The sequence below is a fragment of the Methylovulum psychrotolerans genome (genome assembly GCF_002923755.1).
GTDB lineage: Bacteria > Pseudomonadota > Gammaproteobacteria > Methylococcales > Methylomonadaceae > Methylovulum > Methylovulum psychrotolerans.
Window position 1 is genome coordinate 1 of record NZ_PGFZ01000008.1, and the last position, 56,391, is coordinate 56,391.

General features: G+C 52.2%; 57 protein-coding genes and 1 tRNA gene (1 of these 58 only partly in view). 33 read left to right on the forward strand and 25 right to left on the reverse strand.

Going from position 1 to position 56,391, the window contains the following annotated elements; genetic code table 11:
- Positions 1-124 precede the first annotated feature (124 nt).
- From AADEFJLK_RS16015 to zwf, 6 genes are all read right to left on the reverse strand, one after another.
- On the reverse strand, positions 125-457 hold the full coding sequence (locus AADEFJLK_RS16015; protein ID WP_103974942.1) for a hypothetical protein: 333 nt from the start codon (positions 455-457) through the stop codon (positions 125-127).
- A gap of 213 nt (positions 458-670) precedes the next feature.
- Positions 671-1,972, reverse strand: a complete 1,302-nt coding sequence (gltA, locus tag AADEFJLK_RS16020; protein WP_088619666.1) for a citrate synthase — start codon at positions 1,970-1,972, stop codon at positions 671-673.
- Between the two features lie 171 nt (positions 1,973-2,143).
- The gene (locus tag AADEFJLK_RS16025) at positions 2,144-2,797 is read right to left on the reverse strand and encodes a bifunctional 4-hydroxy-2-oxoglutarate aldolase/2-dehydro-3-deoxy-phosphogluconate aldolase (protein ID WP_103974943.1); all 654 of its coding nucleotides are present in this window, start codon (positions 2,795-2,797) and stop codon (positions 2,144-2,146) included.
- A 295-nt stretch (positions 2,798-3,092) separates the two neighbouring features.
- A complete protein-coding gene (locus AADEFJLK_RS16030; protein ID WP_088621597.1) occupies positions 3,093-3,680 on the reverse strand; it encodes a DUF1287 domain-containing protein in 588 nt (195 codons plus the stop codon).
- A 16-nt stretch (positions 3,681-3,696) separates the two neighbouring features.
- Positions 3,697-5,517, reverse strand: a complete 1,821-nt coding sequence (edd, locus tag AADEFJLK_RS16035; RefSeq protein ID WP_088619664.1) for a phosphogluconate dehydratase — start codon at positions 5,515-5,517, stop codon at positions 3,697-3,699.
- A gap of 59 nt (positions 5,518-5,576) precedes the next feature.
- Positions 5,577-7,046: a glucose-6-phosphate dehydrogenase gene (gene zwf / locus AADEFJLK_RS16040; protein WP_088619663.1), complete on the reverse strand. Its 1,470-nt coding sequence runs from the start codon at positions 7,044-7,046 to the stop codon at positions 5,577-5,579.
- Positions 7,047-7,366: 320 nt separating this feature from the next.
- Here zwf and AADEFJLK_RS16045 point away from each other — a divergent pair, with 320 nt between their 5' ends.
- The 6 genes from AADEFJLK_RS16045 to AADEFJLK_RS16065 all read left to right on the forward strand — a co-directional run bounded on the left by AADEFJLK_RS16045 (position 7,367) and on the right by AADEFJLK_RS16065 (position 12,711).
- Complete coding sequence (locus AADEFJLK_RS16045) at positions 7,367-7,606, forward strand: thioredoxin family protein (RefSeq protein WP_198328198.1); 240 nt, start codon at positions 7,367-7,369, stop codon at positions 7,604-7,606.
- A gap of 45 nt (positions 7,607-7,651) precedes the next feature.
- On the forward strand, positions 7,652-7,825 hold the full coding sequence (locus tag AADEFJLK_RS24615; protein WP_170065136.1) for a hypothetical protein: 174 nt from the start codon (positions 7,652-7,654) through the stop codon (positions 7,823-7,825).
- Between the two features lie 18 nt (positions 7,826-7,843).
- Positions 7,844-8,221 (forward strand): hypothetical protein, encoded by a 378-nt coding sequence (locus AADEFJLK_RS16050; protein WP_249028066.1) that lies wholly within the window; start codon positions 7,844-7,846, stop codon positions 8,219-8,221.
- A gap of 486 nt (positions 8,222-8,707) precedes the next feature.
- Positions 8,708-10,657, forward strand: coding sequence for a LodA/GoxA family CTQ-dependent oxidase (locus AADEFJLK_RS16055; protein WP_103974945.1), 1,950 nt, complete (start codon positions 8,708-8,710; stop codon positions 10,655-10,657).
- On the forward strand, positions 10,623-11,771 hold the full coding sequence (locus AADEFJLK_RS16060) for an NAD(P)/FAD-dependent oxidoreductase (protein ID WP_103974946.1): 1,149 nt from the start codon (positions 10,623-10,625) through the stop codon (positions 11,769-11,771). The genes AADEFJLK_RS16055 and AADEFJLK_RS16060 overlap by 35 nt, the downstream gene beginning before the upstream one ends.
- Before the next feature lie 154 nt (positions 11,772-11,925).
- Positions 11,926-12,711, forward strand: coding sequence for a hypothetical protein (locus AADEFJLK_RS16065; protein WP_146054628.1), 786 nt, complete (start codon positions 11,926-11,928; stop codon positions 12,709-12,711).
- Positions 12,712-12,755: 44 nt separating this feature from the next.
- Here the strand turns inward: AADEFJLK_RS16065 and AADEFJLK_RS25205 are convergent, their stop codons facing one another.
- Positions 12,756-13,052 carry a hypothetical protein gene (locus AADEFJLK_RS25205; RefSeq protein ID WP_103974948.1) on the reverse strand — a complete coding sequence of 99 codons (297 nt, stop codon included), beginning with the start codon at positions 13,050-13,052 and terminating at the stop codon, positions 12,756-12,758.
- Positions 13,053-13,096: 44 nt separating this feature from the next.
- On the opposite strand from AADEFJLK_RS25205, the gene AADEFJLK_RS16075 reads away from it, so the two are divergent.
- On the forward strand, positions 13,097-13,570 hold the full coding sequence (locus tag AADEFJLK_RS16075) for a YchJ family protein (RefSeq protein ID WP_103974949.1): 474 nt from the start codon (positions 13,097-13,099) through the stop codon (positions 13,568-13,570).
- Between the two features lie 78 nt (positions 13,571-13,648).
- On the opposite strand, the gene hemH is transcribed toward AADEFJLK_RS16075, so the two are convergent.
- The 4 genes from hemH to AADEFJLK_RS16095 are packed head-to-tail and all read right to left on the reverse strand — an operon-like array spanning position 13,649 to position 16,364.
- Positions 13,649-14,614 carry a ferrochelatase gene (gene hemH / locus AADEFJLK_RS16080; RefSeq protein ID WP_103974950.1) on the reverse strand — a complete coding sequence of 322 codons (966 nt, stop codon included), beginning with the start codon at positions 14,612-14,614 and terminating at the stop codon, positions 13,649-13,651.
- Between the two features lie 9 nt (positions 14,615-14,623).
- Positions 14,624-15,166 (reverse strand): GTP cyclohydrolase I FolE, encoded by a 543-nt coding sequence (folE, locus tag AADEFJLK_RS16085; RefSeq protein ID WP_088619656.1) that lies wholly within the window; start codon positions 15,164-15,166, stop codon positions 14,624-14,626.
- Between the two features lie 29 nt (positions 15,167-15,195).
- A complete protein-coding gene (gene dusA, locus AADEFJLK_RS16090; RefSeq protein WP_103974951.1) occupies positions 15,196-16,188 on the reverse strand; it encodes a tRNA dihydrouridine(20/20a) synthase DusA in 993 nt (330 codons plus the stop codon).
- Positions 16,185-16,364 (reverse strand): DUF4172 domain-containing protein, encoded by a 180-nt coding sequence (locus AADEFJLK_RS16095; RefSeq protein WP_103974952.1) that lies wholly within the window; start codon positions 16,362-16,364, stop codon positions 16,185-16,187. Before AADEFJLK_RS16095 ends, dusA begins: the two co-directional genes overlap by 4 nt.
- A 477-nt stretch (positions 16,365-16,841) precedes the next feature.
- Here AADEFJLK_RS16095 and AADEFJLK_RS16100 point away from each other — a divergent pair, with 477 nt between their 5' ends.
- A complete protein-coding gene (locus tag AADEFJLK_RS16100) occupies positions 16,842-18,155 on the forward strand; it encodes a metallophosphoesterase family protein (protein WP_103974953.1) in 1,314 nt (437 codons plus the stop codon).
- A gap of 87 nt (positions 18,156-18,242) precedes the next feature.
- Here AADEFJLK_RS16100 and AADEFJLK_RS16105 read toward each other — a convergent pair whose 3' ends face one another.
- From AADEFJLK_RS16105 to AADEFJLK_RS16120, 4 genes are all read right to left on the reverse strand, one after another.
- Positions 18,243-18,932 carry an O-methyltransferase gene (locus AADEFJLK_RS16105; protein WP_103974954.1) on the reverse strand — a complete coding sequence of 230 codons (690 nt, stop codon included), beginning with the start codon at positions 18,930-18,932 and terminating at the stop codon, positions 18,243-18,245.
- A gap of 93 nt (positions 18,933-19,025) precedes the next feature.
- A tRNA-Leu gene (locus tag AADEFJLK_RS16110) sits at positions 19,026-19,112 on the reverse strand.
- Between the two features lie 77 nt (positions 19,113-19,189).
- Entirely contained in the window at positions 19,190-19,870 is a 681-nt protein-coding gene (murU, locus tag AADEFJLK_RS16115; RefSeq protein ID WP_103974955.1) for an N-acetylmuramate alpha-1-phosphate uridylyltransferase MurU, read from the reverse strand.
- Positions 19,870-20,877: an aminoglycoside phosphotransferase family protein gene (locus AADEFJLK_RS16120; protein ID WP_103974956.1), complete on the reverse strand. Its 1,008-nt coding sequence runs from the start codon at positions 20,875-20,877 to the stop codon at positions 19,870-19,872. Before AADEFJLK_RS16120 ends, murU begins: the two co-directional genes overlap by 1 nt.
- A 119-nt stretch (positions 20,878-20,996) precedes the next feature.
- On the opposite strand from AADEFJLK_RS16120, the gene AADEFJLK_RS16125 reads away from it, so the two are divergent.
- The 4 genes from AADEFJLK_RS16125 (at position 20,997) to rnd (ending at position 26,899) form a co-directional block, all read left to right on the forward strand.
- Positions 20,997-23,714, forward strand: a complete 2,718-nt coding sequence (locus AADEFJLK_RS16125; protein ID WP_103975104.1) for an LPS-assembly protein LptD — start codon at positions 20,997-20,999, stop codon at positions 23,712-23,714.
- A complete protein-coding gene (locus AADEFJLK_RS16130; RefSeq protein ID WP_088619647.1) occupies positions 23,711-25,009 on the forward strand; it encodes a peptidylprolyl isomerase in 1,299 nt (432 codons plus the stop codon). The genes AADEFJLK_RS16125 and AADEFJLK_RS16130 overlap by 4 nt, the downstream gene beginning before the upstream one ends.
- A gap of 111 nt (positions 25,010-25,120) precedes the next feature.
- On the forward strand, positions 25,121-25,678 hold the full coding sequence (locus tag AADEFJLK_RS16135) for a DbpA RNA binding domain-containing protein (protein ID WP_088619646.1): 558 nt from the start codon (positions 25,121-25,123) through the stop codon (positions 25,676-25,678).
- A 57-nt stretch (positions 25,679-25,735) separates the two neighbouring features.
- Positions 25,736-26,899, forward strand: coding sequence for a ribonuclease D (gene rnd, locus AADEFJLK_RS16140; RefSeq protein WP_088619645.1), 1,164 nt, complete (start codon positions 25,736-25,738; stop codon positions 26,897-26,899).
- A gap of 59 nt (positions 26,900-26,958) precedes the next feature.
- Here the strand turns inward: rnd and AADEFJLK_RS16145 are convergent, their stop codons facing one another.
- Positions 26,959-27,402, reverse strand: coding sequence for a hypothetical protein (locus AADEFJLK_RS16145; protein ID WP_103974957.1), 444 nt, complete (start codon positions 27,400-27,402; stop codon positions 26,959-26,961).
- Positions 27,403-28,082: 680 nt separating this feature from the next.
- Between AADEFJLK_RS16145 and ygfZ the strand changes: the two genes are divergently transcribed.
- The 4 genes from ygfZ to AADEFJLK_RS16165 all read left to right on the forward strand — a co-directional run bounded on the left by ygfZ (position 28,083) and on the right by AADEFJLK_RS16165 (position 32,079).
- The gene (gene ygfZ, locus AADEFJLK_RS16150; protein ID WP_088619643.1) at positions 28,083-29,045 is read left to right on the forward strand and encodes a CAF17-like 4Fe-4S cluster assembly/insertion protein YgfZ; all 963 of its coding nucleotides are present in this window, start codon (positions 28,083-28,085) and stop codon (positions 29,043-29,045) included.
- Between the two features lie 78 nt (positions 29,046-29,123).
- Positions 29,124-29,771 carry an Eco29kI family restriction endonuclease gene (locus AADEFJLK_RS16155; protein ID WP_103974958.1) on the forward strand — a complete coding sequence of 216 codons (648 nt, stop codon included), beginning with the start codon at positions 29,124-29,126 and terminating at the stop codon, positions 29,769-29,771.
- Positions 29,768-30,904 carry a DNA cytosine methyltransferase gene (locus AADEFJLK_RS16160; RefSeq protein ID WP_103974959.1) on the forward strand — a complete coding sequence of 379 codons (1,137 nt, stop codon included), beginning with the start codon at positions 29,768-29,770 and terminating at the stop codon, positions 30,902-30,904. The genes AADEFJLK_RS16155 and AADEFJLK_RS16160 overlap by 4 nt, the downstream gene beginning before the upstream one ends.
- 155 nt (positions 30,905-31,059) lie before the next feature.
- Entirely contained in the window at positions 31,060-32,079 is a 1,020-nt protein-coding gene (locus AADEFJLK_RS16165; RefSeq protein WP_103974960.1) for a COX15/CtaA family protein, read from the forward strand.
- A 97-nt stretch (positions 32,080-32,176) separates the two neighbouring features.
- Here the strand turns inward: AADEFJLK_RS16165 and AADEFJLK_RS16170 are convergent, their stop codons facing one another.
- The 3 genes from AADEFJLK_RS16170 to pqqD form a co-directional block, all read right to left on the reverse strand.
- Complete coding sequence (locus tag AADEFJLK_RS16170; protein WP_103974961.1) at positions 32,177-32,908, reverse strand: hypothetical protein; 732 nt, start codon at positions 32,906-32,908, stop codon at positions 32,177-32,179.
- A gap of 141 nt (positions 32,909-33,049) precedes the next feature.
- Positions 33,050-34,183, reverse strand: a complete 1,134-nt coding sequence (gene pqqE / locus AADEFJLK_RS16175; protein WP_103974962.1) for a pyrroloquinoline quinone biosynthesis protein PqqE — start codon at positions 34,181-34,183, stop codon at positions 33,050-33,052.
- Positions 34,164-34,433, reverse strand: a complete 270-nt coding sequence (gene pqqD, locus AADEFJLK_RS16180; protein WP_088619637.1) for a pyrroloquinoline quinone biosynthesis peptide chaperone PqqD — start codon at positions 34,431-34,433, stop codon at positions 34,164-34,166. The genes pqqE and pqqD overlap by 20 nt, the downstream gene beginning before the upstream one ends.
- A gap of 751 nt (positions 34,434-35,184) precedes the next feature.
- Between pqqD and AADEFJLK_RS16190 the strand changes: the two genes are divergently transcribed.
- Positions 35,185-35,478, forward strand: a complete 294-nt coding sequence (locus AADEFJLK_RS16190) for an HU family DNA-binding protein (RefSeq protein WP_088621595.1) — start codon at positions 35,185-35,187, stop codon at positions 35,476-35,478.
- Between the two features lie 60 nt (positions 35,479-35,538).
- On the opposite strand, the gene AADEFJLK_RS16195 is transcribed toward AADEFJLK_RS16190, so the two are convergent.
- From AADEFJLK_RS16195 to AADEFJLK_RS16205, 3 genes are all read right to left on the reverse strand, one after another.
- Positions 35,539-36,072 (reverse strand): hypothetical protein, encoded by a 534-nt coding sequence (locus tag AADEFJLK_RS16195; protein WP_103974963.1) that lies wholly within the window; start codon positions 36,070-36,072, stop codon positions 35,539-35,541.
- Positions 36,069-36,599 carry a hypothetical protein gene (locus AADEFJLK_RS16200; RefSeq protein ID WP_103974964.1) on the reverse strand — a complete coding sequence of 177 codons (531 nt, stop codon included), beginning with the start codon at positions 36,597-36,599 and terminating at the stop codon, positions 36,069-36,071. Before AADEFJLK_RS16200 ends, AADEFJLK_RS16195 begins: the two co-directional genes overlap by 4 nt.
- Positions 36,600-36,871: 272 nt before the next feature.
- Positions 36,872-37,486, reverse strand: a complete 615-nt coding sequence (locus AADEFJLK_RS16205) for a GTP-binding protein (protein WP_088619634.1) — start codon at positions 37,484-37,486, stop codon at positions 36,872-36,874.
- Positions 37,487-38,062: 576 nt separating this feature from the next.
- Here AADEFJLK_RS16205 and AADEFJLK_RS16210 point away from each other — a divergent pair.
- From AADEFJLK_RS16210 to AADEFJLK_RS24090, 8 genes are all read left to right on the forward strand, one after another.
- The gene (locus tag AADEFJLK_RS16210) at positions 38,063-38,686 is read left to right on the forward strand and encodes an L-threonylcarbamoyladenylate synthase (protein ID WP_088619633.1); all 624 of its coding nucleotides are present in this window, start codon (positions 38,063-38,065) and stop codon (positions 38,684-38,686) included.
- A 14-nt stretch (positions 38,687-38,700) separates the two neighbouring features.
- On the forward strand, positions 38,701-39,354 hold the full coding sequence (locus tag AADEFJLK_RS16215; RefSeq protein WP_088619632.1) for a site-2 protease family protein: 654 nt from the start codon (positions 38,701-38,703) through the stop codon (positions 39,352-39,354).
- Between the two features lie 114 nt (positions 39,355-39,468).
- Entirely contained in the window at positions 39,469-40,287 is an 819-nt protein-coding gene (locus AADEFJLK_RS16220; RefSeq protein ID WP_088619631.1) for a segregation and condensation protein A, read from the forward strand.
- A gap of 16 nt (positions 40,288-40,303) precedes the next feature.
- Entirely contained in the window at positions 40,304-40,861 is a 558-nt protein-coding gene (gene scpB / locus AADEFJLK_RS16225) for an SMC-Scp complex subunit ScpB (protein ID WP_088619630.1), read from the forward strand.
- A 677-nt stretch (positions 40,862-41,538) separates the two neighbouring features.
- Positions 41,539-42,429, forward strand: a complete 891-nt coding sequence (gene rluB, locus AADEFJLK_RS16230; RefSeq protein ID WP_088621220.1) for a 23S rRNA pseudouridine(2605) synthase RluB — start codon at positions 41,539-41,541, stop codon at positions 42,427-42,429.
- A 141-nt stretch (positions 42,430-42,570) separates the two neighbouring features.
- Positions 42,571-43,329 carry a sulfite exporter TauE/SafE family protein gene (locus AADEFJLK_RS16235; protein WP_088621221.1) on the forward strand — a complete coding sequence of 253 codons (759 nt, stop codon included), beginning with the start codon at positions 42,571-42,573 and terminating at the stop codon, positions 43,327-43,329.
- Positions 43,330-43,426: 97 nt separating this feature from the next.
- Positions 43,427-43,549: a type II toxin-antitoxin system HicB family antitoxin gene (locus AADEFJLK_RS25920; RefSeq protein ID WP_282957370.1), complete on the forward strand. Its 123-nt coding sequence runs from the start codon at positions 43,427-43,429 to the stop codon at positions 43,547-43,549.
- Positions 43,550-43,557: 8 nt separating this feature from the next.
- Complete coding sequence (locus AADEFJLK_RS24090) at positions 43,558-43,761, forward strand: hypothetical protein (RefSeq protein ID WP_146054629.1); 204 nt, start codon at positions 43,558-43,560, stop codon at positions 43,759-43,761.
- Between the two features lie 245 nt (positions 43,762-44,006).
- Here AADEFJLK_RS24090 and AADEFJLK_RS16240 read toward each other — a convergent pair whose 3' ends face one another.
- The 3 genes from AADEFJLK_RS16240 to gatC form a co-directional block, all read right to left on the reverse strand.
- Positions 44,007-45,212, reverse strand: coding sequence for a C-type lectin domain-containing protein (locus AADEFJLK_RS16240; RefSeq protein WP_103974965.1), 1,206 nt, complete (start codon positions 45,210-45,212; stop codon positions 44,007-44,009).
- Between the two features lie 512 nt (positions 45,213-45,724).
- Positions 45,725-47,176 carry an Asp-tRNA(Asn)/Glu-tRNA(Gln) amidotransferase subunit GatA gene (gene gatA / locus AADEFJLK_RS16245; protein ID WP_103974966.1) on the reverse strand — a complete coding sequence of 484 codons (1,452 nt, stop codon included), beginning with the start codon at positions 47,174-47,176 and terminating at the stop codon, positions 45,725-45,727.
- A gap of 12 nt (positions 47,177-47,188) precedes the next feature.
- Positions 47,189-47,476 carry an Asp-tRNA(Asn)/Glu-tRNA(Gln) amidotransferase subunit GatC gene (gene gatC, locus AADEFJLK_RS16250; protein ID WP_088621224.1) on the reverse strand — a complete coding sequence of 96 codons (288 nt, stop codon included), beginning with the start codon at positions 47,474-47,476 and terminating at the stop codon, positions 47,189-47,191.
- 115 nt (positions 47,477-47,591) lie between these two features.
- On the opposite strand from gatC, the gene AADEFJLK_RS16255 reads away from it, so the two are divergent.
- The 8 genes from AADEFJLK_RS16255 to AADEFJLK_RS16285 form a co-directional block, all read left to right on the forward strand.
- Positions 47,592-48,635: a rod shape-determining protein gene (locus tag AADEFJLK_RS16255; protein ID WP_088621724.1), complete on the forward strand. Its 1,044-nt coding sequence runs from the start codon at positions 47,592-47,594 to the stop codon at positions 48,633-48,635.
- Between the two features lie 492 nt (positions 48,636-49,127).
- A complete protein-coding gene (locus AADEFJLK_RS24620) occupies positions 49,128-49,286 on the forward strand; it encodes a hypothetical protein (protein WP_170065137.1) in 159 nt (52 codons plus the stop codon).
- A 262-nt stretch (positions 49,287-49,548) separates the two neighbouring features.
- Complete coding sequence (gene mreC, locus AADEFJLK_RS16260) at positions 49,549-50,511, forward strand: rod shape-determining protein MreC (protein ID WP_103974967.1); 963 nt, start codon at positions 49,549-49,551, stop codon at positions 50,509-50,511.
- Positions 50,504-50,986, forward strand: coding sequence for a rod shape-determining protein MreD (gene mreD, locus AADEFJLK_RS16265; RefSeq protein WP_088621290.1), 483 nt, complete (start codon positions 50,504-50,506; stop codon positions 50,984-50,986). The genes mreC and mreD overlap by 8 nt, the downstream gene beginning before the upstream one ends.
- Before the next feature lie 7 nt (positions 50,987-50,993).
- A complete protein-coding gene (gene mrdA, locus AADEFJLK_RS16270; protein WP_103974968.1) occupies positions 50,994-52,907 on the forward strand; it encodes a penicillin-binding protein 2 in 1,914 nt (637 codons plus the stop codon).
- A 466-nt stretch (positions 52,908-53,373) separates the two neighbouring features.
- The gene (locus AADEFJLK_RS16275; RefSeq protein WP_103975105.1) at positions 53,374-54,672 is read left to right on the forward strand and encodes an AmpG family muropeptide MFS transporter; all 1,299 of its coding nucleotides are present in this window, start codon (positions 53,374-53,376) and stop codon (positions 54,670-54,672) included.
- Between the two features lie 139 nt (positions 54,673-54,811).
- Positions 54,812-56,095 (forward strand): hypothetical protein, encoded by a 1,284-nt coding sequence (locus AADEFJLK_RS16280; RefSeq protein ID WP_103974969.1) that lies wholly within the window; start codon positions 54,812-54,814, stop codon positions 56,093-56,095.
- Between the two features lie 51 nt (positions 56,096-56,146).
- Positions 56,147-56,391 carry the beginning of a MarR family transcriptional regulator gene (locus tag AADEFJLK_RS16285; RefSeq protein ID WP_103974970.1) on the forward strand. The gene runs 388 nt beyond the window's last position, so only the first 245 of its 633 coding nucleotides appear in the window; its start codon is at positions 56,147-56,149; its stop codon lies beyond the right edge, outside the window.

Sequence of the window (56,391 nt, forward strand, 5' to 3'; positions counted from 1 at the left end):
CCGCTGCAAAATTTTCAGGATCGTCAAGGACGTTTACCGGGGCAAACACAAAAACTACTCCCTGACATGGAGCCTGGTGGCCGCACTGGTTAACCTGAGATATGGCAACATTTAGGAAAGATGTCTATTGATTGCCGTCAAAATTGAGACCAAAACATAACGGCGGCGGCTCTCTTTTTTTCTTAAGTCCATTTAATACTTCTTCAGATACATATTGGATCGTGTTTTCCAATTTCGAAGACATATATTTGATAGCGTTGTCCGATTCCGAAGATTTTTTATCGTCATTGAGAGACCTAAATATTCTTGTTATTTCAACACCAATAGATTTTTCATTTAGCGTCAAAACAAAGTCTGGTGTTTCTCCTTCACTTTTGATTTCGCAATTAAATTCAAGAAGCTTCAATGCTTGAATAAGATGCGTCTTTTCTTCATCTTTCTGCAATTTTCTAGTCATTTGACCTTACATGTTTCCTATCAAAGCTAGACCAAAGTGTCTAATGTTCAGGAGTCAACCGAAAGTGGTGAAGCACCGTTAAAGAACAACTGAGCGTTCCGTTTGCCTAGAGGTTAAGCAATGTTTAGGGCAAGCCCCAACACGCCATTGCCCATGAAGCAAAAGCAATAGCGTGGCTCAAAACCGCAGGGGCGCGAACCGTCCCCCGTCCGGTTAATTGGACTTACGGTGTCCGGCGGGTACGTCGCGGCGGGTTGCGCCGGTGTATAGCTGTCTGGGGCGGCCGATTTTTTGTTCCGGGTCGGCGATCATTTCATCCCAGTGCGCTATCCAACCGACTGTCCGGCCCATGGCGAACATGGCGGTAAACATATTGGTCGGGATGCCTAGGGCATGTAAGACAATGCCGGAGTAGAAATCGACATTCGGGTAAAGTTTTTTCTCGATGAAATATTCGTCTTCCAAGGCGATGCGTTCCAGTTCCAACGCCAATTCAAACAGCTTGTTATCGTGCAGACCCAACTCGTTCAAGACTTCATGGCAAGTGGTGCGCATCAGTTTGGCGCGGGGGTCGTGGTTTTTATAGACCCGATGGCCAAAGCCCATCAGGCGGAACGGGTCGTTTTTGTCTTTGGCTTTTTTGATAAATTCGGGGATGCGCGACTTATCGCCGATTTTTTCCAGCATGTTCAAGACCGCTTCATTGGCGCCGCCATGTGCCGCACCCCATAAACAGGCGATACCTGCCGTGATACAGGCAAACGGATTGGCGCCGCTAGAGCCTGCCAGCCGCACGGTAGAGGTGGAGGCGTTTTGTTCGTGGTCGGCATGTAAGATCAGGATGCGGTCTAAAGCACGCACCAGTACCGGATTAGCCACATAGTCATCGCAAGGCGTGGCGTGCATCATGCGCAAAAAGTTTTCCACATAACTGAGTTTGTTTTGCGGATACATAAACGGCATACCGATGCTGTATTTATGACACATGGCGACAATGGTCGGCACTTTAGCGATCAGGCGGATGGCGCACATTTCGCGGTCGCTTTTGGAGCGGATGTCCAGCGCGTCATGATAGAACGCCGACAGGGCACCGACAACCCCGACCATAATCGCCATCGGGTGTGCGTCACGGCGGAAGCCTTTGAAAAAGTTGTTCAATTGGTCATGCACCATGGTGTGCATGGTGATGTTGTATTGGAAAGTGGACAGTTCGTCGTCGGTGGGCAGTTCGCCGTTTAGGATCAGATAGCAAACTTCGAGAAAATTACATTGTTCGGCAAGCTGTTCGATAGGATAGCCGCGATACAGCAGCACCCCTTCTTCACCATCAATAAATGTGATCGTCGAACGGCAACTCGCGGTGGAGTTAAAGCCCGGATCATAAGTGAACATGCCCGTGTGTTTATACAAAGACTGGACATCAACGACGTTAGGGCCTGTGCTGCCGGTTAGGATGGGTAATTCACAGACGGCTTGGCCGTTCTCATTTAAGGCAAGACTGCGTGGTTGGGTCATGGTTTCTCTCTCTTTTATTGCTAAGCTACCTATACGGCAGTGAACGTTAAGTGCGGCCACCCGCCTGAACTGCGCGGTGATGGATTTTCTCTCTGTTATAGTTAGGCGGCGCTTAGAGCATCCGCCTAAACCTCCTGTACGGCAGGACGGCAAGCGTCCGGCAGGGTTTCTTTAAGCCGTTTTAGCATTGGCAATGGCGGCTTGCGCCAGCTCGGTCACTTTCGCCCAGTCTTTGGCTTTGACCACGTCGGCAGGGGCCAACCAAGAGCCGCCGACACAAGCGACATTGCTTAAGGCCAGATAAGCCTGATAGTTTTCCGGTGAAATGCCGCCAGTCGGGCAGAACGTCACCGAAGGTACGGGGCCGGCAATGGCTTTTAACATCGGGATGCCGCCAGCCGCTTCGGCAGGGAAAAACTTGAAATGGTCCAAGCCGTATTCCATGCCCAACATCAGTTCGGACAAGCTGGCGATACCGGGAATCAGCGCGATAGTGCTGCTTTGCGCCGCCGCCAACAGCTTAGGGGTCAGGCCGGGGCTAATGGCAAACACGGCGCCTGCATCTTCGGCGGCTTTCAGCTGTTCGGGGGTGGTGATGGTGCCGGCACCGACGATAGCATCTTTGACGTTATCGCTAATCAGCTTGATGGCCTGTAAGGCGATAGGGGTGCGTAAGGTAATTTCCAACACCCGAATGCCGCCCGCGACTAAGGCTTGCGCTAAGGGCACGGCATCGTCCAGATTTTGGATGACCATGACGGGCATCACAGGGCCGGCGTTTAATACGTCTTTAGGGGAAATTTTCCAGTGGGTTTGGGTCGTCATGTCGTTACCAAAAGTTATTTTTAAAGTGTGGGTTAGGAACGCGCATAACCTTAAGTCGGCGTTCTATGGTATCTGTGCACGTTAAACCCCACCCCAGCCTTCCCCTTCACAGGGGAGGGAGCTTATGCCTTTCCCGTCCGTACAGACGAAAGTCAGGGGAAAAGCCCCTCCCCTTGGCAAAGGGGAGGCTGGGAGGGGGTTGCTGTACTTTCGCCTGTACAACAGATTTTATTTTCTGCGCGTTCCTTAGGGATTGCCAAGGTTTGCCAAAAACGCGCAACAGGCTGTCCGGCGATCAATGCAGCCGATAATGTCCGGTTATTTTAAACTCAAACAAGCGGTCTTCTTCCTGTACGCCATTACCGATATTGTGTATTACAAAAGGTCGGCCAGTGCGCGTGGTTTTCGTACTGACGACCATAATATGCGGCAAGTTAGGCGGTATGGTCGCCGTCACCAAATCCCCGGCCTGAAAATCTGCCGCCACTGTTGACAGGGGCAGGGCATAGCCTCGACGCTGAAAATAGGTTTGCAGGTTCAGGACGCGGCGGTGGTCGATATTTTTATCGGTGCTGTGTAACCGCCATTGCTTAGGGTAACGGGCAAAATGCGCCTGCATATCCTCATGGACAGCTTGCTGTAAATCCAGACCCGCGCTGCTACGCAAAGCGCGGATGACCACATCGGTACACACGCCCCCCGCCATCGGCACATCGCCGTTAGGATAGCGTAAGGTGCGGTAGGCCGGATCATAAGTGACGGTCACGCCGATTTGCGCCCGCGCCGCCTGCACCAAGCCCAGCGGGCTATAGTGCGGCTCGGCACGGGTTACTAAGGGCAAGGCTAGCAAGGCGACAAAACGTAAAGCCGCTTTATAAGCCACCGTCTGTCCCTTGCTTTTAGTCAATGACAAACAAATTGCTCGCCCCGGTTTCGGCGGTGGTCGCCCCTTGCCGGAAACCGCCGAACATCTCCCGCCCCATACCAAAATGATGGTTTTTGGCGGAATTTTCTTCAGGCAAACGGCCATTAAATTCGGTTTCGTCCACTAAGACATTCACTTCGCCCGTTTTAATGTTCAGATAAATGATGTCGCCGTTGCGCACTTTCGCCAATGGCCCGCCGTTGATACATTCGGGGTACATGTGGATAGCGGACGGCACCTTGCCGGACGCGCCGGACATACGCCCGTCGGTCAACAAGGCGACTTTATAGCCTTTGTCTTGGAGCAGGCCTAAGGCGGGGGTCAGTTTGTGCAGTTCCGGCATCCCGTTGGAGCGCGGGCCTTGGAAGCGCAGCACCGCGACGAAATCGTGGTTCAGTTCGCCGCGCTTAAAGGCCGCCATCATTTCGTCTTGGTCGTCAAACACCACGGCAGGGGCTTCGACCACTTGGTGGTCTTCGGAGACGGCGGAGACTTTGGAAATGCCGCGCCCTAAGTTGCCGCGTATCAAATGGATGCCACCGCCTGCGGCAAAGGGTTTTTCCACCGTGGCGATCACTTCGGGATCTAGCGAAGCCGCAGGGCCGGTTTCCCAAACCAATTTGCCGTCAATGACTTTTGGCTCTTGGGTGTATTGGCTCATGCCCCGCCCGTCGCCAATCGTCAAAATGTCTTCGTGCATCATGCCGTGCTTGAGCAGTTCGCCTATCAGCACGCCCATACCGCCAGCGGCTTGGAAATGGTTAACGTCAGCCGGGCCATTAGGGTAAATTTTGGTGATCAGCGGGATGGCTTTGGACAGGTTATCAAAGTCATTCCAGTTGATGATAATACCTGCCATGCGGGCAATAGCGACCAAGTGCATGGTGTGGTTGGTCGAGCCACCTGTCGCCAAAAGGCCAATTAAGGCGTTTAAGATAGCCTTTTCGTTAATGGCATGGCCGATAGGGCGGAAATCTTGGCCTAAGGCGGTGAATTTCAGGACTTGCTCGGCGGCTCTTTTGGTCAGCTCATCACGCAAAGGCGTATAGGGGTTGACGAAGGAACTGCCCGGCAAATGCAGGCCCATCATTTCCACCATCATCTGGTTGCTGTTGGCCGTACCGTAGAAGGTACAGGTGCCAGGGCTATGGTAGGATTTGGATTCGGATTCCAACAACTCGGCGCGGCCAATTTTGCCTTCGGCGTATTGTTGTCTGGCCCGTGCCTTTTCTTTATTGGTGATGCCGCTGGGCATAGGGCCGGCAGGGACAAACACGGCGGGCAAATGCCCAAAACTCAAGGCGCCCATCAATAGCCCCGGGACAATTTTGTCGCATACACCCAGGTATAACGCGCCATCGAACATATTATGGCTTAAGCCGATAGCGGTGGACATGGCGATCACGTCACGGCTGAACAGCGACAACTCCATGCCGGGCAGGCCTTGGGTGATACCGTCACACATGGCGGGCACACCGCCGGCAAATTGGGCGACCCCGCCCGCCGCGCTGATGGCGGCCTTAATTAGGGCTGGCGCGTCTTTGTACGGCTCATGCGCCGACAACATATCGTTATAAGAGGAGATGATGGCGATATTGGCTTTTTTATCGCCCGCCAAATCCAGCTTTTCGCCCGCACCACAGGCGGCGAAACCGTGCGCCAGATTACCGCAACCTAAAATACCACGGTGCGGGCCTTGGCCGATGGCGTTGTCTATCCGCGCCAAATAGGCTTCACGGCTTCTATGGCTACGGTCAATAACTTCTTTGGTGACTTTTTCTAATAATGGGTGCATGGATAATCCTACTGTATCACTGCGAAAGTTTGAAAAGGGTTGCAATCAGGGGAGGGCGTTTACTCTTCCCAGGCCCTGCCGTCCCGGGCGACCAGCGCGACCGAAGCGACCGGCCCCCAAGAGCCCGCCGGATACGATTTCGGCGCGGAATTGGAATGCCGCCACGCATCTTGGATCGAATCGATCCATGCCCAAGCCTGTTCAATTTCCGCTCGGCTTAAGAATAAGGTCGGATTGCCGCGCATGGCCTCCAGCACCAGTTTTTCATAGCCGCCGAAAATCCGGCTTTGCTTAAAGGCTTCGGAAAAGCTTAAATCCAGCTTGGTTTTTTTCAGTTTGATATGCTCGTCAATACCCGGAATTTTATTGAGCATCTCAATTTCTACGCCCTCATTCGGCTGCAAATGGATAATCAGCTTATTGGGCGGCAAGTCGCGGAAACTGTCTTTGAAAATATTGTGCGGCAATTGCTTAAAATACACCACAATTTCTGTGCGTTTACCGAACATGCGTTTGCCGGTGCGCAGGTAAAACGGCACGCCCGCCCAGCGCCAGTTGTCAATATCGACGCGCAGGGCGACGAAGCTTTCGGTGGTGCTTTCGGTGTTGGCGCCTTCTTCTTCCAGATAGCCCGGCACGGCGTTGCCTTTTAGGTAGCCGGAAGTATATTGGCCGCGCACGGTCTTTTCTTCGACATTATTGACGGTAATGGGCCGCAAGGCTTTTAGAACCTTAATTTTTTCGTTATGGATGCTTTCGGCTTCCAGATTAACGGGCGGCTCCATCGCAATAAAGGTCAGGATCTGCAATAAGTGGTTTTGCACCATATCACGCAGCTGTCCGGTCTTATCGAAATATTCCCAACGCCCTTCAATACCCACCTCTTCCGCGACCGTAATCTGGATGTGGTCAATGGTATTGTGGTTCCAATTGGTGGTGAAAATCGAGTTGGCAAACCGTAACGCCAGCAAGTTTAAGACCGTTTCTTTACCTAAATAATGGTCGATACGGAACACTTGGTCTTCATTAAACACCTTGGCGACTTCATCGTTGATATCCTTAGACGATTTCAGGTTATGGCCAATCGGTTTTTCCATGACCATCCGCGATTCGGGGGTCAAAATGCCCGACTGGTGCAGGCCTTGGCAAATGCTTTTAAACAGGAACGGCGACACGGCAAAATAATTGACTAGAACACGGGTTTTGCTGTCGGTAACGGTTTTCAGCTTTTTGTATTGCTCGGCTTGGGTCAAGTCGATTTGCAAATACGCCAAGCGGGCCGAAAAGCGTTGCCAAATCGCATCATCCAATTCGTCAGTTAAAAATTCTTGCAAGCTCTTATAGGCAATCGCCACAAATTGCGCATTGTCATGTTCATGGCGGTCAACACCAATAATACGGGTGTCTGGTTCTATCAGATTGGCATTTTCCAACCGATATAAAGAGATGAGGAGCTTACGGCGCGATAAGTCGCCAAGCGCACCGAAGAGCACCAAATCACAAGGTTTAAAGGCTTTTTTGTCTGTCATTACGAGTCGCCGGGTAAATAGGAAGGCCGATGTGGGAAGTGAGCAATTAATATGCCGTGCATAACTAGGCCTTATTATCTCAGAAATTGTTTCAGGATGCTGTATTGATTAGTGCTTGCGGGCTTTTTGCCGGGCCACAAAAGTACCATAATGGTGCGTTAATTGGTTTGCCATAGGGCGGGTAAGCGGGTGTTTGAGGCGCTGGCCTAGTAAGCGCGACAAAGTGGGGCGACCGTTAAATTAAGTGCTTTTAATAATTGACAGGATATAAGCATTGCCATATAGTATCGACTCGATACTAATTTATTAAGGAGCAAATAATGAGTACAGCCATTTTTTACCACGCGGGTTGCCCTGTTTGTGTAGGGGCCGAGCAATTGGTCGCCGATGCCATTGACCACCAAAAATATACGGTGGAAGTTGTGCATCTGGGCGAACAGCCCGAACGTATTGCAGAAGCGGCCGCAGCAGGGGTGCAGTCAGTACCCGCGCTGCTGTTGAACGGCCAAGCGTTCCATATCAATTTTGGGGCGGCCTTAGGTGATTTAAAACCAGCGTGATTTAAAGCAACAGCGACTTAAAACAATAATAACGGGGTAGAGATTATGAACGGGGAAGAAACTAAGCAAGACAGGTTCTGGCTGTATGTCGGCGGGACGGTATTGGCGATAGTGACAGGCATCGCCATTATCAAGCAAAGCGAAAATGAGAAATTCGCGCCGATTAAGCAGCAAGTGGAAGAAGAAAATGCCCAAATGAATATTCGGGTCTTAAATTAACGGCGGCGGGAGATGCTAATGACAACCAAGAGAATGGCCTTTTGGGCCGCAATAGTGCTGGGTGCGGGATTGGGTTTGGCAGGGCCGGCCTCTGCGACCGAGTATGTGTATCGGGATTTAATGGCCAACACCTTGCCCGCCCCCGGCTGTGCCGCCGAGGCCGAAGCGATTGCCCATGCCAATAAACCGTTTAACCTGAATAAATACAGCAAGAAGTTTTGCCAATCGCAAGGCTATGGTTGGCATGTCGAGGCGGTTAAGGATAACGGCAAAGCCGTTTGCCAAGACTGCGGCGGCGTTAATGCAGGTAAAAAACAATGCCATCTTGAAGATGTGGTGGTGACCTGTAAGCGTATCAAGCCGGGTTCGGTAGGGATGCTGCCGGGCAAAAGCTAAGCTTGTACCCTGACGGGCTATGCCAGGGATAGCATCTTGTTACGCGTGCTATCCCTTATTGCCCCTGCTTAGGCGATGCGTTGAGTTTGTAGCCAAAAAACCGTTTTTTGCCTACACGTTCTCGTGTCAACGCCTATCATCCTGCCATTTCCAGCCATCCTCCTGGCCTTTTAGCCGAATAGCTTATGCGGGCTTCGGCTTTTTTTTGCCTGCCTGATTTACAGGGCGAATTTCTTCTTAAAAAAACTGCATGTAAATCAAAAGTATATAGTCGCATTGGGTTTTTTGGTGAAAGATTCACCATTTTTTAGGTAGTAGTTAATATTAATGGGCTATTTTTATTGCTATGGTAGTGGAAGCTGTTGGACTGTTGTTATTTACGTCCTTAGCTGATACGACTCACCCTAATAATAGCCTAGGCAACTTTTTCTTGGCCGTGTTTCGGCAGGGAATATTGCCTCAGGCACCATAACCTGAGGATAAGATATGTCAGAAAAAGCGAATTCACCAGCGACGGCAACAGACACTGAAATTGTGCGGGCTGCTATCCATCCCGCTATCGGTATTGCGCGGGTCGGTAACAGTGCGGACGAATTTTTTATCGGCCCACAAGTAACGGAACCGCCAGCGGCACCGTTGGGGTTTTACCGTGATCCTCAAGGGGCGCTCAAACGCCAAGCCGCGCAATTCCGCATTTACGGCTATAACGCCGCTGGCGAAGTCGTCGGCGAATTGACCGCCGATTCGGCGGACATCCAATGGACGGCCCATGTCGCCAACCGCAAAGCTGCATGGTACCAATGGCAAATTGCTATGGATATTCCCGAAGCCGCCACCACGGTATTGCCGTTACGCAATGCCACAATAACCGACCCTGCCGCCCGCGAAAGCTTGGTGATTGATGGCGGGGTGCAGTCGGTCGGCGGCAAAAACGCCGCCGGGGCTGTGTTTGAGGGCATGTTTACAGGTGTTCCGGTCTATTTGGGCGAATTGCGTACCGATGACGCAGGGCGTTTGTTGTTTTTGGGCGGACATGGTGTGTCCGCTTCCCCGACTGACAGCCCTATCTATATTGATAGTGATCCGAACAGCTTTATCAATGCCGACGGTTGGTATGATGATATGTCTGATGGCCCGGTCAGCGCCACGGTCAGTATTGCGGGCCGCCCCATCCCGGTAGAATCGGCTTGGGTCGTGACCGCCCCGCCGGATTACGCGCCGCAGCTTAAGGCCGAACGCACCCTGTATGACCTGCTCTATGATTTGTATGTGCAAGCGGGCTGGTTAACCGCACCGTCGCCCATTTCCTTTACGCAGGATGTCTATCCGATTTTACAGCGTTTGTCAGGCTTGCAATGGGTTAACCAAGGTTTTGCCACCCAATTTGGTTTTGGCGGACAGAATGATTTTGAAGACCCTGAGTACATCGCCAAATTGACGTGGCAACCCGCCCCTGGCGAATACGATGTATACCAAGAACTGCGCCGCCAAATTTTTAACAGTTTCCGTAGCCCCATTAAGACAGACAGCAACCAATTGCCGTGGCCTTGGGTCTATGGCGATGCGATGGATGTGCCTGCCGGTGATAGCCCCCGCCAGAACGCCACCATTACCGCTACCCAATACGGCATCTTGCAACAGTGGGTGGCGGGCGCTTTTATCGCCGATTGGGGCATGATCTTGCCGCCTGCTAGCCTAGACGACGTGCCCTTGTCGGAGCAGCCCGCGATGCTCGACCGCGCGGCGTTGGACTTCTGTTTGGCGGATGCCTTTCACCCTGGCTGCGAAATGACGTGGCCGATGCGCCATTTGACGCTATACAAGCTGCCGTTTCGGATTAAAGAACGCCCCGCTGATGTCCCCGAACCCAATTACGGGCCGACGTTAGACCAACAACAAGCCTTAGCGGCTGACGGCCCGTTGTACCTGCAAGGCCCCGGCGACATAGGCCGTTGGATGGGCTTGCCTTGGCAAGCTGACACCGCCTATTGCCGTGCCGGTTATGATACCGCTTATGACCCTTTCCAACCTACTTTCTGGCCGGCCCGCGTTCCCAACCAAGTGCTGAGCGACAGCGATTATGCTATCGTCACCGATCCCGGCCAAAGCCCAGCAGTCCGCCAAGAGGCTTTTGCTAACCGCACCAATTGGAACCAGCCGTTACAGGGCAGCACCGCCCAACAGATGGAGCAAATGGTGCGTATTTTCGGTTCTATGGGCTTGTTGGAGGAACGGATTGGTTTGCCGGATGACCCCGACTTTCCCGCTGTGATGCTGGTGGCTTCTTACGGGCCGGATGTCGCCCCAGCGGATACCTTGACACCGCAAGCCGTCACCTTAATGGCCACGCCCCGGACAAAAGCGTCCAAAGGCGCGAATTTTACGGCTCAAGAAGCCCAAGATGCGCCGTTACCTGTCCGCCACACCAAAAAATAAGCGCGTGGAGTGGTTTGATGCGGTCATCGTCGGGGCGGGGCCGGCAGGCGCGGCCACCGCCCTGACCCTAGCCAAAGCGGGTCAGCGGGTTTTACTCGCTGACGCGGCAAGCAAAGCCTTCCGTATTGGCGAAGGCTTGCCGCCGTCGGCGCGTTCGCTGTTACGCGAGTTGGGGGTCTTGGAGAATTTCTTGGCGGACGGGCATCGGCTCAGTCACGGCAGTTTATCCGCCTGGGGATCGGCGCAATTGCACTGCCAAGATTTCTTCCGGCACTTGCAAGGCCAAGGCTATCAATTGGATAGGCGGCGCTTCGAGCAGTTGTTATGGGTTGCTGTCTGTGCAGCAGGAGCCGAATTGCGCCAAGACACGCGTATAGAAGTCTTAGCGCACCCGCCTGGGCAAGATTTTGCGTTAAACGCCCACCAGTCCGGCTTAACCGTACCGCTCCAGTGCCGCTGGCTGGTCGATGCGGGCGGCAGACGTAGCCGCATTGCACGGGGGCAAGGCAGTACCCGCCACGCTGCCGACCGTCTGGCCGCTTTTTACAGTGTGTTACAAACGACGGAAGCGGGCGACTATGACGGGCGTACTTGGCTTGAAGCCACTCCGGCAGGTTGGTGGTATAGCGCGTTGCTGCCTACAGGCGGGCGTTTAGTCGCCTATCTGACCGATTTGGATTTGGCCGATAAGCGGCAACTGCTGTCCGTCGCCGGATTTACCGGACATTTGGCGCAAACCCGGCATTTATCGGCTTTATGCGCCCAACACCGCTATGCCGTCTGCACCAAACCGCAGGGCGTGGACGCTTCCAGTGGCCGCCTAGACCAGTTTATCGGCAGGCAATGGCTAGCCGTCGGCGATGCCGCCCTGTCGTTCGACCCGCTGTCTTCCCAAGGCATCGCCAACGCGTTGTATACTGGCATACAAGCAGGCCAAGCCATCACCGCCGCCTTAAACGGCAACCCCCAAGCCCCCGTCGCCTACGCGCGGCATCTGGGTGATATATATCAAGCGTATTTACAAAACCGCCATTATTATTATGGCTTGGAAAACCGTTGGGCAGAGCTGCCGTTTTGGCGGCGGCGGGGTGTGGTAACGGCCTTAACGGGTTGATGCGCCGAAGTGCCCAATAATATCGCGCTGCCTGTTGGTGGCTTTGAAAATCAGTCTATTAATGACGGCAAGCGGCTTCGCTAAAGCCTGTCAAGCGGTACGCCCCTACCCGTAATTAGGCATCAACTACATATACTTAGATCCGAACACAGTTATGCCAAAGCACAAACCGACACATAAATCTAATCGCTGCACCAAATGCGCTACCGAAAACCCAGAAAACACAATCCAATGTATTTCGTGCGGCAATGTCATATTAGCCCAATATGACAACCTAATCTCAATCGCGACTTTATTATTACTCATTGTAGGTAACTTTGTTTCTTCTGTAACTTTAGGTTATCCGCAGCGTTCAGCGTTCGTTAATGAAGTGGCTTATCAAATGTTTCCGGCAATCGCCATCGTAACTTTGCTGGTCAAATTAGCACAGAAACAGAGAAGCCCTGGCAGAAACGTTGTGCAAGAGTTGGTGGCCCTATATTCAGATGTAGGGGGAAGGTTGCTTATTCTCATGCTTGTCCCTTTAGTCATCTGGTTACTTACATTGGTTAATGGTAGTGGCCAGTTAAATTTAGAGCCGCACAAAGTTGTGCTACTTCAACTTTCAATCGGTTTAGCCGTCAGTTACCTTTTTTTATATTTCTCCCATCTCGGCTCAGCGTTTTTTGCCTTGAATGTACAGAATGCCATTACGGCCACGCGTGATGCCCGCCTTCAACTCAGAAAAAACGCCTACATAAAAAAGATGGCCCGTCTCTCGGCTATTCACAAACATCAGCAGTATCAGAGTGAACTCGACTTAGGCTTCTTCGCCAAGGGCTATGCCTATCAATTTGATATGACACCTGAGCAAGGCGAGCAAATGCTACAGTCTGTCGATCCGTATGAGTTTTCCCTATTTGAAGCAGTCTGCATAAAGGAGATTTTCCAACTTAATTGATGTGAACTTCAGCCCAAGTAAGAACCGTGACAGGATATAACAGCTCATTTGCAAAAAGACTTTTGCACCACTAAGTATAGCCAGTATTGCAAGCTGTCGTTATGCTCGCGCATGGCATCGGCGAGTTGTGGTTGAGTCGGTGGAGGCTTGCCCCGCCCAAACCTAACTGACTTAAAGTTAGGGCTTGTTTGGGAAAGATGCTGTCGCCAGAATAGCGGATGGCAGTTTGTTACCGTCTTGAAAAAGTAAGCGGTTTGGTTGGCATTAAGCAAAGACGCGCGTACCATTGTCGGTAGCCATTTCTGCAACCTGAACTGCTTAGCCTTGTAGGATGCCTTCACTGGCTAACGCCTCCAGTTTTAAAAGCTATTAACCTATAATGCCCATGATCCCACCCACTCTTTGCCTTTGCGGCTCTGCCCTGAGTTACGCCGACTGTTGCGCCCCTTTCCATAACGGCGACACCATCCCGCCCACTGCCGAGGCTCTGATGCGTTCGCGGTTTAGTGCTTTTGCCTTGCATAACAGCGCGTATCTGTTGGCGACGTGGGATGTCAGTACCCGCCCGGTTGGGTTGGATTTGGCAAATGACCCCAGCCAGTGGTTGCGCTTGGAGATTGTCGGCACGAAAAAAGGGGGGGTAAGCGACAGTAAAGGCCAAGTGAGCTTTAATGCCTATTACAGACAACATGGCAAAGACGGGGTGATGGCCGAGACTAGCCGGTTTCGCAAGGTCGCCAACCGCTGGTTTTATGTCGATGGGGTGGTGGCCGATACGGCGAAAACGGCGGCAGCACCTAGCAAGAACGGCTTGTGTCCGTGTGGGAGCGGTAAGAAGTTTAAGCGCTGTTGTGGCTGAGGTTTTTACCCAGCCCCAAGCAGCCAAAAGCTGTTAGTGATTCGACAGGTTCACCACGAGCGGCTTTTCGGCGTTAGCCTAAAGACCCAGCACCGCAAGCAAGGCCTGGGCATGGGCAGTGCTGTCATTTAAGCAGCCGATATAGCGGTAGGCTTCGCCGCCTGCTTCCATGAATATGGCTCGGTTTTCCATGGCGATTTCTTCCAAGGTCTCCAGGCAATCGACGGCAAAGCCGGGGCAGACCATATCGACGGTGGTAACGCCTAATCCGGGTAGGGCTTGCAGGGTGTCCACGCAATAGGGTTTCAGCCATTCGGCCTTACCAAAACGCGATTGGAAGACGATTTTCCAATCCTGCTCGCTTAAGCCTAACTGCTCGGCCAGTAGGGCGGCAGTTTTATGGCAGTGGTGGAAATACGGGTCGCCCCATTGGGTCAATTGCTCCGGCAAGCCGTGGAAAGACATCACCAGCAAGGCGTTTTTTGGCTGTTCGCGCCACGCTTGGCGGATGCTGTCGGCGACGGCGGCAATGTAGGCCGGGTGTTGGTGATAATCGCTGATGAAGCGGAAACTGGGCAAGTGCCGCCATTGGTCCAGTTCTTTCACCAAATCATCATAAATGGATGCGGTGGTGGTCGAGGAATATTGCGGATATAAGGGTAAGACCAGCACCTCTTCTATACCCTGTTCCTTAAGTACGCGCAATTGGCTGGCGATGGATGGCTCGCCATAGCGCATCGCATAAGTGACGGTTATATCCCGCCCTGCCAGTTGCGCGGCCAGTTCGGCACTTAATTGGCGGGTGAAAAAGGTCAGCGGTGAGCCTTTGTCGGCATCCCAGATTTTTTGGTAGGCTTTGGTGGATTTGCCCGGACGGAACGGCAAGACCACCCCGTGCAAAATCAGCCACCACAGCGGTCTGGGTAAGTTAACCACCCGTGGGTCCCAAAGAAATTCTTTTAGAAACCGCCGCACGGCAGGCACGGTGGGCGCACTGGGCGAGCCTAGGTTCGCCAGGATAATCGCAGTCTTTGGGGCGGGCATCAGTATCCTCTATCGGTTAATCAAGTTTAAGAACTCGGTACGCGTGCTGATGTGTTGGCGGAAAATTCCGGTCATCACCGAGGTGGTCATCACCGAGTTTTGTTTTTCTACGCCGCGCATCATCATGCACAAATGCTTGGCTTCAATGACCACCGCCACGCCGCGCGCGCCGGTCGCTTGCTCAATGGCATCGGCAATTTGTTTGGTGAGTTTTTCTTGGATTTGCAAACGGCGGGCGTACATATCGACAATACGCGCGACTTTCGACAGCCCCATCACTTTGCCTTGGGGCAGATAGCCGACATGGCATTTGCCGATGAACGGCAATAAATGGTGTTCGCATAAGGAATACAGTTCAATATCCTTAACAATGACCATATCTTCGGTATCGGCAGAAAAAATTGCCCCGTTCAGGACTTCTTCTAAGGTTTTTTCATAACCGTTATTTAAAAATTTAAACGCCTTGGCGGCCCGTTTAGGGGTATCGATTAAACCTTCACGGCTTAAATCTTCCCCAACCGCTTCGATAATTTTGGCGAAATGTTCTTCCACGTCATTTAATCCTGTTATAAAAAAGCCGATCAGTATACATCAGGAACGGTAAATTTTAATGCCTGCAACAGCACCGCCTCGTCCGCGCCGGGTTTATTGGCGTGTTCGCTCAGGTAACGCCGCCAGCCCCGCGCCCCGTATTGCTCATGGAACAAGCCTAAAATATGCCGGGTAACGCTGTGCAGGCGTAGCCCTAACGCCAGTTGGCCGCTAATATATGGCAACAGGGCATGGACGGCTTCGCTACGGCTTAAGCTGGCGCGGCTATCGGCAAACAGCCGTTGGTCGGCTTCCGCCAAGATAAACGGGTTTTGGTAAGCTTCGCGCCCGATCATCACCCCGTCAACCTGTTGCAAAATGACTTCGGCTTGCGCTAAAGAAGTCACACCGCCATTCAATATAATGTCCAAGTGTGGAAAGTCAATTTTAAGTTGGTAGACCACATCATAACGCAAAGGCGGGATTTCGCGGTTTTCTTTCGGCGACAGGCCGCTTAACCACGCTTTCCGCGCATGGATAATAAACGTCCGGCAACCCGCCGCCGCCACTGTGCCGACAAAATGCACCAATTCTTCGTAAGAGTCCTTATCATCAATGCCGATGCGCGATTTGACCGTGACCGGAATCGTCACCGCCGCCGCCATCGCCGCCACGCACTCGGCGACCAGTTCTGGTTCGGCCATCAAACACGCGCCGAACCGTCCGTTCTGGACACGGTCACTGGGGCAACCGACATTGAGATTGACTTCGTCATAGCCATAATCTTCGGCCATTTTCGCGCAAATCGCCAATTCACGCGGATTGCTGCCCCCCAATTGCAAAGCCACCGGATGCTCGGCAGCGTGGTATTGCAAAAAGCGGTGGTGGTCGCCGTGGATCAACGCCCCGGTAGTGACCATTTCGGTATATAAAAAAGCGTTTTTGGAGAGCAGGCGATGGAAATAGCGGCAGTGCCGGTCTGTCCAGTCCATCATAGGGGCTATGCAGAGGGTGCGGGGGGGATGGGAGGGGATTAAATTCATAACGCTTTATTGCTGATAAGTTCGACGGTCAATTGCCGCTTGGCCTCGTTACCCAGATGTTTGCAGGCACCGAACAATAGCCCTGCATCCAACAGCAAACGTTGTCCGCTTGCGTGAGTTTTGGCGGGGGCATTGCTAAAATGCGGCCAGTCCGCCTGTTGCCAGTTCCATTTCATAAGTTATAGCTCCTGTTTCTATAACGCATAATATGGCAAATAATGCGTTATAGGAAGTGCTTTTATGCCTCATTTTAGCAATGCGCATAAAAAGGCATCGGCAAATGGCCATCATAGTTAAGGCATTCTTCCTCTGGGGATGCGGATATCCTGTCCGTCCAAAATCCCATGTACCGGAACACCGCCCGCCGATCCATAAGTACGCTGTCGGGTAGTTTATAACCGATATTCCTAAAAATTTTATATGTTATATGACGTTACGCAGTAACGTACTTTACTCCCGTTTGCCGCGCTGAGCATCGCAGGTTTTGTCGGAATAAGCCCGTAGGGGCGCGGTAGGTGTGCCACAAAGGGCACAAATACCCAAAGGGCATAAAGGGTAGGGAGGGCACTCTGCCGCCCCTTAATCAAGCAGTCACAATTATGCACTAAGCTTTCCGGTTCAACCTGAATCATTCCAAGACTGGAGACTTTTTAATGATTACCCCTAAGCTGTTTGCACCTGCCTTAAAAACCTTGTCTGCTGCGTTGTTTACCGCCTTGCTGGTCAGCGCACCTGCCCATGCCGCTTCTAATCCGGTAGTGTTAAGCTTTTCGACGGTGGGCGACTCACGTCAAGACCCTGTCAATTTAGACCCTAGTGTTAAAAACGCCAGCTTGGTCGGCCAAGGTTATTGCCAAACCCCATCCGGCACAGGCATTACGCCTAACCCTGGTTTGTCAGGACAAGATTGCAAATGGCTGCAAAATTCTAAAGCGTGGGCGCGGATTTTAAGCGCTATCCAAGCCCAAAAAACCAATCTGATGTTTTTTAACGGCGATATGATTATGGGTTATGGTAAAGCGGGCGTGCCTGTGGCCAGAACCTCAAACGGTGTCGGTGAAGCGGCGATTACTAGCCCGACGGTGACGGATGTCGCCAATTCGGATTTGATGCAGTTTTATAAGCAGTATGGGTTTTGGCGCGGTATGATCGCCAATCTGATGGAGACCGGCACTTATGTGGTGCCTGTGCCCGGCAACCATGAAGTGCAATGTAAACGTTGCGGTAAATCTGCCCAAGCCGAGAACGAAACGGCTTGGAAAGACAATATGGGCGATTTGATTATGGACGGCAACCGTCTGACTAAATTAGGCCTGACGGTAACTAACTTCAATCCGTACAATAACCCTTACTATGATCCGGCCACGTTGGCGACTACGCCAGCACCTTATGCGGTCAACCCTGATGGCGTGACGACAGACCAGTCACAATTGACTTACTCTTTTGATATTGGCACGTCACATTTTGCCGTTATCAATACCGATGCGGTGGGCAAAGACGGTTACGCACCTAGCGCTTGGTTGGAAAATGATTTCAGCGCCGCAAAAGCCAGAGGCGCTGCGCATTTCTTCGCGTTCGGCCATAAACCGGCTTTTTTCTATAACTATTTAGGTTCAGCGCCGTCCAGCACGTCTTCTTTGAATGACAAGGATTCTGCGGCGGCGCATGTGTTCTGGGATATTATGGTGAAGTACCAAGCCACTTATTTCTGCGGCCATGAGCATATTTACAGCCTGCAAAAAATCAACGGTTTCAGCCAAGCCGGTTCTGCTTACCAAGTGTTGGTCGGCTCCGGTGGTTCACCGTTTGAAACGTCTGTCGCGACCGGCAACCCTAAAGACCGTATGTATTCATGGGCGAAGATCAGCATTTTGCAAGACGGCAAAGTCTATATGAACACTTATGGTTTTGACGATACCATGGTTGATCCGGTTGTCCGTTTAGACAGCAGTATCCGCCTGCCTTAAGCGTTACCCGGCGGTTGTGGCGGGCTTAAGCCCTGCCGCAACGCTTTATAGTTGTTTCGGTGCCGCCGTTCTTGGCGGCACTCTCCATTATGGCGTTTTCTTCCGCGCCACCAAGACCCCGTCACGGGTCGGGTTGATAAAAGCGTCAAATTCGGGGTCGTTGAAGACTTGCCGATTGTGTTCTTTGATGGCCTCAGTCCAGCCGCTGAACACGTCGGTGTACTGTTCCAACGCTACCCGCCCGCGCCATAAGACATTGTCGGCAATGTACAGCCCGCCTGGGCGGATACGGTCTTTGGCCATTTGCCAGATGTCGGGGTAGTCGCCTTTGTCGACATCGTTATAGCAAATGTCAAACAGGCCTTCGGTTTTGGCGAATTGTTCCTGCGCCATGCCGACTTTAAATTCTATCCTATCCCATAATCCGGCGGTACTGAGATACATTTGGGCTTTTTCTTGGTTAAGGAAGTCGGCTTCGGAGCAGATGACTTGGCCTTGTGCGCCGACCGCTTGGGCGAACCAGTAGGCGGAATAGCCGTAGCCGCTGCCAAATTCAAAAACCCGCTTAGCGACGATCATTTTGGCTTGGGTTGCCAGAAACGCGCCGACGAGACGGCCAACGATCGGGAAATTGTTTTTTTCCGCCAAGGCTTCCATGTCCGCTAAGACCGGATGGTCGGTAGGGTGCAGCAGGCCGTGTTGGTAGGCTTCGATAGCGGGATTGACAGGAATCAGTACGCTAGGGTTGTTAGCGGTGGGGGATTGCGGTTCGCTCATGGCGCCGTTCCTTGTAGTGGGTTGGAAACGGCTGGGATTATAGCAGGCAATAAAAAAGGCCTGACAATTTCTTGTCAAGCCTTTTGTATTCTTTGGTACCGAGGGCCGGAATCGAACCGGCACGATGTCACCATCACCGGATTTTGAATCCGGCGCGTCTACCAGTTCCGCCACCCCGGCAAAGATGAGCTATTATAGGGCGGCTTTTTGAAAAGGGCAAGGGATTTTTAATTTTTTATGCGTTCAGGACGCTGTGGCTATCTGGGTTCAGCTTCCTGCCGATAATAGCCATCCAAAAACGCCAGCCGTTCCGGCGTGCCGATGTCCATCCAAAAGCCGCCATAATGCTCACCGCTGACCTGTCCGGCGGTCATGGCTCTGCGGAGCAGGGGGGCGAGTTTGCTGATGCCGGGGGCTTGGCCTCGGAACAGTTCGGGGCGGTACAGGCCGATGCCGCTAAAGGTGTGTTTAGTCGCGCCGTGTTCGGCAACCTTGCCATCGGAACTTAAGGCAAAGTCGCCCGCCGGATGGTGTGGCGGGTTGTCAATCAGTACCAGATGTGCCAAATCGACGGCTTGCTGGTGCAGGCTGGCGAAAGGGAAGTCGGTGGCGACATCGCCGTTGACGACCAGAAACACCCCGTCGCCCAATAAGGGCAGGGCATTAATGATGCCGCCTGCGGTTTCTAGGCCGTAATCGCCTTCCGGCGAGTAGCGGATGCTCGCCCCCCAAGCCGCCCCCGTACCAAAATAATCGGCAATTTGTTGCCCAAAATGGGCGTAGTTGATGACAATATCGGTAAATCCGGCACTGACCAGTTGCTTGAGGGTGTGTTCCAGCAATGGCTTATCGGCGGCTTTGAGCAGCGGTTTGGGGGTGTGGTCGGTTAACGGGCGCATCCGTTCGCCGCGTCCGGCGGCGAGTATCATGGCTTTCATCAGGCGGTTATCCTCTGGGCAGCTTGGCGGTAAGCGGGCAGTAATTGGCTGTGCAGCAGTTGGTCGAAAGCCGCCAATTCCGGGTAAGCGGCGGTGACGGCTTGGACATAGCCTAAGGTGCGGGGGATGTCGTTCAGGTAGCCGGATTTGCCGTCGCGTAAATGCAGGCGCGTGAAAATGCCGATGGCTTTCAGATGCCGTTGCAGACCCATTAAATCAAACCAGCGGGTAAATTCCGCTAAGTTGGCGGTTAACTGTCCGGCTTGTTGCAGGTGCTGATGGTAGTCTGTCAGCCAGTGCGCAACCTGTTCAGGCGGCCAAGTGATGTAGCAATCACGCAATAAGGACACCGCGTCGTAAGTGATGGGGCCTAAGACGGCATCTTGGAAATCCAAGACCCCCAAGGTACCGTCAGCCAGCACCATCAGGTTGCGGGAATGGTAGTCCCGGTGCACACAGACCACGGGTTGCGCCAAGGCGGAGCTAATCAGCACCCGTTCCAGGTCGGCCATGACGGCAGCGGGCAGTTCGATGTCCAGCCATTGCCCGACGAACCAGTCGTTAAAAATGGCAAACTCCCGTTTGAGCAGGGCTTCGTCATAACGCGGCAAGTCGAAATGGCGGCTGTCGGTGTGGGTCTGGAGGCTGAGCAGATTAGTCAAGGCTTGTGGGTAGTAGGGTTCGGGGCCGGCCTTAGCCACGGTGTCCAAAAAGGCTTGGCTACCGAAATCTTCCAGCAGTAAAAAACCGTCTTCCAAGTTTTGCCCGAAAATGGTGGGCACTTGCAGCCCGGTTGCCGCCAGCAAGCCCGCAACTTTAATGAAGGCGGGCAGGTTTTCGGTGGCAGGGGGCGCATCCATGGCAATCAGCACGGCATCGGGGGTGGTGACGCGAAAGTAGCGGCGGAAACTGGCATCGCTGGAGGCAGGTCGGAAAGCGGTGACCTCCAGTAACAGGTCATTTTCCAGCCAATCGCGTAAGGTCAGGGTTCTTAGGTCTTCGGACATGTTCGGGCTTAGGTAATAGGGCAGATTAGTTATCTGACAGTAATAGAATTGAGGTAGAATGCGTATTCTGCATTCTATTCGATTTACCGACTCTCACGCTAATAAACTTGATGCCGCCTATGCTACGTCGCTTGTTTCTGGTTTTTTTACCTTCACTGACCGCCTCGAACGGCCATGCTGACACCTCAGTATGGGCTTGCCAGCAGGATAAGGACACCAATGAGTGGGTGTGTTTGGATGATGCCAGCCCGGCTGCAATTCCAGAGGCCGCTGCCAGTACGCCGCCCAAGCCGATTGCACCGCTGACGGTAGCGCCGCCTGCCGTCGCCCCGCCGCTGTCGCTTCCGCCTCCGGTCGCGCCTGCCGTAGCGGCTCCCTTGCCCGCACCTGTAGCGGTAGCCGTACCGCCGCCTACGGCGCGGGTGTTGAAAGTGCCGGAGCCTGTGGTCAGGCCTGCCATTAAGCCCTGCGCCAGTGACCCCCAATGCAGTGCGGATAGCCGTGAGGACGATGTGCAGGGTTGGCATATCCGCTTGCTTGATCCGGCCTTTAGCGTTCAGCAAGAGCAGGTGCTGCATACCTTGGCGGCACAATTTCCTAGAGACCCTTGGGCCAATTGTATGGCGGCGGTGGGGACGCAAAAAAACTTCACCCCGGTTGAACGGCTGCGCGAGCGCTTCCCGATGGATGTCAAAGCCAATTATTCGGAAATATTGGATAATGAAATCGGCAATTATTCGGGTGAGGTGGAGATGAACCGCGCCGACCAACATGCCCAGTCCCATGCCGCCAATTATGACAGCGTGTCGGAGACTTTAGATTTGCACGGTGACGTCTATTACAGCGACGACGAACTGGCGTTGCACAGCGATTCCGCCAACATAAAATTGGCGACCGACCAGGCCAAACTGCGTGATACCTTGTTCGTGTATCCGGCGACCCCGTTACGCGGTTATGCCGAAGCGGTGTATCGGGATGACAAAAGCCTGTCGCATTACCAAAACGTCACTTACACCAGTTGCCGCCCCGGTAATCAGGATTGGGCGATCCATGCTTCCGAGCTGAAATTGAACAAATTTAAAGGCAAGGGCTCTGCGAAACATGCGTGGTTGGAATTTAAGGGGGCTCCTGTATTCTATTCGCCTTATCTGAGCTTCCCGATAGATAACCGACGCTTGTCGGGCTTTTTAGCGCCTGTGTTCGGCAACACCCAAACGGGCGGCTTTCATTTGTCTACGCCGTATTACTGGAATCTGGCCCCGAATTACGATGTCATCCTTAAGCCGAAATATTTCTCCAAGCGCGGTTATATGCTGGGCAGTGATTTCCGCTACCTGACCGAAACCTCGCGCGGCAAAGTCTTATTGGAGTATATGCCCAATGATGAGGTGCTGAGCCGCGCCCGTTATCAAGGCTCGATAAAAAACAGCACCCAGTTTTCGCCCAATATCAGCGCTAATCTGGACTTGAATTACGTTTCTGATAAAAACTACTTTGCCGAATTGGGCAATGCCTTAAACTTTCCTAACTTCAGTTTTGTCAAAAGCCAAGCGGACATCAATTATATCCGCGAAGGTGTGGCGCTGACCGCACGGGCCGAAAACTATCAGACCATTGACCCGACCTTATCGGGTAGCCAAATTCCTTACCGCCGTTTGCCGCAAATTAACCTTAATTTGGCGCATTCGTTTAATGCCGTCGTCCCCTTGGATGTGCAGTTGGAAAACGAATCGGTCTATTTTCAGCATGATAGCTTGGTCAATGGCCAGCGCTTTAATTTCAAGCCCTCGGTCAGTTTCCCCATGCAAACCGCCAGCGCTTATCTGACCCCTAAGGTTTCTTTGCAGCACACCGATTATGTGCTGACCAATCAGGCCACCGCAGGTTTGTCTAAGGAAGTGTCGCGCACCGTGCCGATTATGTCGGCGGATACCGGGTTGTTTTTGGAGAAGAACTTTCAGTTTGCCGATAAAACCTTGGTTCATACCTTGGAGCCACGGCTATTTTACTTGTACATTCCGAAAGTGAACCAAAACCAGATACCGCTGTTTGATACGTCGGTATATGACTTTTGGTACAGTTCGATGTTCCGCGAAAACCGTTTCAGTGGTTCGGACCGTATCCAAGATGCCAACCAAGTCACTACCGCGCTCACCACACGGGTGGTCGATCCGGCTACGGGGCTGGAGCGCCTGAAATTGAGCATCGGGGAGATTTTTTATTTCCGTAACCGCGATGTGACCTTATGCGGCGACTATCCGTCGGTTTTATGTGCGGTCAGTCCGGTGGAAACTCAGAGCAGTTCGCCGTTGGTGACAGAAATGTCGTCGCAATTTAACCGCCATGTCGCCATTGATTCGGGTATACAATGGGATCCGCACAGCAATAAGATTGTCCGGGGCAAGGCGACTATCCATCTGACCGGAGAGCCGGGGGAAGTGATTAACTTGGGCTACCTGTATCGGCTTAACCCGCTAATCCCCAACCGTAGCAACGACATTACCCAAAGCGACATGTCGTTCCACTGGCCGATTTACAGTAACTGGTCAATGGTCGGACGCTGGCAGTATTCCTGGCTGTATAATAGTACCCAAGACGGTTTTATCGGTTTGGAGAAAGAAAACTGTTGCTGGCGTTTCCGTATTATTGGCCGCCAGTACCTCAACAGCATCAATGTCATAAACAACACTGATGTCCTTAGCAACAATACCGTCGAAGGCACGGCCACCACAGGTATCTTCTTTCAGATTGAGCTGAAAGGCTTGACGGGGGTCGGCGAACAATTGGATGATTTCTTCGTGAAGAGTATTTATGGTTACCGGAAACCTGGCAAATGAGTAGACACACACATATCACCGCCGCTGCTTTACTGGCGCTTGTGCTGGGCACGGGCTTGGGTCTGCATGCCGAAACCTTGGACGGCATTGTCGCCGTGGTCGAGGACGATGTCATTTTGGAGCAGGAACTGCAAAAAGAAACGACGGTTATCATGCAGCGTATTGCCGCCAGTAAGACGCAAATGCCGCCCGAATCGGTGCTGCGCAAACAAGTGCTGGAAAAAATGATTGTCGATAAGCTGCAACGGCAAATGGCGGAACGGGCGGGCATCAGCGTCAGCGATGACCAGCTCAACAGTTCGGCGGCAGATATTGCCCAGCGCAATAATATGACCTTGGAACAATTTCGGGGCGAGTTGGAAAAGCAGGGTATGACCTACAAGGCTTTTTTGGACAATATGCGCGATGAGATTGCCGTCAACCAATTGCGTGGCCGGGAAATTGGCGGGCGTATTAAGGTGACTGAGCAGGAGGTTGACCATTATCTGGAAACCCAAGGTAAGGTCGGAACAGATGATACTATCCAATACCATCTGGGGCATATCCTGATCGCCATTAAAGAAGGCGCGTCCGCCGATGACATTCAAAAAGCCCAGCGCGAAGCCAATGAGCTGGTCGCCAAATTACGCGGCGGGGCAGAGTTTGCCCAAGCCGCCATCAGCCATTCGGATGATGCCAATGCCTTAAAAGGCGGCGATTTAGGTTGGCGCACCGCCAGCACTTTACCGACCGTCTTTAGCGGCGGGGTCAGCCAGATGCACACGGGTGAGGTCAGCGAGCCGATCCGTAGCCCCAGCGGTTTCCATATTATCAAAATGTTTGAAAATAAGGGGCTGGATAACCACGTCATCACCAAAACCAAAGTCCGGCATATTTTGATTAAGACCAATGAGCTGATTGACGATGCCGAAGCGCAAAAACGCCTGTTTGGCCTCAAGGCGCGGGTGCTTGACGGCGATGATTTTGCCGTGCTGGCGCGGTCGCATTCGGATGATAAAGGCTCGGCGTTAAAAGGCGGTTCGTTAGATTGGGTATCGCCCGGCGATTTGGTCAAGCCGTTTGAAGAGGCGATGAACCACTTGGACATCAAGCAGGTCAGCGACCCTGTGCAATCGCAATTTGGCTGGCATTTGATTCAAGTGCTGGATCGCGAAAGCAAGGATAACAGCGTCGAATACCACCGCAACCAAGTTCGGGACGCGCTGAGAAAGCGCAAGATTGAAGAAGAAACGGAGTTATGGATACGCCGCGTCCGTGACGAAGCGTATGTGGAGATTAATCCGGCCAGGCTTTGACGGCAAGCCTGAAAGCCGCGTTGCTGACGTGTCGGGCGGTATCGCCTTGTATTGCGCTAGCCCAGCCGTGTCAGCCTGACGTGCTCTCATTAAAATAACTAGTTGCCAACGATGAACAATAGCCATCAAGCCCTTGAGCCTAGCCTGACCCCAGAGCTATTGAAGGCGCGTTTACAGCAGATTCTGGCGGCCGTGCCGCTTGCTAAAGACCGCGTCCGCCTGAAAAGTCTTGCCGCCGACTTGGACACCGACTTGCTGTCGTGTGCGGCGGCTTTGCTGCATCTTATCCAACCGCCGCCACCCGCCGCTATCCTGTTGCCGACCGAGCCCGCCGAAACCCTAAAAATGGTGCGCTACCGCTTGGATGTAGGGCATCTGCACCAAGTTTGTATCGATACCCTCAAACGGGTGTTGGTCGAAGAATCGGGCGTGGATAAGAACAATATCCACAATATTTCTGTCCGTGGCCTGTATACCTTAATTGATTTGCCTGATGCCATGCCGGCGGATATATTCCTGCATTTGAAAACCGTCGAAATCGACGGGCGGCCACTGGCGATAAAACGCATTAAACCGCGTTACAAAAAACGCAGTAATTTGCACCGCCGCCGGGGCAAGCCGTCCGCACCCAAAATGAGCAAAGCCACCGAAGAAACCGGCACGGACTGATGCCGCCACCTGCACACGGCTGCCCCGGCGGCTTTTTTATCATCCCTCTGAACTTGTATGACCACGATCAACTATATCAACACCCCTGATAAACTTACCGCTGTGTGTGCGTTGATACGCGACAGTGCTTGGCTGGCCTTGGACACCGAATTTTTGCGGGAAAAAACCTACTATCCGAAGTTCTGCCTGTTACAGATAGCTACCCCTGAGTGGGTGGCTTGCATAGACCCTTTGGCCTTGCCGGATTTGGATGAATTGTTTACAGCACTTGAAAACCCTGCTATTGTCAAGGTATTTCATTCTTGCCGTCAGGATCTGGAAATTTTTTACCAATTACGCGGCAAGTTGCCCGCGCCAATTTTTGACACCCAAGTCGCCGCGCCGTTACTGGGTTATCAGGATAATCCCGGTTATGCCATGCTGGTGTCCAGTTTGCTCAATATCAATCTTAGCAAAGCCCACACCCGCGCCGATTGGAGCAAGCGCCCGTTGACCGAAGCGCAAATCGAATACGCCGCCGATGACGTGATTTATCTGTGCCAGATTTACCAGATCATGTTGCAAAAGTTGGCTGAACTGGGTCGTGCCGATTGGTTGAAACAGGATTTTGCCGAGTTGTCCAATCCCGACGTTTATGCGGTTGACCCGGCCAAAGCGTGGCTAAAAATTAAGGGCAAAAACAAATTGTCTGGCCGCCAGCTTGCCATCATTCAGGCCATTAGTGAATGGCGCGAGAAAATGGCTCAGCAAGAAGACCGCCCGAAAAGCTGGCTATTGCGGGACGAGTTGCTGTTTGACATTGCCAAGTTGCAACCGGAAACCAGTGCCGATTTGGCGGCGGTACGCGGCATTAATGAAAATGTCGTGCGCCGCTATGGCAAAGAACTCTGCCAACTCATCAGTGCCGCCAAAAATCAGCCGCCGATACCCTTACACAATGACGGGCGGGCGGCGAAGAAAACCCAACAGCAAGAGGCGATCTTGGATATTCTTACCGCCTTAGTCAGAATCCGTGCCGAGGAAAACCTCCTCAACCCCAGCATCCTCGCCTCGCGCAAAGATTTGGAAGACTTGTTGCTGCTGGAGGACGATAACGACTGTCCGCTGTTGCACGGCTGGCGTTATGCGATGGCAGGCGAAGAATTGCTTGGCCTGTTAAAAGGTGAATTGCTGTTGGGGATACAAGCGGATAAGCTGGCGATTATCCAGGCACGGCCTTAAAAGTCAGCTAGCCCATGAATGCTACGGTGTGTTAGTTAAGGCTTAGGGTCAAAGGCTGCTCAAATAGTGAGCAGGCTGACCCTATAGGTAATGTCCGGTCTGCTGATAATGGGGGCATTTAACAATTCCAGCTCGATAAAATAAGCATTTTCCTGAAAATCAAAAGAAAAATTAAGTTCGACAAGCTGTTCCGCCCCGCGCCCGCCCGATTTGTTAGCGTCGTAGGCAAATACCGCAATAATGGTGATGATACCAGTCAGGTGGCTGACTTGTGCCAAGCGCGCGGCAATGGAAATATTGGCCTTTTGCCAACCGCAATGATCAAAACCGATAACCCATATATTCCAAAATGGGCTGCCCTCACCTTCGTTAGGGTTATCCACATTTAAGCGAACCATAGCGGATGACGCATTGCCTTGAAAGTCAGGGTTTTTTGCAAAACTGCCCAAAAAATAAAAATCGCTATAGGCAAGTTGAGTTGTTTTAGTGGCCGGAGCTTCCATAGATATATCCTAAGAATCAATTTGTTAGCGTAATATTGGTCTGCTAAGTGATGATTGCTTTGATTCGGTTGTAAAATACCAGCGGTCAATGGTGCAAGCGATCTGATTATGCGAGGATTATAAGTAAGTGTGCATCTATTTTTAAATGATCAATGAGCGGTTACTTATGCGCCATGGCTCTGGTCGATTGCCAGTTTAATCACATATAAATATTAGGGTTATGTTATATTCACCGCTTAACAGTGACTTATTTACCTTTACAAATTAGATAAAATATTAACAATTTGATTTTATTGAAAATATTTTAGTAGTGAGAGGAGTGGGCTTTGTTTGTTTTAAAACACGGTGGCCTTTATTTTTTTTCCGAATAAGATGGCAATTGTTAAGCGATAGGCGATCAAGCTCAAACCTTGCCATGTTAAAATACTCCGATAAACGCCAAGGAACAGGCAGGGAAAAAGAGTAAAGGCTTAGCTGTCCTAGGCCTTTGCATTCCCTATATACTTTAAACGGTCAAGTTTTCGGTTTTAGGATTAACCGGAAACTTGACTGTTCAGAGTATAAATTGGTTTGCCCTAAATGGGACGAAGCAAATAGCACCGTACTGGCCGGTGGGTGTGTACCCGAACCTTAGCCAAAGCCGCCCCCATTGGCCATAAAAATAGCCCTTAAATACAACTATGAACCCTATCTGGCAAAATTTCCTGCACTCTGCCCACGCCGAATTCACCGCTACCGACATTACTTTCCCTATCCGCTCCCAAGGCCGCCAATGCCTATACCCTTTGGCGCATTTTGGGATACTGACGGTAGGCGGCAAAGATGCGGCGACTTTATTGCAGGGGCAAATCACTTGCAATATTAACGACCTGAGCGAAACCCAGAGCAGCTTGGCGGCGATTTGTAACCCAAAAGGCCGTGCCATCGCCACGTTTTTAATTGTCCGGCAAGCCGAAGTATTCCATTTAATCGTCCCGCTGGCCTTACTGGACACCCTGAAAAAACGCTTAAGCCTGTTTGTGCTCCGCTCTTCGGTCACGTTTACTGATAATACCGACCATTATGCCTTGTTGGGGGCTGATACCGAAGAAGCTGCGCCTTGGTTGGCGACGCGCCAGGCAGATGAGGTCTGCCAGATCCAATTGGATAACCGCGTCCTTATCCTGGCCGCGCCCGAAGCCGCCATTGCCTGTTGGACGGCCTATACCGGACAAGGCTATCAGGCCAGCCCTTCGGCACATTGGCGGCTACGCGACCTGTATTGCGGCCTTCCCTGGCTTAGCCCCGCCACCTCGGAAGCCTTTGTGCCGCAAATGTTCCATCTGGATAAGCTCGGCGGCATCAGTTTTAAAAAAGGCTGTTATACCGGCCAAGAGATTATTGCCCGCACCCATTACTTAGGCAAAAGTAAGCGCGGTATGCTGTTAGCCGAAAGCCACGGCAACTTGCCTGAGCCTAACAGTGCGGTACTCAATAGCGCAGGCGAGACGGTCGGGCAGGTGCTGGCGGCGCAAGCGGACGGGGCAGTTTGCAAGCTGTTGGTGGTAGTGCAATTGTCCGAAACGGGGGTGTATCCGTTAACCTTAGCGGATGGCCGTCTTATGGCGGTTATGCCGTCTGACGGTATGGCTTGGCGGGTGTAGTGTGGCGGTTAGGCGTAAAGTGCATTAAGCATTCCAGTATGAGAAGATACAACGCTTGACGAAGGATCTATTGACGTTATGAAGTTACAACCGTTTGATCGCAGTAAACACCTCTATAGAAATGAAGCATTTGCAGAATTGGTCAAAGATGCAGTTAGATTTTTTAACGGAACGCCTGTCCATCCCATTCCCCCAGCCGAATCCTTCTTGGGAACCGGGGTATATGCCCTCTATTACACAGGAAAAAATCCGTTATACACAAAATATGCAGAATTGAACCGTCTTGCCTATAGCTATCCTATATACGTCGGTAAGGCCGTACCTAAAGGCTGGAGACAAGCCCGTACTTCTGATAATCTTTTAAACCAGTCCCGCGAACTTGCTGGCCGTCTTCGGGAACATGGTAGGAGCATCAGTGTGGGCGCGGAACTGGCACTTGAGGACTTTATGTGCCGTTTCGTCATTTTCGAAGCAGACGGCTCTGATATGATCGGCACAATCGAAGCGGCTTTAATCAGATTGAATACGCCGCTTTGGAATACGGTTGTTGATGGCTTTGGCAACCATGATCCCGGCAGTGGCCGATACGGGAAAGCAAAGTCAGATTGGGATGTTATTCACGAAGGGAGGGCTTGGGCGAATAAATGCAACGGCGTACCTACTGAGAAAAACGTCATTGTTGCCAATATCTTGCGTCATTTGCAAAATACTGGCTTCTCACTATGAAAACGCTGGAAATTTTTTCAGGTGCTGGTGGTTTAGCGAAAGGTTTAGAGTTATCGGGGTTTAAGCACGCCGCTTTTGTGGAGTTTAATAAGCACGCCTGTGATTCACTCGCTGAAAATTTTGATCCAGAAAGGGTTTTTTTTGGCGATATTAAAAATTTTGATTTGGACAGTCTTGAACAAATTGACGTGGTTGCTGGCGGGCCGCCTTGCCAACCCTTTTCGCTGGGCGGTAAACATCAAGCCAATCAAGATAGCCGGGATATGTTCCCCTACGCTATACGGGCTATTGAACGGCTCGCCCCTAAAGCCTTTGTCTTTGAAAATGTAAAGGGGTTGCTGCGGCAAAGTTTTGCCGATTATTTCGACTATATTATCTTAAGGTTAAGTTACCCCGATTTTGCTATGGCCGACAGCTCAAATTGGGAGCAGCATCTTCATGAACTGCGGCATATTAGTCAGTCTGCTTACACACAGAAAAAATACGCGGTTACGTTCAAATTAATGAATGCCGCCGATTATGGTGTGCCACAAACCCGCGAGCGGGTGGTTATTGTCGGTATTCGGACTGACCTTGGCGTATCATGGACGTTTCCGCCAGCAACCCATTCAGAAGATAGGTTGCTTTGGGATATGTACATAACAGGGGCATACTGGGAACGCCATAATATCCCTACCGCATTGCGGCCTGTTTTAAAGGGGGCACTTAAAGACAAAATAACCCGGTTATCGAATAGGTATGGCCTGTTTGAACCGGAATTGTTACCTTGGCAAACCATACGCGATGCCTTGTATGATGTGCCGGACCCGACATCAAATCACGGCATAATTGACCATATTTTTCGTGCTGGCGCACGCACCTATTCAGGACATACAGGCAGCCATTTTGATTGGCCGTCAAAAACCATCAAAGCCGGAGGGCATGGTGTTCCGGGCGGAGAAAATATGATCCGCTTCAATGACGGTAGCGTCCGTTATTTCACCGCTTTTGAGGCGAAACGGATACAAACCTTCCCTGATGACTTTGTTATTAAAGGCGCGTGGGGCGAGGCTATGCGCCAGATCGGCAATGCGGTGCCTGTGTTGTTGGCTGAAAAAATAGGTGCTGAATTGGCGAATAAAATAGTGCGGTAGTTTTTGTCGTTAAGCTCCGGCCTAACAAGCCGCTTCGCTAAAGCTCACAAAGTACTGTTATTTACCGTCACGCCAAAACCTGAACACCAAACTTTCATTAACCGTGGCATCGGTCGGCAACTGCCTGACCTGCCGCCTTATTTTTGCCTATTGCTATGTCCCTATCTTTAGACCCTCAAGCCATTGCCCGTTTCCGCCGCTTAGGTACGTTGACTATCTTTGCGGTTTATCTGGTTATCCTCGTCGGCGGCATTGTCCGCGCATCGGGGGCGGGGATGGGTTGCCCGGATTGGCCGACCTGTTTCGGGCAATGGGTGCCACCCACCGAAGAAGCGCAGTTGCCCGCCAACTACCACGAAATCTACGCCCAACGCGGCTATGAAAGCACCCAGTTCAATCCGGTGAAAACCTGGACAGAATACACCAACCGCCTAGTCGGGGTGAGTATCGGCTTTTTGATTTTCCTGACCGCGTGGTCGTCGCGGATTTTTTTACGCACCGACAAAACTATTTTTTACTTGGCTTTAAGCAGCTTTTTTCTGGTGGGCTTTCAGGGCTGGCTAGGCTCCACAGTAGTGGCCAGTAACCTCAAGCCGATTATGATTACCCTGCACATGTTGCTGGCCTTAGGCATTGTCGCGTTGCTCATTTACACCATTACCCGTTCGCAACGTGACGTAATCGGCCAGCTAGACGGCAGCAACGTATCCAGAGCCGTGCGGACTGTCCTAAAAGTGGCGATGGCGATGACGTTGGTGCAAGTGGCGATGGGTACGCAAGTGCGTGAGGCGGTGGATTTTATCGCCCATGAACACAGCTATATCGAACGCCAATACTGGCGCGACGATTTCCCGATCATTTTTTATGTCCACCGCTCGTTTTCTTCGCTGATTTTGTTCACGAATTTATGGGTTGTTTGGCAATTGCGTAAAAACGTCGCCCCAGGCTCGCTGTTATTGCGCACGGGTTATGCGTTGGCCGGACTGATCGTCACCGCTATTTTGGCGGGGGTCTGCCTTGACCGCTTAGGGATGCCCGCCGTCGTCCAACCCATCCATTTGCTGATGGCGAATATGATCTTCGGCTGCCAGTTTTTCCTGTTTATGTGCTTAGGCTATGCGCAACGCCGAGTTGTGGGCGGGAATTTCACCCAAAAGGAAGAGAGCGCCTATTAACCCGTATCTTGCTTCAGCAGCGTCGGAAAATTATTGGCAAGCCAGAGCCTAGCGCGCAGATAGCGGGGCTTTTGCTGGTGCTTATCGCTAGCTTAACCTACTGATGCTCATGATGTTGGCCTGGATGATGCACAGAGGGCGAGGGCGCAGGCACTTGATGCTGCGGCATAGGCGCAGGTTCGGGGCGGAAGGCTGGCGCTTGATGCTGTGGCATGGGTGCAGGTTCGGGACGGAAGGCTGGCGCTTGATGCTGCGGCATAGGCGCAGGTTCGGGACGGAAGGCTGGTGCTTGATGCTGTGGCATGGGCGCAGGTTCGGGGCGGGGAATAGGGGCATTATGATGCGGTTGGGCATGGAAGGCCGGGGGCTCAGGGTGCATCGGTTCTGGGTGTTCCCCTCTGCCATCGCCGTGCGGCGAAGGCGGGTGCTGGGAATGCTGCCAACCGTTAGCGCCCGTACCTGAATGGCCATTATCATGCGGGCCGTCGTCCCGGTCAGCCCTTCCCTCGTGCCTGTGGTCGTGGTCGCGGCCTGCTTCGCCGCGCTGATAATTTTCCCATTGATAGCCGCGCCCATCACGGTCTACGCCATTTGGGTAGTAGTCTTGGCGATTATCCCTGTATTCATAATAGTCATAGCCGTTATTCGGCACGCCATAAGCGGGTTGCTGATAAGTTCTCCCTGTTGTCCAATAAGTACCGCCTGATGGGTAGTATTGTCTTGAATAAGAATAGGAAGAATAGTTATTGTAACGGTAAGGGTCATTAACCGCACAAGCCGCCAAAAACCCTATCGCGGTTAAACACAACGTTTTGGCTAAAGCACCCATATCCCTTATCCGATGAAAGTTATTTTGTTTTTATAATAAGGCCCATAAGCTGAATATTCTATGAATACTCTGGCGAATGATAAAAGGGATGGGGTTGAAATAATTCCCTGCCACCCCTAAAGCAACCCATGCGGATAACCCTCAAACAAACAGCTTAGAATTCTTGCTGTTCCTAAACACCAAAGGCTTTTCCTCTGCCGCTACCGTCGCCGTTTGCGCGGCATCAATAGCCTCCTGTATCACGCCATGCTGGGGCGACTTACTGCATACCGGATCGGCGGCGTACATATCCCCCGTCAATAAATAGGCTTGGCAATGGCAACCGCCAAAGTCTTTGGCTTTTTCGTCGCAACTGCGGCACGGCTCCTGCATCCAGTCATCGCCCCGGAAAAAATTAAAGGCTTTGGATTCGTGCCAAATCTCTTGGACGCTGAAGTCGTTGACATTCGGGCAGTCCAGCCCCGGCAATTGCCGGGCGGAATGGCAGGGCAAAGCCACCCCGTCGGGGGCGATGGTCAAGAAAGTCGTGCCCCAGCCGTTCATACAGGCTTTGGGACGGTCTTCGTAAAAGTCCGGCACGACATAGTAGATTTTCATTGTCCCCGCGACGGTTTCCTTAAAAGCTTGGGCAATGGCTTCGGCCTGCTCAAATTGCGCTTTGGTCGGCAGCAACAAATCCCGGTTCAGATGCGCCCAGCCGTAATATTGGGTATTGGCCAGTTCCAGATAATCCGCGCCCAACTCTTTCGCCATTGCCAGAATCTCCGGCATTTGGTGGATGTTTTCCCTATGCAGCACCACGCACAGCACCATCGGGTAGCCATGCTTTTTCACCAGGCGGGCGACTTCTTGCTTGTGTGCAAACGAGGCCGTGCCTGCGATATGGTCGTTGAGCTCTTGGCTGCTGGCTTGGATGCTGACTTGGATATGGTCCAGCCCCGCCTCTTTCAGTTGGACGATTTTCTCTTCGGTCATGCCGTAACCTGAGGTGATCAGGTTGGAATAATAGCCCAGCTCCCGCGCATGTTTGACCAAGTCGGGCAAGTCTTGGCGGGTCAGCGGTTCGCCGCCGGAAAAGCCCAACTGCACCGCACCCATTTGCCGCGCTTGGCTTAACACCCGCTTCCAGTCGTCGGTGCTCAACTCGGTTTTATAGCTTGCATAATCCAAGGGATTAGAGCAATACGGGCATTGCAAAGGGCAAGCGTAGGTCAGTTCCGCCAGTAACCAACGCGGCGGGGTGATTTTTACAGAATTATTGTTGTATCCAGCCATTGGTTAAGGCGACCTCCAAAAAAGCGTTAATATCGTGATGCAGGCCGGTGGTGGCAAATTTTTCTTCCAAGGCACTGACGACATCAGCCAGCGTCCGCACGCCATCGCAACATTTTAAAATTTCCGCCGAACTCTGGTTAAGCTCGACCATGCCTTCAGGATACAGGATGACAAATTTTTGCTGGGCTTCTTCCCATTGCAGACGATGGGTGCGGGAAAACGAGAGGGGCAGTTGCGGGTTTATAGTCATAACTGATGTTACGCAGACATATTCTGCGATTTGAAAAACAAATAATGAGTCGCTGTCGCGACGGTTTTTTTAATCGGGTTCTCGCACCCGAAGGCGAGATACTTTCTTTTGCTCCGCCAAAAGAAAGTATCCAAAGAAAAGGCGGCCCGGTTGCCGCTCGATCCTGCGCTTCTCGGTTTTGTCGGGGGTCGGCAGAGAGGGCTCCTGCCCTCCTGCCGACGCGCGGCATCCCTGCCGCGCCCCTTTATGCCCTGCGGGTATTCGGGCTGATCCCGACAAAACCTGCGATGCTCGGCGCGGCAAACGGGGGGGTAAAGCATGTTACTGCGTAACGTCAGGTCATAATCAGTTTGGTTGGGTTAATAGCCGTTTTAAAACGGCCTGGCGCAGGGCGTAATTTTACGCAAAATCAGCGGTTTTTATAAGCAGTAGTTTTGGCTATGGGTAAAATGCGGGCGGAACGGGTGTCGGCCTGCGTGTTTTCTGCCTTCTCCTGAGCTTTTTAATCCCGCCTCCGCCCCGTGTTTTGCCAAACTGGTATCACAATTGCACTTATTGCCTGTTGAGAAAGAAAAAACCATTAAAAACAATAAGCTTGCCGTGTTTTATACAGAGCGGCGCAGAATCACTGTGGCATATCACCTAGTGACTGTGTGATATGCCGCAGTTATTGGCCCAGATACGCGGTTACGTACGTCTGCTGACCCGTACCGGCCTCTACATGGCAAGCACTTTAACAGGAAAATTTGCGATGACGAAAAACCAACTGATTAAAACCCTCGCCCAAAAACGCCCGCATTTGCGTAAAAAAGCCGTCGAAGAAGCTGTCAACTGTATCCTAGACCATATTGCCGAGGCCTTAGTTGCAAAAGAGCGGGTGGAGATCCGTAATTTTGGCGTGTTCTCGGTACATTACCGCATTTCCCGCAAAGGCCGCGATTTTATTTCCGGCGAAACGCTGCATGTGCCGCCGCGTTATACCGCGCATTTTAAGGCGGGCAAGCAATTGCGCGAACGCATCGCCGATTCGGCAAAGCAGGCTTAAAAGCAGCCGACGGTCACTTGTCGGGCAACCCCTGCCCGATAAGTGACAGCCTTCTTGCCGCTAATCCTGTTGGAGCAGGCTGAGGGTTTTTTCGGGTAGGCGGCTTTGGCCTTGGCCTTCTTTATGTAGCCGCGCTTCGTCATGGACGGTGGTCATAAAGTGCAGCAACTGCATTTCATAGTGCATTTTTTGCTGGAAATCGTCGCATTCCCACATCTGGTTGAGCAGTTGCTTGGCGTGGTGGTGGATGGTAAAAACTACCGCTTCGGGTAAGTGCCGATAACTGGCGGCGATGGACTGCTTGAGTTGGTCTAGGGACTTTAAATAGTGCCGATAATCTTTAATATCCTGCTGGCAACGGGTTTTCAGCAATTCCAGTTCGGTGTCGTGTTGGGTTTTTAATAGGGCGAGGTCATGCGCTAATTGGGCCGTTTTTTGCGCCAACTCCGCTGTCAGCGCTTGGTCGGCCAAGGCTTGGGCGTGGCGTAGCCGCGCCTGTTGTTCGTGGCGGTTGCTTTGCCAGTGCAGGTTCTCGTCTTTTAGCCCTTGCCAAATGTGTAGCAAGGACAAAAAAGCGTTGTGTAATCGCGTCATGTCGGCATCCAAGCGGTGATGGTTTGCTGTAATTTTAACAGGCCCGCGCCATCCTGTCGGTGCTGGCAGGATAGCAGTTCTTGCCGCCATTGCCGATATAGAGGTTTGGGCAGGTGTTTTTTCTGGCGGCGCAGTTCGTCGCCGACGGCTTTTGCCAAGCGGTTTATTTGCCGTTGGTTATCGGCTTTGAGCAAGCGTTGGCGTTGGTTTTCAAAGCCAAAATGCAGCTTGAGCTTTTGCAGGCGGAAGCGTTGCGCAATGGCCAACTGTTGGTTTTGCTTGAACCATAGCCGCCGTAAATGCATTTGCGGTTGCGAGAAATACTCCGCCACCGCCAAGCCGATACGTTTGCCGAGCAATACCAAGCCGCTGATGACCAATAAGCCGAAGGCGAGCAATAATACCGCCAAGCCCAGTTGGGTAACCAGTTCGGGTAACAGCGGCAACCTGAGCCGCAGCAAGACATCGCCAGCGATAAAGGCCAGCACTGCACAGGCCAGCAGCAGCAGAAAAATTCGGATAATCACAACGGATAGAAAGCAGACAATAAAGCCGCTATTGTACAGAAATGCCAGGGCGGCGGGGCGATTTGCCTAAAAAACTGCATAAGCCTACTTTTAGTGCGGAATTTGCCCCAAAAGGGGAGACCTTTCCTGTCTTCGGGCTATAGCCGAATGCCCTAACGGCTAGCGTTAACAGGGCGTGTGTGTCACATTATATTGGCAAATGGCTATCATAATGCCTCCCTTGAGCGTTTGGTCATTTTGACCGCAAAAGCAGAGGTTTAGGGTTCCCAAGCCTATGCCGCCTGATTTGTCAGGGTTGGTGCATGGGCAGTTAAGGCAGGGCGTCTTTTAATTTCCGTATAGAGCTTTTCAATCACCCGCCTGACTTGGTTTTTTTCGCGGGCATCGACACACATAATGGCACAGGGCAGGCCATGTTTGCGTATGTAGCTGTGGTATTCGATCAGATGGGTATTGGTGGCGTTATCATCGTAATGGGTAATGGCGATAATGGCCGGATGCTTTTTTAGGTAGTCTTTATGGAGTTGGAGAAAATAATCGACTTCGGTCAGTGGTTGGTGGTGGCCGTTATCAATCATGACAATCATGCCGGCCGCGCCTTTGCAGACAATATCCGCCATAAATTCAAAACGCCGTTGGCCGGGGGTGCCATAAATATGCACCTTGGTTTTGTCAATATGGATAGCCCCGTATTCCATGGCGACCGTGGTGGTGGCTTTGCGGTGCAAGGCCGCCTGTTCGGTCGCTTTAGCTTCCGAGCCGATGACCGGCACTTCGCTGACGGCGGAGATGGCGGTAGTTTTGCCTGAGCCGACATTACCGACAATAATGATTTTTAGCGGGTTATTAGTAACCGATAAGTGTTGTTTATGCGGGTGGATATCCATTGTAAATTCCTAAATTGCCGACGAACTTAAATGATAGCTAAACGTTACCTTTTGTGAAATAAGGTAGTTAATTTTTGCGCTATATGCAAGCTAATAACGAAAAATAGTTTGTTAACAACATAAGGCTTTTATTTTCGTGTTTTTGGCATGAATAGTGTGTGTCAGTGTGGGCATAAGCGTTCATGTTATCTAAGGGTAATGCGCCCTATCCTAAATTTAAAAGTTAGGTTTGGCAAAAATTAAGCAAAATTTTTGCCAAACCTAATGGTCTTGCCGATGTTTTTATTTATAGTAGTAACTTATTGTTTTATATTAAGATGAATGTGAGTTGGCTTGGCTGTCTGCCTCAGTATGGCTTGTCCGCTTAGGTCGTATTGCTGACACGCCACAGACAATAGACGGAATTTGTATTCTAGTATTTAAGATGATGTTTGTTTTTATAATGGCCGACATCTGCTGTTAAAAACCTTCGGCACACGGCCTAAATTCATTCGATAAACCCGCCAGCCACCGCCAATCTGCAAGCTTAGGGCGATCTGGGCTATAATAGACAGATTCCAATCTGATAAGAACGCTATGGCACAGTATCTTGAAATTCACCACGCAAACCCGCAGCCGCGCCTGATCCAACGGGCCGTGGCCGTTATCCAGCAAGGCGGTGTCATTGCTTACCCCACCGATTCCTCTTACGCGCTGGCCTGTCATGTCGGCGATAAACAGGCGATGGACAATATCCGCCGCATCCGGCAATTGGATGATAAGCATGATTTTACTTTGGTCTGTAAAGATTTGACGCAAGTGTCGATGTTTACCAAAATCGGCAACGATGCCTTTCGCCTGATTAAGGCCCTGACCCCCGGAGCGTTTACGTTCATTCTGGATGCCACCAAAGAAGTGCCGCGTCGCTTGCAGCACCCGAAGAAAAAGACCATCGGTATCCGTATCCCCGATCATCCCATTGCGCAAATGCTGGTGCAGGAGTTGGGCGAGGCCTTATTCAGCACCACCTTAACCTTGCCGGGCGACAGCGAACCGCTCAGCGACCCTTATGACATTAGGGAAAAACTCGACCATGAGCTGGACTTGATTATCGATGCGGGTATCATTCACTTTGAGCCGACCACTATGATTGAATTTACCCGTACCGGGCCCGTCATCGTCAGACAAGGCAAAGGCATCGCCACCTTGCTGACCCAATAAAGGAGGCCATTCTTATGATGGACGATTTGACTCAAATCCAACGCATTATTGTCTGGATTTTGCCCGTGATTTTTGCCATCACCGGCCACGAAGCCGCCCATGGCTGGATGGCGAAAAAATGCGGCGACAACACCGCCTATATGCTCGGACGTTTGACCTTAAACCCGCTCAAGCATATTGATCCGCTGGGGACGCTGATTTTGCCCGGCCTGTTGTTGTTGACCGGGACGGGTTTTGTGTTTGGTTGGGCGAAACCAGTGCCGGTCGATGGCCGGTATTTTAAAAAACCTTTGCGGGATATGGCCTTGGTCGCCGCCGCAGGCCCTGGGGCGAATCTGCTGATGGCGGTAGCCTGGGCTTTGCTGGCACGGCTAGGCGTTATGGTCGGTATTGAAGCGATTTCTATGCCGTTAATTTACATGGGGGTTGCTGGGATGTCTATCAACACCTCTTTGCTGTTGATAAACTTGCTGCCTATTCCGCCTTTGGACGGTAGCCGCATCATGACCGCTGTGTTACCTTACCGTTTAGCCGTACCGTATAACCAGCTTGAACGGTATGGTTTTATTATCCTCTTGGCACTACTGTACACGGGCGTGTTGGATGCCATTTTGCAGTACCCTTTGTATATCGCCCAAAAGCTGTTTTTTTCGTTGGCGGGATTATAACGCCGAACCCCGTGCAAGGGCCTTTGGCCATTGCACGGGCTTAACCGAGAGTGCCGACATTTAGCCCACCGTTTGCTTAACACCCCCATTGGCCTTGCCGACACTATCAAAAACATGACCGAAACACCTGAGACCCTCCCCGACACAATCGCCCTGGCGATGGTCAACGGTGCGCCGTTTACGCAAATCCCTGATGACCTGTATATTCCGCCGGACGCGCTGGAAGTGTTTTTGGAGCTGTTTACCGGGCCTTTAGATTTGTTGCTGTACCTGATCCGGCGGCAAAACGTGGATATTATCGCTATCCCTATCGCCCAAATCACCCGCCAATATATGGTGTATATTCAGCTCATGGGCGATTTGAAAATCGAATTGGCGGCGGATTATCTGGTGATGGCGGCATGGCTGGCGGAAATCAAATCACGGATGTTGTTGCCGCGTCCACCGGATGCCGAAGATGAGGAAGAAGACCCGCGTGCGACCTTAATCCGTCGCCTGCAAGAGTATGAGGCGATAAAATATGCCGCCGAAGCCTTGGAAGAACTGCCGCGCATGGAACGCGATTTTTTTAGCGTCGAGGTGGACACCTCCATGATAGACGTAGTACAAGCGTTGCCGGATGTGCAGTTAAGCGAGCTGTTGCTGGCTTTTAAGGGCATCCTAAAACGCGCCGAACAACTTAGCCACCACGCCATAACCAAAGAAGCATTATCAGTCCGTGAACGCATGTCTACGATATTGGAAAACCTTAAAGGCACAGATAGCCGATTATTTACAGAATTATTCAGCCACCGTGAAGGCCGATCCGGCGTGGTGGTCGCCTTTCTTGCTATACTTGAATTGGGCAAAGAAGGGCTCATCGAAATCAGCCAAGCCGAACCCTTCGCCGAGCTGCGAGTCCGAGCCACCCGCGCTGCCTTCAACGCTACCTGACGCACCGTCTGCCAACGTGGAACTCCAGCGCATTATCGAAGCCATTTTATTTGCCGCGAAACGGCCCTTGACCTGCAAACAGGTACAGGAGGTGTTTCCTGAGCTGGAACAGCCCGATTTGGCGGACATTCAAGCGGCCTTGGATGGTTTGGTAGAAGCTTACCAGCCGCGCGGCATCGCCTTGGTGAAAGTCGCCAGCGGCTACCGTTTTCAGGTGCGCTCGGATTTGTCACGTTGGGTGGCGCGGCTGTTTGAGGAAAAACCGCCGAAATACTCAAAAGCCTTACTGGAAACCTTGGCGATTATCGCTTATCGGCAACCGGTCACGCGCGGTGATATTGAAGACATCCGTGGGGTCAGCGTCAGTTCTAACATGATCCAAACCTTACAGGAGCGCGAGTGGATCAGGGTATTGGGCTATAAAGAAGCCCCAGGCCGCCCCGCCCTGTACGGCACGACCAAGCTGTTTTTGGATTATTTTAACTTGTCGACCTTAAACGAATTGCCGACCTTACAGGCCTTGCAAGAACTGGATTTGCCGCCTATTACCGAAAATAGTAAAGAACGCGCATGAAATAAAATTTGTTGTACAGGCGAAAGTACGGTAGCCCCCTCTCCTCACTACCATTAAGTTAAGGGTTTGGTATTATTAATCAGTATGTTATATCTTGATATAACGCCAAGTAGGATTGACCGTTCGCTCTGAGCTTGTCCCACAGGGACTTCTGATGGTCGTCGAAGGGTGGGCGGTTAATCCGTCCATGGTTCGACAGAGCTCTCCTGAGCTTGCCGAAGGGCTCACCACGAACGGATTAACAAAATCTCTACATTATTGAAATATAAAGAAAAAATTCTTAACTTAATGGCAGTGCCTCTTCGCCTAGGCGGAGCCGAAGGGGGCAGGGGGAGGGGCTTTTTCCCCTTGATTTCCGTCTATACTGTGAACGGCCAGGTTTTCGGCTTTTACAATTCACCGTAGGGTACGCTATGCGTACCTTTTGCACTTGGCCGTTTGAGGTATATATGACGGAGAAGGCATAAGCTCCCTCCCCTGCGAAAAGGAGCCCTTCGGCTTCGCTCAGGAAGGGTGGGATTTAACACGCAGAGATGTAATGGAGAGCCTATTTAATTTTATGCCCGTTCCTTAGCGTCTGCTAACGGTTGCCGATAACATATTTTGACCCTATTCTTATCAGTGCCACAAGCCGCCGCGCTTGCCTGATACCCACCACAACCCCACATAGGTATACTGTGAAAAACAAACCCACCAGCCCTGGCCAACGCCCGCGCCCATCCGTACGGCCCGCGCCCGCCGCCACCAAACCCAGCGCCGATAGGCCCAGTGCCAAGCCCAGCCACAAACCGGCGGCAAAAGCCCCTCCGCACCCCGAATCCGGCGAGCGGGTGCAAAAAATCCTCGCGCGGGGTGGGGTCGCTTCACGCCGTGAAATTGAAAAATGGATTGCCGAAGGCCGCCTAAAAATCAATGGCATCACCGCCACTTTAGGTACGCGCCTGCATACCGGCGACCATTTGCAGATTAATGACCGGGTGATTAACTGGGAAAAATTCGCCGAACAACCCACCCGCGTACTGCTTTACCATAAGCCGACTGGTGAAGTCGTCACCCGCCGCGACCCCGAAGGCCGCCCCATCGTGTTCCGCCGCTTGCCGCAATTGGCGACCGGGCGGTGGATTGCCGTCGGGCGCTTGGACATTAATACCTCCGGCTTGCTACTGCTGACCAATAACGGCGAACTCGCCAACCGCCTGATGCACCCGTCTACCGAAGTCGAACGCGAATACGCTGTGCGTATCTTAGGCCACGTTTCCGATGCCACCTTAGCGACCCTGCAAGAAGGTGTGCAATTAGAAGACGGGTTGGCTAAGTTTGACCAAATCTACTTTAGCGGCGGTGAAGGGGCCAATAAATGGTATAACGTCATCGTTACCGAAGGCCGTAACCGCTTGGTCAGGCGCTTATGGGAATCGCAAAACGTCGTGGTCAGCCGCCTGATGCGTGTCCGTTACGGGCCGGTGGTATTGCCCGACTCCCTGCGCACGGGCGCGGTGTATGAGATTAACGAAAAAGAACAACAATTATTGTTTGAGTTTGCCGGCTTGGCTAAGGCGGCAGAGTAAGGGATTGAAAGTCGGTCGGACACGCTTTTCTGCCCGACCTAAGGCCTAAAAGCCTGTGCACGTTTTTAGTTCTTAGGCCTTTGCACTCCAAACCCAACCGCTTTGCCGCTTGTCTCTGGCCCCACTTTCACCGCCCCCGTTATGAACCCTATCCTCGAACAAGTTGTCGTTTTAATCTCTTCGCTGATTGCCAACACCTTTTCTGCCTTGGCGGGCGGCGGGGCGGGGCTGATCCAATTTCCGGTGCTGATTTTTTTAGGCCTGCCGTTTAGCGTCGCCCTTGCCACCCATAAAATCGCCTCGGTCGCCTTAGGTGTGGGCGGCACAGTGCGCTATATGAAAGAAGACCTGGTGGAAAAAAATTTCGCTGTGTTTATGTTTGTGGTCGGCATCCCCGCCGTTATCCTCGGCTCCTGCGCGGTGGTTAACATCCCCGAAGCCCCTGCCAAACTGGCCTTGGCGCTACTGACCATCGGCTTGGGCGTGTATTCTTACCTGCAAAAGCAACTCGGCCAACACTACGCGCCTAACCACCGCGACTGTCACGGCTTTATCGTCGGTGGCGGGCTGTTATTCGTGGTCGGCTTTTTAAACGGCTCCATCGCCTCCGGCACCGGGCTATTCGCCACCCTAATTCTGGTGCGCTGGTTCGGTATGGACTATAAACGCGCCTTGGCCTATACCCTTATCATCGTCGGTATGTTTTGGAACGGTGCGGGTGCGGTGGTGTTGGCGCTGATCTCGGACGTGCAATGGAGTTGGATTCCGGTATTGCTGCTCGGCTCGTTTGTCGGCGGTTACTTGGGCTCGCATCTGGCGATTTTAAAAGGCAACAAATGGATTAAACGCAGCTTTGAAATTGTCACGGTGTTGGTGGGGTTAAAGTTGTTGCTGGGGTGATTAGCAGTCTGTCCTTCTTATGCACGGTACGGCAGAATTTGGTAAAGGTATCGAAACCACCATTAAACGCCAGCTTGGTTTAAAATAAGGCGCCGCTATGTTTGATTACCCCGTCACCTTAACCTCTGATAACGGCACAGTGCGGGTGACATTTCCAGACGTTCCCGAAGCCATTACCTTTGGCATCAATAAGGATGATGCCATGCGGTTGACGCATTAGAAGCCGCCTTGTCTTTTTATGTTGATGACCATAAAGCGTTGCCAGAACCCTCGGCATCGGCAGGTTTGCCAACCGTAAGGCCGTCAGCGTTGGCCTGTGCTAAGTTGGGCGTATACCGTGAAATGCTCGCGCAAGGCATCCGTCAAGCCGATTTGTCAGGGCGTTTGGGTTGGCTAATTCCGCAACTTAGGAACGTGCATAAAATTAAGTAGGCGTTCATGACACTTCAGCGTATCCGATTCTACCTTTCAGTCCCTGAGCGGAGCCGAAAGAGCCGCTCCCTTCGGCTCCGCTCAGGGAACAGCCCCTCGTCTCTACAATAGGCTTTATTTCGTGCACGATCCTCCTTAGCCAACTCTTTGCCTTAAACCTCACCTCAGGGCTTGACCAAGTAAAAGCCGCCGCCAAAGCCTTGAGACAACGTTTTCTTCATAGCGTTATCGTGGCAGCCCTACCATTATTTATTTTTAGGGGTCGGGGCAGACAATTGGACAGGATTGGGGGCAAACGCCGCCGACCAGACATAACCGCTGCCCGCATCGCAGCTAGCGCGATTTTGCCCAACTTGATAAGGCCCGGTATAAAGTGGGCATTTGCATTGGGCAAAGCCTGTCTTATTATTGTTGGCATCCAATTCATAAGTGCAGGACGCGGTCATACACCCGGCATAAGTAGCGGGCGTAGCGCAATCGGTCTGTCCTAGGTGATAGCCGGAAATTTGGACAGTGCTGAATGTGGAAATGACCTCAGACTTGGGTTCCATAGGGGTGCCGTCGGCGCTGGCTTGCAAATAATCGCAGACCGGGGCAGTCAACAATGCGGTGCCCGATTTTTCGTTTTCCATATTTTTGCACAGCGCACCCGTTATGCCACAAGTGCGGATGGTCTCAATGTAAGCTTCGGTATTCCGAATCGAGTTAATATCGACATAAGACGCGCCCGACTCTACCGGGCAACGGCAGTCTGCAACGCTCGGATCGGTTGGGGAGACCGTGCAAGGCAAGGATTGGACGTTAGGGTCACTACTGGGTGGGCCAGAGTAATAACAAAGCGCGTAAGATGGGGACGAACAGGCCAAGAAATTGCTTTTCGATAACACGATATTGGCGGCGGCAGGCCCGTATTTCGTTGTCCAGAATTCATTTTTAACAAACGGGGCGGGACAATCTTTATCACAGGTATATGCCGAATCCCATTCACACAGATAAGCGACAGTCTTGGTGCTGTTGTTGCCAGGGCCGCCGTAATCGTTCCAACTTCCGGCAGTTTTCCCCGGAAAATTCATCATCAGAAAATTCTCGCCGCCGCCAGCATTATTAGGTTCTCCGCTCGCCCAATTCTGATAACTCCAAGCTTCTCCGGTCAGCCATTGCCAAGTCCCTTCTTTGGCTGCGTCCGTGCCGCCTAACCATACCGCTATGCCGGATGCCATATTGGTGTTGATCCAAGTATTTTCCGAGGCACTGGTACTCGTCGCCAAATGCCCGGATAAGCTTGCACAAGCGGTTCTTGCCGCCTCCCACGTCACCAGGGTATCAAAACGCTGGTAACTATGGTTATTGTCAGGATTAGTTATCTTATCTGAATCGGCCTGCGCTGCGCCGATAAAGCTCAGTAATACCGCCGTTAGGCTGGCCATTGCGATCAGTTGTTTGTATGTCATCGTCCGTTCTCTGGTGGTGTGAAAGTGCAAATGCCCTTCTTGGCTTGATGAAGCTCGGCTTCACCCTAAACCTAAAACCGCTTTTGGGGACTATACAACAACAAAACGGGTAATAAAATGAACAACTACCACTTAAAAAGTGAATAACTCACAAAAGCAAGAATAGAATAAATAGGTCTTTGATAGTTAAAATAAAAATAATTTAGGATATTTTTAGCGGCAACGCGGCTAAGACATTTTTTTGCAAATTTAACGCCGAAATGCGAAAAATGCAGTGTAATACTTAGCAGCAGCAACCAACGCCCTCAACAAGTAAAACCTGCGGCAGTCCAGTATTTCAGGTGACTGGTTTAAGAACGCATTGCCTTGGGATAACAGTAATTACCCAAAGGCATCGAAATGTTGGCGGGCGGCCCGCTGCTCGCCGCGTCGGTTAATCCCTGGCGGAACCAGGGTAGGGGAGATGAAAGGCAGGTGCTTGCCCGTGCGGGCAAGCGCCTTAAAATTGACCCTTAGGCGAAGCCCGGTGGCGTTAAGGTATGCCAGTCGGTCACTTGCTGGTATTGGTGGGCGATGTTCAGCAACCGCGCTTCGCTGAAATGGTTGCCGATCAGTTGCAGGCCGACGGGCAGGCCACCGCTTAGGCCCGCAGGAATGGACATGGCGGGTACGCCCGCTAGGTTAATGGCGATGGTGTAAATGTCAGCCAGATACATGGCAATCGGGTCAGCGAGCTTTTCGCCGATACCGAAAGCGGTGGTCGGCGTGACCGGACTCATGATGACATCGACCTGGGCTAAGGCTTGCTGGAAGTCTTGGCTAATCAGGCGGCGGACTTTTTGGGCTTTCAAATAATAGGCATCATAATAGCCCGCCGACAACGCGTAAGTCCCCATTAAAATCCGCCGTTTGACTTCTTTGCCGAAGCCTTCGCCGCGCGAGCGGGTGTACAAGTCGGTCAAATCTTGCGGGTTGGCGCAGCGGTGGCCAAAGCGTACGCCGTCATAGCGCGACAGGTTGGCGGAGCTTTCCGCACAGGCAATGACATAATAGGCCGGAATCGCCAGATTGAGGTTCGGCATGGAAACTTCAATGACTTGTGCGCCTAGATTACGGTATTCGGCCACTGCCGCCATAATCACCTCGGCGACCCCGCTGTCTAAGCCTTCGCCAAAAAATTCTTTCGGCAAGCCGATTTTTAGGCCGCTTAGGGGCTGATTTAAAGCCGCCAGATAATCCGGCACCGGCAGGTCGGCGCTGGTGGAGTCTTTGCCGTCAAAGCCCGCCATCACCTGCAACAACACCGCCGCGTCTTCGGCACTACGCGCCATTGGCCCGCCTTGGTCGAGGCTGGAGGCATAAGCGATCATGCCATAGCGGGAGACTCTGCCATAAGTCGGTTTCAGGCCCGTGATGCCGCACAATGCGGCGGGTTGGCGGATAGAGCCGCCGGTGTCCGTTCCCGTCGCTGCGACCGCCAGTCCTGCCGCGACCGCGACGGCTGAGCCGCCGGACGAGCCGCCCGGCACGGTGTCGGGGTTCCAGGGGTTGCGTACTACGCCATAAAAGCTGGTTTCGTTGGAAGAACCCATGGCGAATTCGTCCATGTTGAGTTTACCCAACGAGACGGCCCCGGCCTGGTTGAAGTTATCCACTACGGTGGCGTTATACGGGGCGATAAAATTGTCGAGCATTTTTGAGCCGCAACTGGTCTTAACGCCTAGGGTACAAAAAATGTCTTTTTGGGCGATGGGGATGCCCGTCAACAGGGTCGCCGTGCCGTCCGCCAAACGCTGGTCGGCGACGGCGGCAGCTTCTAAAGCCTGGGCTTCGGTGACGGTGATATAGGCGTTAAGTGCCTGATGCGCTTGGATACGCTGTAAATAATGGCGGGTCAGTTCGACGCTGGAGAACGCGCCCGACCGCAAGCTTTGGGCTAACTGGCTGATTGATTGTGTGTGCATAAGGGCTTCCGTCTATTCGATAACTTTTGGCACGAGGTACAGGCCGTCGGCCACTTGCGGGGCCAGTGCCTGAAAGTGCGCCCGTTGGTCGGCTTCGGTCACCGCGTCCGCCCGTAGCCGCTGCACCTGATCTAAAGGGTGCGCCATCGGTTCAATGCCGCTGGTGTCCAGTTTGCTCATTTGGGTCATTAAATCCAGCATCCCCGATAAATCTTTTGTATAGGATTCAATATCTTGAGAATCAATCCCCAGACGCGCCAAGTGCGCTATTTTGTTTACATCATCCGCCGTCAACGACATTTTTTACTCCATAAAAGCTAGCAATCTAAATATGATACTTTATATCTTGCCCAAATACCTGCTTGATTGATACAGTAGTAGCATTTTTATTCCCCCAAGGAAACCGATACAAATGCTGCTCAAACGAATTCGCGGTCTTTTTTCAAACGATCTTTCCATTGACTTAGGAACCGCTAATACCTTGATCTATATTCCGGGTCAAGGCATCGTACTCAACGAACCGTCTGTGGTGGCTATTAAAGAAGATAAAATACGCGGCTCCAAAACCATCGCTGCGGTGGGTATGGATGCCAAGCGGATGCTAGGCCGCACCCCCGGCAATATCACCGCCATAAGGCCCTTAAAAGACGGCGTAATCGCCGATTTTGCCGTCACCGAACGCATGTTGCGGTTCTTTATCGAAAAAGTCCATAAAAGCAAATTGTTGCGTCCTAGCCCACGGATTTTGATCTGTGTGCCGTGCGGCTCGACCCAAGTGGAACGGCGGGCGATTAAAGAATCGGCGGCCATGGCCGGGGCGCGGGAAGTTTATCTGATTGAAGAGCCAATGTCAGCGGCGATAGGCGCGGGTCTGCCCGTGGATGAGGCCTGCGGTTCGATGGTGCTGGACATCGGCGGCGGCACGTCGGAAGTCGCGGTCATCTCCATTAACGGGATTGTTTATTCCAACTCGGTGCGCATCGGTGGCGACCGTTTTGACGATGCCATCATCAACTATGTGCGCCGCAATTACGGCACGCTGATCGGTGAGGCCACTGCCGAACGCATTAAAATGGAAATCGGCACCGCTTATCCGGGCAGTGAGGTGATGGAAATTGAAGTCAAAGGCCGTAACCTTGCCGAAGGTGTGCCGCGTAGTTTCGCGCTGAACAGCAACGAGATCCTCGAAGCCCTGCAAGAGCCGCTGTCCGGCATTGTCGGCGCGGTTAAAGTCGCGCTGGAACAAACCCCGCCGGAACTGGGCGCGGATGTCGCTAACAGGGGCATTTACCTGACCGGAGGCGGTGCTTTGCTGAAAGACATTGACCGCCTGATTGCCGAAGAGACCGGCCTGCCCGTGTTCATCGCCGACGACCCCTTAACCTGTGTTGCCAGAGGCGGCGGCATGGTGCTGGAAATGCTCGATAAAAAAGGCGTGTCGACATTCTCGTTGGAATAGCCGGGCTGGGTTAGCGCAAAGTAAATGCGAAGGGCTTAAGCAGATGATCACGAAAGAAGACCTAAAACAGGAAATTGAGCAAATTGATCCGGGCTTTCTGGAATTGGCCTATAACTCGATCATCAAGTTTTTCATAAAGTCACCTCTAAATAGTGGGGAAGATTAGCGGAGAGCTAAGGCTTGTTAAGGTGGGCAACTCCCTCCCCTGATGGGGAGGGTTGGGGTGGGGAGAATAAAATCAATGACTTATGCTCATGGCTAAGAGATTTTAATCAGACTGTTTTTATTTCGTTTAATGAAAAAAGCCTTATTTAGATTCTCCCCACCCCATCCCTCTCGGCAACTGCTCCTGCGTTGCTCTACCTCCTGCATCCATGCAGTCGCCCATCAGGGGAGGGGGACGGATTCCATTGCAACTTGTTGTTTTTACTTAATTAAAATACTAATCCAATATCTAGTGGCTAAGTTGCTTATTCTAATATTAAAAACTTGATGATCGAGTATAAACTATTACAACAGCTTCCCCATCGGCAACCACCAAAGCCCGATAGAGTGGGTTGCTCGCGGTCTATCCGTTACCCCGATAGTGAAAATGCCGAAGGGGTGGCGTTTGCCGATATTGAAGATGCGGCGGTGTTCGGTAAGCAATGAAGAACCGCTGCTTGGCAAAGCAAACAAGATGGGCAATGATTAACCATTCTGCGCTATACAGCCTCCGGCGTTAAACAAACGACAGGCTAATGTTGGTACACTCGGCTGGCTATCGTGCAATGGCTGAAGGCGATTGCACTCCGTTCGGGATGGACTTCCGAGTGGTGTTTAGCCATTGCCCAGGGCTTGCCTTACTTCGCCACGTTTAACTGAAAATACCCCCCATACTGCCCCCAACGTGCCGCCCTAGCATCGCAACTGGATGCCCCAAGGCTTGCCGAGCTACCCTAAACGGCCACCCAACCGCCTTATATCGAGGACTACGACCATAAAACTGTTATTTGCCACCGGCCCTTCCATCAATACCCGCCTGCTAGTCGCGGTTATTGCCTCGGTCGCCTTATTGGTCACCGAGCAACGGGGCGGGCAGCGGCTGGATTTTTTACGCGCCGGCTTATCGCTGTTGATCGAGCCGCTGAAACACTTGGTCGATATGCCCAGTGCGATGGTCACGCAGACCACCGAGTCGATGAGTTCCTATACCGTGCTGAAAAAAGACAATGAGCGGCTGCGTGAAGAACAACTGATCCAGCAAACCCGCCTGCTGAAACTGGAAGCCTTAGAAAAGGAAAATATCCGCTTGCGGGCCTTGCTGGAAAATTCTTTTAAGCTGGGCGAACAAGTGCTGATTGCCGAGCTGTTGTCGATTAAAATGGCCCCTTACGAACATATTCTGGTGGTTAATAAAGGCACGCGTTTTGGCGTACACCCCCAGCAACCCGTCCTCGATGCCAATGGCGTGGTCGGGCAAGTGTTCCGCGCCTTGCCCTTAAGCTCGGAGATTATGCTCATTACCGACCCCAACCACGCCATCCCCGTACAGGTCAACCGCAACGGTCTGTTGACCATTGCCGTCGGCAGCGGCGAGCTGAACCGCCTGTTATTGCCGTTTTTGCCCAGCAATGCCGACATCCGCCCCGGCGATTTGCTGATTACCTCCGGTTTAGGCGGTACCTTCCCGCAAGGCTATCCAGTGGCGACCGTGGATGAGTTCACCACCCAGCCTAACAAGGCCTTCGCCAGTATCACCGCGACTCCGACCGCCAAACTCGACCGCAACCGTGAGCTGATGATTGTCTGGAGCAAAACCATGCCCGTACCGCTTATCAATAAATCGGACGCGCCAGAACCCACCCCATCGGCCACCGAGCAGCATCATGACTAACACTTACGGCTTTGGCCGCATTCTCATCAGCATCGGTGTCGCCATGTGCTTGCGCATCGCTCCGCTGCCCTTCCATCTGGACATTTACAACCCCGATTGGGTGCTGATGGTGCTGATTTATTGGTCGATCGGCTTCCCGGAGCGGGTGGGCATTTTCCACGCTTGGAGCTTCGGCCTGTTGACCGATGTGCTGACCGGGCGCTTATTAGGCCAATATGCCTTGGCGTATTCGTTGGTGATCTATATTTGCCTGAAACTGCACAAACGCCTGCGCCATTTCCCGTTGTTGCAACAGGAACTGTTCATCTTCGCCTGCCTGCTGTTGTCGCAACTATTGCTGTTTTTGATTAAAAACCTCCAGCATCCGGCACAATTGCACGGCGATTTTTGGTGGCCGGTACTCAGCGGCACCCTTTGCTGGCCTTTCGTCTACCTTACGTTGCGCTTTGTGCGCTTGTCCAAACCTGTTAACTGATCCCGCCATGTTACCCATGTACTCGGCGACCGACCACACGGCGGGGAACCGTCTGTTTATCCGGCGCATTATCGCCGCCTTAGTCCTTATCACGCTGCTCAGCGCGGCGTTAGTGGTGCGGCTGGTGTATCTGCAAATTGTCGGCCATGAGCTGTACGCCTCCAAAGCCAAAGAAAACAGCGTCAAGATCACCCCGATGGTGCCGACACGCGGCATCATTTACGACCGCAACGGCAAAATCCTCGCCGACAACACGCCGTCTTACAGTTTAGACCTTATCCCCGAACAAATCACCGATATGGCGGCGACCTTGCAGCGCCTGCAACAGCTTTTGGACATCAGCCCCGATAAGATCGAACTGTTTGAAAAACAACGCAAGCGGCAAAAACGCTTTACCAGCATCCCGCTGCTGCTGAACATGAACGATGACGAACTGGCGAAATTTGCCGTGGTCAGGCCGTATTTCCCCGGCGTAGACATCCATACCCACTTGGTGCGCCACTACCCCTACGGCGATTTGGCGGCGCACGTCGTCGGCTATGTCGGGCGGATTAACGAAGAGGAAATGAAGACGCTGCCCATGTCCGAGTATCGCGGCTCCACGCATTTGGGCAAGCTGGGCATAGAAAGCAGTTATGAAAAAGAGCTGCACGGCAAAACCGGTTATGCGGAAATCGAGACCAACGTCCAGGCCCGCTCTTTGAATACCTTAAGCGAGAATGCTCCCGAACCGGGCGCAAACCTGTACCTGACCTTGGACATTGACTTGCAAAAAACCGCCTTTGACGCACTGGCAGGCTATAACGGTGCGGTCGTGGCGATAGACATCAAAACCGGCGGGGTGCTGGTGTTTGCCAGCCGTCCGGGCTTTGACCCTAACCCGTTCGTGGTCGGCATCAGCAACGACACCTATAAAGCCCTGAGCGAATCCGATGACCAACCGCTGTATAACCGCGCTTTGCGCGGCCTGTACCCGCCCGGCTCCACCATCAAGCCTTTTGTCGCCTTGGCGGGGCTGGAAGAGGGGGCGATCAGCGCCCAGCAAAAGCTGTTTTGCCCCGGCTACTACCAAATCCCCGGCTCCACCCACAAATACCGCGACTGGCGCAAAGGCGGGCATGGCTCGGTGAATATGAGCCAAGCCATCACCCAATCTTGTGACGTGTATTTTTATCGCCTCGCCAGCATCCTCGGCATAGACCGGATGCACGGGTTTTTGGAAAAGTTCGGTTTCGGCGAGAAATCGGGTATTGATTTAAGCGGCGAAAAAGCGGGGTTGTTGCCGTCCAAACAATGGAAGCAAGACCATAGGAACCGTGAATGGGCTTTAGGCGAGACCTTAATCACTGGCATCGGCCAAGGTTTTTTACAAGTCACGCCCTTACAGTTGGCCAGGGCGACCGCCACCCTCGCCAACCGGGGCGACATCGTCAATCCGTTTTTGGTCGATAAAATCGTCTCGGCCACCTATATAGGCCCGCCACCGCACCCGCCGCAACAGGCGCTGGCGTTAAAATCCGCCAACCTTAACAGCGTCATTGACGGTATGATTAACGTCGTCAATAGCGAACACGGCACGGCGAAAAGCATAGGCCGGAACATACCCTACCAAATCGCGGGCAAAACCGGTACGGCGCAGGTGTTCAACATCAAGCAAAACGCCAAATACAACGAACACAGCATCGACTTTAAATTGCGCGACCACGCCTTGTTTATTGCCTTCGCACCTGTCGGCGACCCGCAAATCGCCATCGCTGTGATCGCCGAAAACGGTGGCCACGGCGGTTCTGTCGCCGCCCCCATCGCCGCGCAGGTGATTAAGCAATATATGCGGGAAAAGCTCAAAAAACCGGAGCCGGAACCCAGCGAAGCCAAGCCTACAGAAGAAACGGCTAACCCGCCGCCGCAGCCGGAAGATTAAGGGAGCGCGGGCATCTTGCCCGCAAGGGCGGGCAAGATGCCCGCGCTCCAAGACAAGAAAATCGCCGCCGTCCCTTACATCTCCCTTAGAATAGGAGCCAGCCCCGCCAACCACCTTTAACTCGATGTGCAAGTTTTTAATATTAGAATAATAAGCTTGGACATTGAATGAATATTTAAATTAATTAAAAACAACAAGTTGAGAGGTTACGCGACTTCCTCCCCTGATGGGGAGGGTTGGGGTGGGGAGAATCTAAACAGGGCTTTTTTCATTAAGCGGACTAAAAACAGTCTGCTTAAAATCTCTGAGACAGAAGAGTAAGTTATTGATTTTATTCTCCCCACCCCAACCCTCCCCATCAGGGGAGGGAGCTGTCTTACCCTACGGGCTTGTGTTTTTTAACCAATGCCCCACCCTATTTAGGGCGGGTTTTATGAAAAACTTGATGATCGAGTTTAAGCCCCCTATGAAAACATCCCTATTCACCGACCGGATCTTCAACCGCCGCTTGCTTATCTGCATCTTAACCGGGTTTTCCTCAGGCTTGCCGCTGTACATTCTGATTAACCTGTTCGCGGCGTGGTTCCATAGCGCGGGCATCGACCTGAAAACCATCGGCTTACTGACCTTAATCCAGCTGCCCTATACTTGGAAGTTTTTATGGTCGCCGCTTTGTGACCGTTATTCCTTAGGTATAGGGCGGCGGCGGTCGTGGATGTTGCTGACCCAATTGGGTTTGCTGGCGATTTTGCCCATCTTTGGCTGGCTGTCGCCGCAAGACGATTTGCGCCTGATTATCGGCTTAGCGGTGGCGGTGGCGTTTTTGTCGGCCAGCCAAGATATCGCCATTGACGCTTTCCGGCGCGAATTGCTGCACGAGTCCGAGCAAGGGCTGGGCAGTGTCATCCATGTCAATGCTTATAAACTGGCCAGCCTTATCCCCGGCTCCTTATCGCTGGTACTGGCCGACCATGTCTCTTGGCAAGTGGTCTATAGCGTCACCGCCCTATTCATGCTGCCGGGCATCGCCTTAAGCCTGTGCATGAGCGAACCGGTAACTTCGGTATACGCGCCGAAAACCTTACGCGCGGCGATTGTCGAACCTTTCCACGAATTTTTCCAACGCCAAGGCGTAAAAAACGCCCTGCTGATTTTGGCATTTATCTTCCTTTACAAACTCGGCGACACCATGGCCAGCGCCTTGCTGACCCCGTTTTATTTGGACTTGGGCTTTAGCAAAACCGAAATCGGCATTGTTGCCAAAAACGCCGGGTTATGGGCAAGCATCGCGGGGGGGATTTTCGGCGGCGTGTGGCTGGTATATATCGGCCTTAACCGCGCTTTATGGATTTTTGGCCTGTTACAGGCTTTGGTGATTTTAGGTTTTGCTTGGCTGGCGACCACCGATCATAGCCTAGGCAGTTTGGCCTTGGTCATCGCCTTAGAAAGCTTCGGCATGGGCTTAGGCACAGCGGCGTTCGTCGCCTTTGTCGCCACCACCACCCACCCGGTCTACGCCGCCACCCAATTCGCCTTATTCACCAGTCTTGCCGCCACGCCCCGCACCCTCGCCAATGCCTTAGCCGGGTATTTTGTCGAAGGCGGCGACATTAGTGTGTTTAGTGTCGTGCTATTCCACATCAACGCCCTAGGCTGGCAGCACTTCTACTGGCTTTGCTTCGCTTTGGCACTGCCGGGTATGTTGTTGCTGTTTTATATTGCCCCGTGGCATAAGACGGCTAAGGGGTTTGCTGAGGAGGGGTGAGTGGGGGAGGGGATGCAAAGGTGTTCGTCATAACAAGGCAAGGTTTAAAAACACCCATTGGCAAGAGTCGGCACACTATGTTAGCGTAGTGCCAAAACCTAAGCGCTTAGCCCCTATCCGATAATAACAAGGCACAACGATGTATGGACATTTTGATGATGAAACATTGCAGCAATGGTGCGCCCTGTATGTGCGTGTTGTTTGCAATGATAGCCAACGCTTGGCAAATGCAATTAACACCTGTAAGTCATCAGAAATAGGTGCTGCATTATCTAAGCCGCAAAATATTAACGGGCTTCTGGCAAAAACAACACTGACGGATGTGGATTGTTTAGCCGTTTTTGGTTACTTGTGCGAGATGGATAACAAATTTCGGCAGCTTGCTTCCCCGTGTTTAATCGACACTCCCATAGAAGTTACCCTCAACAATTCACGCTATCTATTGCTGCGCCGCACAGAATCGCCCATTCTCAAAGGAATCCCAGAAAAAAAGCGATTTAAACCCAGCCATAGCCTTGGCACTACAGGCACATTGGCTTTGCATCATGAATGGCAAGCCATCGAAACATCAACAATACTGGATATATGCCGCAGTGATGCCTTCGACACCCTAACAAACCACTTAAAAATCGGCTTTTCACCGTATGCAGATGGGCAAGATATGCGCTGGGCTTGCGATGCGCATGACCCGCGCGGCATTAATGGCAAAATCCCTTTCTGGTGTTGCGGCACAAAAACCGCCGAAGCAGAGCTCCTAGAACGGATTAGCAGCGTATTGGCGGCGGCTTATCAAGCAAATGTGCATATTCTGTTGTTTCCCGAACTGGTCATGACCGAAAACCTGCAAAGCCATATTAGCCAATGGCTAAGAAAAAACAACGCCTTTGACCCCCAAATCCGCCTAGTGGTGGCCGGCACCCGCCATGTCCATGCCGATAACCCAGCGCCAGCCAACACTTATAGCAACCGCTGTAGCGTTTTTAATTCTGTCGGCGGTCTCGAATGGCAACAAGACAAACGCCAGTCGTTTGATTTGACTGCCGAACAAACGCAAGCACTATTCGGCATTGCCGCACCCGCCTTCGAGCCGACCGACATAACCCAACACCTAACTATACGCAACACCACCTTAGGGGCAATAGCCACGGCGATATGCTTGGATTTTCTGCAAGACAAGCACTGGCAAACCCTACCGATTGCTATTTTTTTAGTCCCCGCCATGTCTGAGGGTTTAAGTCGCTTTAAAGACCGCTGCCGTGCGGCAGGCAAGGCGGGGTCTAGTGCCTTTATTTGCAATGCCCAAAAAGATAATTCCGATGACAAGTCGATGCTCGCTTACTGCCCCACAAAGAAAGACACATTAAAACCGGAACCTATAGCCCCTTTTTTATTCACAGTACATATTGATATAACAATGAACTGACAGTAGTATATCCTCATCACTTCACAAATTAACCCTATAATAAAGTGAACTATGGATAACTTAGCCGAACACCGCGATAACTACAGACAAGCCTTAAAAAATAAAGACTTTGCTACAGTACGTCGGGAAAAAGCCTGGCTAACCACAGCGGCGGCGTCCGCTTTATTAGCGCAAGATGCCGAAGCCATGCAGGCGATAAGAGCCTGTTGCGCCGACTTATCAGGCTTAGCCGACCATCATGATGAGAGTAGCAAACTCGGCGACCGCTGGCGGACACTGGGCGAGCTGATGACCTT

Coding starts and splice junctions, on each gene's coding strand:
- AADEFJLK_RS16065 (WP_146054628.1), top strand. CDS start 11,926: ATGCCAAAGCACAAACCGACACATAAATCTAATCGCTGCACCAAATGC.
- AADEFJLK_RS16160 (WP_103974959.1), top strand. CDS start 29,768: ATGAAAACGCTGGAAATTTTTTCAGGTGCTGGTGGTTTAGCGAAAGGT.
- AADEFJLK_RS25920 (WP_282957370.1), top strand. CDS start 43,427: ATGTTTGATTACCCCGTCACCTTAACCTCTGATAACGGCACAGTGCGG.
- AADEFJLK_RS16060 (WP_103974946.1), top strand. CDS start 10,623: ATGCGCCGTTACCTGTCCGCCACACCAAAAAATAAGCGCGTGGAGTGG.
- AADEFJLK_RS16120 (WP_103974956.1), bottom strand. CDS start 20,877: ATGTCCGAAGACCTAAGAACCCTGACCTTACGCGATTGGCTGGAAAAT.
- AADEFJLK_RS16135 (WP_088619646.1), top strand. CDS start 25,121: ATGAACAATAGCCATCAAGCCCTTGAGCCTAGCCTGACCCCAGAGCTA.
- AADEFJLK_RS16280 (WP_103974969.1), top strand. CDS start 54,812: ATGTATGGACATTTTGATGATGAAACATTGCAGCAATGGTGCGCCCTG.
- AADEFJLK_RS16105 (WP_103974954.1), bottom strand. CDS start 18,932: ATGAGCGAACCGCAATCCCCCACCGCTAACAACCCTAGCGTACTGATT.
- ygfZ (WP_088619643.1), top strand. CDS start 28,083: ATGAACCCTATCTGGCAAAATTTCCTGCACTCTGCCCACGCCGAATTC.
- AADEFJLK_RS16045 (WP_198328198.1), top strand. CDS start 7,367: ATGAGTACAGCCATTTTTTACCACGCGGGTTGCCCTGTTTGTGTAGGG.
- pqqD (WP_088619637.1), bottom strand. CDS start 34,433: ATGACTATAAACCCGCAACTGCCCCTCTCGTTTTCCCGCACCCATCGT.
- AADEFJLK_RS16165 (WP_103974960.1), top strand. CDS start 31,060: ATGTCCCTATCTTTAGACCCTCAAGCCATTGCCCGTTTCCGCCGCTTA.
- AADEFJLK_RS24615 (WP_170065136.1), top strand. CDS start 7,652: ATGAACGGGGAAGAAACTAAGCAAGACAGGTTCTGGCTGTATGTCGGC.
- AADEFJLK_RS16155 (WP_103974958.1), top strand. CDS start 29,124: ATGAAGTTACAACCGTTTGATCGCAGTAAACACCTCTATAGAAATGAA.
- AADEFJLK_RS16240 (WP_103974965.1), bottom strand. CDS start 45,212: ATGACATACAAACAACTGATCGCAATGGCCAGCCTAACGGCGGTATTA.
- AADEFJLK_RS16055 (WP_103974945.1), top strand. CDS start 8,708: ATGTCAGAAAAAGCGAATTCACCAGCGACGGCAACAGACACTGAAATT.
- zwf (WP_088619663.1), bottom strand. CDS start 7,046: ATGACAGACAAAAAAGCCTTTAAACCTTGTGATTTGGTGCTCTTCGGT.
- AADEFJLK_RS16235 (WP_088621221.1), top strand. CDS start 42,571: ATGAACCCTATCCTCGAACAAGTTGTCGTTTTAATCTCTTCGCTGATT.
- AADEFJLK_RS16220 (WP_088619631.1), top strand. CDS start 39,469: ATGACCGAAACACCTGAGACCCTCCCCGACACAATCGCCCTGGCGATG.
- AADEFJLK_RS16205 (WP_088619634.1), bottom strand. CDS start 37,486: ATGGATATCCACCCGCATAAACAACACTTATCGGTTACTAATAACCCG.
- mrdA (WP_103974968.1), top strand. CDS start 50,994: ATGTTACCCATGTACTCGGCGACCGACCACACGGCGGGGAACCGTCTG.
- mreC (WP_103974967.1), top strand. CDS start 49,549: ATGCCCCAAGGCTTGCCGAGCTACCCTAAACGGCCACCCAACCGCCTT.
- AADEFJLK_RS16190 (WP_088621595.1), top strand. CDS start 35,185: ATGACGAAAAACCAACTGATTAAAACCCTCGCCCAAAAACGCCCGCAT.
- AADEFJLK_RS16275 (WP_103975105.1), top strand. CDS start 53,374: ATGAAAACATCCCTATTCACCGACCGGATCTTCAACCGCCGCTTGCTT.
- AADEFJLK_RS16130 (WP_088619647.1), top strand. CDS start 23,711: ATGAGTAGACACACACATATCACCGCCGCTGCTTTACTGGCGCTTGTG.
- AADEFJLK_RS16095 (WP_103974952.1), bottom strand. CDS start 16,364: ATGAAATGGAACTGGCAACAGGCGGACTGGCCGCATTTTAGCAATGCC.
- AADEFJLK_RS16100 (WP_103974953.1), top strand. CDS start 16,842: ATGATTACCCCTAAGCTGTTTGCACCTGCCTTAAAAACCTTGTCTGCT.
- gatC (WP_088621224.1), bottom strand. CDS start 47,476: ATGTCGTTGACGGCGGATGATGTAAACAAAATAGCGCACTTGGCGCGT.
- AADEFJLK_RS16215 (WP_088619632.1), top strand. CDS start 38,701: ATGATGGACGATTTGACTCAAATCCAACGCATTATTGTCTGGATTTTG.
- gatA (WP_103974966.1), bottom strand. CDS start 47,176: ATGCACACACAATCAATCAGCCAGTTAGCCCAAAGCTTGCGGTCGGGC.
- dusA (WP_103974951.1), bottom strand. CDS start 16,188: ATGAATTTAATCCCCTCCCATCCCCCCCGCACCCTCTGCATAGCCCCT.
- AADEFJLK_RS24620 (WP_170065137.1), top strand. CDS start 49,128: ATGATCGAGTATAAACTATTACAACAGCTTCCCCATCGGCAACCACCA.
- rnd (WP_088619645.1), top strand. CDS start 25,736: ATGACCACGATCAACTATATCAACACCCCTGATAAACTTACCGCTGTG.
- AADEFJLK_RS16125 (WP_103975104.1), top strand. CDS start 20,997: ATGCTACGTCGCTTGTTTCTGGTTTTTTTACCTTCACTGACCGCCTCG.
- AADEFJLK_RS16170 (WP_103974961.1), bottom strand. CDS start 32,908: ATGGGTGCTTTAGCCAAAACGTTGTGTTTAACCGCGATAGGGTTTTTG.
- AADEFJLK_RS16210 (WP_088619633.1), top strand. CDS start 38,063: ATGGCACAGTATCTTGAAATTCACCACGCAAACCCGCAGCCGCGCCTG.
- AADEFJLK_RS16075 (WP_103974949.1), top strand. CDS start 13,097: ATGATCCCACCCACTCTTTGCCTTTGCGGCTCTGCCCTGAGTTACGCC.
- AADEFJLK_RS16145 (WP_103974957.1), bottom strand. CDS start 27,402: ATGGAAGCTCCGGCCACTAAAACAACTCAACTTGCCTATAGCGATTTT.
- pqqE (WP_103974962.1), bottom strand. CDS start 34,183: ATGGCTGGATACAACAATAATTCTGTAAAAATCACCCCGCCGCGTTGG.
- AADEFJLK_RS16025 (WP_103974943.1), bottom strand. CDS start 2,797: ATGACGACCCAAACCCACTGGAAAATTTCCCCTAAAGACGTATTAAAC.
- edd (WP_088619664.1), bottom strand. CDS start 5,517: ATGCACCCATTATTAGAAAAAGTCACCAAAGAAGTTATTGACCGTAGC.
- hemH (WP_103974950.1), bottom strand. CDS start 14,614: ATGCCCGCCCCAAAGACTGCGATTATCCTGGCGAACCTAGGCTCGCCC.
- AADEFJLK_RS16195 (WP_103974963.1), bottom strand. CDS start 36,072: ATGACGCGATTACACAACGCTTTTTTGTCCTTGCTACACATTTGGCAA.
- AADEFJLK_RS16050 (WP_249028066.1), top strand. CDS start 7,844: ATGACAACCAAGAGAATGGCCTTTTGGGCCGCAATAGTGCTGGGTGCG.
- AADEFJLK_RS16015 (WP_103974942.1), bottom strand. CDS start 457: ATGACTAGAAAATTGCAGAAAGATGAAGAAAAGACGCATCTTATTCAA.
- murU (WP_103974955.1), bottom strand. CDS start 19,870: ATGAAAGCCATGATACTCGCCGCCGGACGCGGCGAACGGATGCGCCCG.
- gltA (WP_088619666.1), bottom strand. CDS start 1,972: ATGACCCAACCACGCAGTCTTGCCTTAAATGAGAACGGCCAAGCCGTC.
- mreD (WP_088621290.1), top strand. CDS start 50,504: ATGACTAACACTTACGGCTTTGGCCGCATTCTCATCAGCATCGGTGTC.